Origin of the sequence: Pseudoalteromonas nanhaiensis (assembly GCF_051235485.1) — a bacterium.
Taxonomy (GTDB): Bacteria; Pseudomonadota; Gammaproteobacteria; order Enterobacterales; family Alteromonadaceae; genus Pseudoalteromonas; species Pseudoalteromonas lipolytica_C.
In genome coordinates this window covers 1,810-59,480 of sequence record NZ_JBPNYQ010000011.1, presented here as the reverse complement: position 1 = coordinate 59,480, position 57,671 = coordinate 1,810, and the positions used below count along the sequence as shown (strand labels likewise).

Annotated in this window: 56 protein-coding genes; 40 read left to right on the top strand and 16 right to left on the bottom strand. The window is 41.5% G+C overall.

The genetic code is table 11. The features are described from left to right. Nucleotides 1–96: 96 nt before the first annotated feature. From betI to ACSFVZ_RS11295, 5 genes are all read left to right on the top strand, one after another. On the top strand, nt 97–687 hold the full coding sequence (gene betI / locus ACSFVZ_RS11315; RefSeq protein ID WP_435558882.1) for a transcriptional regulator BetI: 591 nt from the start codon (nt 97–99) through the stop codon (nt 685–687). 1 nt (nt 688) lies between these two features. Next, on the top strand, nt 689–2,152 hold the full coding sequence (gene betB / locus ACSFVZ_RS11310; RefSeq protein WP_435558881.1) for a betaine-aldehyde dehydrogenase: 1,464 nt from the start codon (nt 689–691) through the stop codon (nt 2,150–2,152). Then, nucleotides 2,152–3,822 (top strand): choline dehydrogenase, encoded by a 1,671-nt coding sequence (gene betA, locus ACSFVZ_RS11305; protein WP_295512388.1) that lies wholly within the window; start codon nt 2,152–2,154, stop codon nt 3,820–3,822. The genes betB and betA overlap by 1 nt, the downstream gene beginning before the upstream one ends. 129 nt (nt 3,823–3,951) lie before the next feature. Continuing rightward, nucleotides 3,952–5,169 carry a BCCT family transporter gene (locus ACSFVZ_RS11300; RefSeq protein ID WP_421966125.1) on the top strand — a complete coding sequence of 406 codons (1,218 nt, stop codon included), beginning with the start codon at nt 3,952–3,954 and terminating at the stop codon, nt 5,167–5,169. An 11-nt stretch (nt 5,170–5,180) separates the two neighbouring features. Then, nucleotides 5,181–5,888, top strand: a complete 708-nt coding sequence (locus tag ACSFVZ_RS11295; RefSeq protein ID WP_435558880.1) for a TorF family putative porin — start codon at nt 5,181–5,183, stop codon at nt 5,886–5,888. A 65-nt stretch (nt 5,889–5,953) separates the two neighbouring features. Here the strand turns inward: ACSFVZ_RS11295 and ACSFVZ_RS11290 are convergent, their stop codons facing one another. From ACSFVZ_RS11290 to ACSFVZ_RS11280, 3 genes are read right to left on the bottom strand one after another with little or no spacing between them, the layout of a single operon-like run. Next, on the bottom strand, nt 5,954–6,169 hold the full coding sequence (locus tag ACSFVZ_RS11290) for a hypothetical protein (protein WP_054562273.1): 216 nt from the start codon (nt 6,167–6,169) through the stop codon (nt 5,954–5,956). Nucleotides 6,170–6,217: 48 nt separating this feature from the next. Then, nucleotides 6,218–7,108, bottom strand: a complete 891-nt coding sequence (locus tag ACSFVZ_RS11285) for a dienelactone hydrolase family protein (protein WP_435558879.1) — start codon at nt 7,106–7,108, stop codon at nt 6,218–6,220. Nucleotides 7,109–7,156: 48 nt separating this feature from the next. After that, nucleotides 7,157–8,308, bottom strand: a complete 1,152-nt coding sequence (locus ACSFVZ_RS11280; protein ID WP_435558878.1) for a hypothetical protein — start codon at nt 8,306–8,308, stop codon at nt 7,157–7,159. A gap of 127 nt (nt 8,309–8,435) precedes the next feature. Between ACSFVZ_RS11280 and ACSFVZ_RS11275 the strand changes: the two genes are divergently transcribed. Together ACSFVZ_RS11275 and ACSFVZ_RS11270 are read left to right on the top strand one after the other, a co-directional pair. Continuing rightward, a complete protein-coding gene (locus ACSFVZ_RS11275) occupies nt 8,436–8,900 on the top strand; it encodes a MarR family winged helix-turn-helix transcriptional regulator (protein ID WP_281546627.1) in 465 nt (154 codons plus the stop codon). 86 nt (nt 8,901–8,986) lie between these two features. Further along, nucleotides 8,987–9,736: an RIO1 family regulatory kinase/ATPase domain-containing protein gene (locus ACSFVZ_RS11270; RefSeq protein ID WP_435558876.1), complete on the top strand. Its 750-nt coding sequence runs from the start codon at nt 8,987–8,989 to the stop codon at nt 9,734–9,736. A 32-nt stretch (nt 9,737–9,768) separates the two neighbouring features. Here ACSFVZ_RS11270 and ACSFVZ_RS11265 read toward each other — a convergent pair whose 3' ends face one another. The 7 genes from ACSFVZ_RS11265 to ACSFVZ_RS11235 form a co-directional block, all read right to left on the bottom strand. Beyond that, the gene (locus ACSFVZ_RS11265) at nt 9,769–11,181 is read right to left on the bottom strand and encodes a family 43 glycosylhydrolase (RefSeq protein ID WP_435558875.1); all 1,413 of its coding nucleotides are present in this window, start codon (nt 11,179–11,181) and stop codon (nt 9,769–9,771) included. 254 nt (nt 11,182–11,435) lie between these two features. After that, a complete protein-coding gene (locus ACSFVZ_RS11260) occupies nt 11,436–11,906 on the bottom strand; it encodes a PA2404 family protein (protein ID WP_435558874.1) in 471 nt (156 codons plus the stop codon). Continuing rightward, on the bottom strand, nt 11,906–13,057 hold the full coding sequence (locus ACSFVZ_RS11255) for a PepSY-associated TM helix domain-containing protein (RefSeq protein ID WP_435558908.1): 1,152 nt from the start codon (nt 13,055–13,057) through the stop codon (nt 11,906–11,908). The genes ACSFVZ_RS11260 and ACSFVZ_RS11255 overlap by 1 nt, the downstream gene beginning before the upstream one ends. 101 nt (nt 13,058–13,158) lie before the next feature. Next, entirely contained in the window at nt 13,159–13,998 is an 840-nt protein-coding gene (locus ACSFVZ_RS11250) for a mechanosensitive ion channel family protein (protein WP_135923774.1), read from the bottom strand. A 33-nt stretch (nt 13,999–14,031) separates the two neighbouring features. Next, entirely contained in the window at nt 14,032–14,742 is a 711-nt protein-coding gene (locus ACSFVZ_RS11245; RefSeq protein WP_435558873.1) for an LrgB family protein, read from the bottom strand. Beyond that, nucleotides 14,732–15,085 (bottom strand): CidA/LrgA family protein, encoded by a 354-nt coding sequence (locus ACSFVZ_RS11240; RefSeq protein ID WP_135923776.1) that lies wholly within the window; start codon nt 15,083–15,085, stop codon nt 14,732–14,734. The genes ACSFVZ_RS11245 and ACSFVZ_RS11240 overlap by 11 nt, the downstream gene beginning before the upstream one ends. Before the next feature lie 69 nt (nt 15,086–15,154). Then, nucleotides 15,155–15,946 (bottom strand): crotonase/enoyl-CoA hydratase family protein, encoded by a 792-nt coding sequence (locus ACSFVZ_RS11235; protein WP_435558872.1) that lies wholly within the window; start codon nt 15,944–15,946, stop codon nt 15,155–15,157. A 258-nt stretch (nt 15,947–16,204) separates the two neighbouring features. Here ACSFVZ_RS11235 and ACSFVZ_RS11230 point away from each other — a divergent pair, with 258 nt between their 5' ends. From ACSFVZ_RS11230 to ACSFVZ_RS11210, 5 genes are all read left to right on the top strand, one after another. Beyond that, nucleotides 16,205–17,404: an efflux RND transporter periplasmic adaptor subunit gene (locus ACSFVZ_RS11230; RefSeq protein WP_435558871.1), complete on the top strand. Its 1,200-nt coding sequence runs from the start codon at nt 16,205–16,207 to the stop codon at nt 17,402–17,404. 9 nt (nt 17,405–17,413) lie between these two features. Further along, on the top strand, nt 17,414–20,527 hold the full coding sequence (locus ACSFVZ_RS11225; protein WP_435558870.1) for an efflux RND transporter permease subunit: 3,114 nt from the start codon (nt 17,414–17,416) through the stop codon (nt 20,525–20,527). A 119-nt stretch (nt 20,528–20,646) separates the two neighbouring features. After that, entirely contained in the window at nt 20,647–20,967 is a 321-nt protein-coding gene (locus ACSFVZ_RS11220; RefSeq protein WP_135923779.1) for an HI1450 family dsDNA-mimic protein, read from the top strand. Between the two features lie 68 nt (nt 20,968–21,035). After that, nucleotides 21,036–21,821, top strand: a complete 786-nt coding sequence (locus ACSFVZ_RS11215) for a DUF481 domain-containing protein (RefSeq protein ID WP_135926247.1) — start codon at nt 21,036–21,038, stop codon at nt 21,819–21,821. A 14-nt stretch (nt 21,822–21,835) separates the two neighbouring features. Beyond that, nucleotides 21,836–22,306, top strand: a complete 471-nt coding sequence (locus ACSFVZ_RS11210; protein ID WP_135923780.1) for a hypothetical protein — start codon at nt 21,836–21,838, stop codon at nt 22,304–22,306. Between the two features lie 51 nt (nt 22,307–22,357). Here the strand turns inward: ACSFVZ_RS11210 and ACSFVZ_RS11205 are convergent, their stop codons facing one another. Both ACSFVZ_RS11205 and ygfZ read right to left on the bottom strand, forming a co-directional pair. Further along, on the bottom strand, nt 22,358–22,843 hold the full coding sequence (locus tag ACSFVZ_RS11205) for an FKBP-type peptidyl-prolyl cis-trans isomerase (protein WP_135923781.1): 486 nt from the start codon (nt 22,841–22,843) through the stop codon (nt 22,358–22,360). A gap of 12 nt (nt 22,844–22,855) precedes the next feature. Continuing rightward, the gene (gene ygfZ, locus ACSFVZ_RS11200) at nt 22,856–23,767 is read right to left on the bottom strand and encodes a tRNA-modifying protein YgfZ (protein WP_435558869.1); all 912 of its coding nucleotides are present in this window, start codon (nt 23,765–23,767) and stop codon (nt 22,856–22,858) included. A 120-nt stretch (nt 23,768–23,887) separates the two neighbouring features. On the opposite strand from ygfZ, the gene ACSFVZ_RS11195 reads away from it, so the two are divergent. Then, nucleotides 23,888–24,139, top strand: coding sequence for an FAD assembly factor SdhE (locus ACSFVZ_RS11195; RefSeq protein ID WP_135923783.1), 252 nt, complete (start codon nt 23,888–23,890; stop codon nt 24,137–24,139). A 91-nt stretch (nt 24,140–24,230) separates the two neighbouring features. Further along, nucleotides 24,231–24,539, top strand: coding sequence for a hypothetical protein (locus ACSFVZ_RS11190; protein WP_435558868.1), 309 nt, complete (start codon nt 24,231–24,233; stop codon nt 24,537–24,539). Here ACSFVZ_RS11190 and nadB read toward each other — a convergent pair. Continuing rightward, nucleotides 24,514–26,136, bottom strand: coding sequence for an L-aspartate oxidase (gene nadB, locus ACSFVZ_RS11185; RefSeq protein ID WP_435558866.1), 1,623 nt, complete (start codon nt 26,134–26,136; stop codon nt 24,514–24,516). The two genes, ACSFVZ_RS11190 and nadB, sit on opposite strands and share 26 nt — an antisense overlap. A 404-nt stretch (nt 26,137–26,540) precedes the next feature. On the opposite strand from nadB, the gene rpoE reads away from it, so the two are divergent. From rpoE to pdxJ, 10 genes are all read left to right on the top strand, one after another. Further along, entirely contained in the window at nt 26,541–27,122 is a 582-nt protein-coding gene (rpoE, locus tag ACSFVZ_RS11180; RefSeq protein ID WP_036969086.1) for an RNA polymerase sigma factor RpoE, read from the top strand. A gap of 1 nt (nt 27,123) precedes the next feature. Then, nucleotides 27,124–27,750, top strand: a complete 627-nt coding sequence (locus tag ACSFVZ_RS11175; RefSeq protein WP_435558864.1) for a sigma-E factor negative regulatory protein — start codon at nt 27,124–27,126, stop codon at nt 27,748–27,750. 4 nt (nt 27,751–27,754) lie between these two features. Next, nucleotides 27,755–28,708 (top strand): MucB/RseB C-terminal domain-containing protein, encoded by a 954-nt coding sequence (locus ACSFVZ_RS11170; protein ID WP_135923787.1) that lies wholly within the window; start codon nt 27,755–27,757, stop codon nt 28,706–28,708. 3 nt (nt 28,709–28,711) lie between these two features. After that, the gene (locus ACSFVZ_RS11165) at nt 28,712–29,161 is read left to right on the top strand and encodes a SoxR reducing system RseC family protein (protein WP_138557311.1); all 450 of its coding nucleotides are present in this window, start codon (nt 28,712–28,714) and stop codon (nt 29,159–29,161) included. 69 nt (nt 29,162–29,230) lie between these two features. Next, nucleotides 29,231–31,018 (top strand): translation elongation factor 4, encoded by a 1,788-nt coding sequence (gene lepA, locus ACSFVZ_RS11160; protein ID WP_135923789.1) that lies wholly within the window; start codon nt 29,231–29,233, stop codon nt 31,016–31,018. A 26-nt stretch (nt 31,019–31,044) separates the two neighbouring features. Beyond that, nucleotides 31,045–31,980 (top strand): signal peptidase I, encoded by a 936-nt coding sequence (gene lepB, locus ACSFVZ_RS11155; RefSeq protein ID WP_135923790.1) that lies wholly within the window; start codon nt 31,045–31,047, stop codon nt 31,978–31,980. A 2-nt stretch (nt 31,981–31,982) separates the two neighbouring features. Then, nucleotides 31,983–32,660, top strand: a complete 678-nt coding sequence (gene rnc, locus ACSFVZ_RS11150) for a ribonuclease III (protein ID WP_135923791.1) — start codon at nt 31,983–31,985, stop codon at nt 32,658–32,660. Continuing rightward, a complete protein-coding gene (era, locus tag ACSFVZ_RS11145; RefSeq protein WP_135923792.1) occupies nt 32,650–33,582 on the top strand; it encodes a GTPase Era in 933 nt (310 codons plus the stop codon). Before rnc ends, era begins: the two co-directional genes overlap by 11 nt. Nucleotides 33,583–33,598: 16 nt before the next feature. Beyond that, nucleotides 33,599–34,285, top strand: a complete 687-nt coding sequence (gene recO, locus ACSFVZ_RS11140; protein ID WP_135923793.1) for a DNA repair protein RecO — start codon at nt 33,599–33,601, stop codon at nt 34,283–34,285. A 43-nt stretch (nt 34,286–34,328) separates the two neighbouring features. Continuing rightward, a complete protein-coding gene (gene pdxJ, locus ACSFVZ_RS11135; RefSeq protein ID WP_435558863.1) occupies nt 34,329–35,060 on the top strand; it encodes a pyridoxine 5'-phosphate synthase in 732 nt (243 codons plus the stop codon). A gap of 182 nt (nt 35,061–35,242) precedes the next feature. On the opposite strand, the gene ACSFVZ_RS11130 is transcribed toward pdxJ, so the two are convergent. Continuing rightward, nucleotides 35,243–35,491, bottom strand: coding sequence for a hypothetical protein (locus ACSFVZ_RS11130; RefSeq protein WP_138557313.1), 249 nt, complete (start codon nt 35,489–35,491; stop codon nt 35,243–35,245). 106 nt (nt 35,492–35,597) lie between these two features. Beyond that, a complete protein-coding gene (gene barA / locus ACSFVZ_RS11125; RefSeq protein ID WP_435558907.1) occupies nt 35,598–38,360 on the bottom strand; it encodes a two-component sensor histidine kinase BarA in 2,763 nt (920 codons plus the stop codon). A gap of 80 nt (nt 38,361–38,440) precedes the next feature. Here barA and rlmD point away from each other — a divergent pair, with 80 nt between their 5' ends. The 5 genes from rlmD to eno all read left to right on the top strand — a co-directional run bounded on the left by rlmD (nt 38,441) and on the right by eno (nt 45,938). Then, nucleotides 38,441–39,766: a 23S rRNA (uracil(1939)-C(5))-methyltransferase RlmD gene (rlmD, locus tag ACSFVZ_RS11120; RefSeq protein ID WP_435558861.1), complete on the top strand. Its 1,326-nt coding sequence runs from the start codon at nt 38,441–38,443 to the stop codon at nt 39,764–39,766. An 8-nt stretch (nt 39,767–39,774) separates the two neighbouring features. After that, nucleotides 39,775–41,934, top strand: a complete 2,160-nt coding sequence (gene relA / locus ACSFVZ_RS11115; protein ID WP_435558860.1) for a GTP diphosphokinase — start codon at nt 39,775–39,777, stop codon at nt 41,932–41,934. Further along, nucleotides 41,934–42,734, top strand: a complete 801-nt coding sequence (gene mazG, locus ACSFVZ_RS11110) for a nucleoside triphosphate pyrophosphohydrolase (protein ID WP_435558906.1) — start codon at nt 41,934–41,936, stop codon at nt 42,732–42,734. Before relA ends, mazG begins: the two co-directional genes overlap by 1 nt. 157 nt (nt 42,735–42,891) lie before the next feature. Beyond that, nucleotides 42,892–44,526, top strand: coding sequence for a CTP synthase (pyrG, locus tag ACSFVZ_RS11105; RefSeq protein ID WP_063529466.1), 1,635 nt, complete (start codon nt 42,892–42,894; stop codon nt 44,524–44,526). A gap of 113 nt (nt 44,527–44,639) precedes the next feature. Further along, nucleotides 44,640–45,938 (top strand): phosphopyruvate hydratase, encoded by a 1,299-nt coding sequence (gene eno / locus ACSFVZ_RS11100; RefSeq protein ID WP_435558859.1) that lies wholly within the window; start codon nt 44,640–44,642, stop codon nt 45,936–45,938. 48 nt (nt 45,939–45,986) lie between these two features. On the opposite strand, the gene mutH is transcribed toward eno, so the two are convergent. Continuing rightward, nucleotides 45,987–46,658, bottom strand: a complete 672-nt coding sequence (gene mutH / locus ACSFVZ_RS11095; protein ID WP_058586533.1) for a DNA mismatch repair endonuclease MutH — start codon at nt 46,656–46,658, stop codon at nt 45,987–45,989. 540 nt (nt 46,659–47,198) lie between these two features. On the opposite strand from mutH, the gene rppH reads away from it, so the two are divergent. The 11 genes from rppH to ACSFVZ_RS11040 all read left to right on the top strand — a co-directional run bounded on the left by rppH (nt 47,199) and on the right by ACSFVZ_RS11040 (nt 57,502). Then, the gene (gene rppH, locus ACSFVZ_RS11090; RefSeq protein WP_138557318.1) at nt 47,199–47,717 is read left to right on the top strand and encodes an RNA pyrophosphohydrolase; all 519 of its coding nucleotides are present in this window, start codon (nt 47,199–47,201) and stop codon (nt 47,715–47,717) included. A gap of 33 nt (nt 47,718–47,750) precedes the next feature. Then, nucleotides 47,751–50,027, top strand: a complete 2,277-nt coding sequence (ptsP, locus tag ACSFVZ_RS11085; RefSeq protein ID WP_138557319.1) for a phosphoenolpyruvate--protein phosphotransferase — start codon at nt 47,751–47,753, stop codon at nt 50,025–50,027. Nucleotides 50,028–50,366: 339 nt separating this feature from the next. Further along, complete coding sequence (locus ACSFVZ_RS11080; protein WP_135923800.1) at nt 50,367–51,176, top strand: sulfite exporter TauE/SafE family protein; 810 nt, start codon at nt 50,367–50,369, stop codon at nt 51,174–51,176. Nucleotides 51,177–51,190: 14 nt separating this feature from the next. Beyond that, complete coding sequence (lgt, locus tag ACSFVZ_RS11075; RefSeq protein ID WP_130052128.1) at nt 51,191–51,994, top strand: prolipoprotein diacylglyceryl transferase; 804 nt, start codon at nt 51,191–51,193, stop codon at nt 51,992–51,994. A 13-nt stretch (nt 51,995–52,007) separates the two neighbouring features. After that, the gene (locus ACSFVZ_RS11070) at nt 52,008–52,859 is read left to right on the top strand and encodes a thymidylate synthase (protein WP_135923801.1); all 852 of its coding nucleotides are present in this window, start codon (nt 52,008–52,010) and stop codon (nt 52,857–52,859) included. 26 nt (nt 52,860–52,885) lie between these two features. Beyond that, on the top strand, nt 52,886–53,767 hold the full coding sequence (gene galU, locus ACSFVZ_RS11065) for a UTP--glucose-1-phosphate uridylyltransferase GalU (protein WP_135923802.1): 882 nt from the start codon (nt 52,886–52,888) through the stop codon (nt 53,765–53,767). Between the two features lie 548 nt (nt 53,768–54,315). After that, the gene (locus ACSFVZ_RS11060; protein ID WP_435558858.1) at nt 54,316–54,708 is read left to right on the top strand and encodes an SPOR domain-containing protein; all 393 of its coding nucleotides are present in this window, start codon (nt 54,316–54,318) and stop codon (nt 54,706–54,708) included. A 138-nt stretch (nt 54,709–54,846) separates the two neighbouring features. After that, nucleotides 54,847–55,182, top strand: coding sequence for an SPOR domain-containing protein (locus ACSFVZ_RS11055; RefSeq protein ID WP_435558857.1), 336 nt, complete (start codon nt 54,847–54,849; stop codon nt 55,180–55,182). Nucleotides 55,183–55,562: 380 nt separating this feature from the next. After that, nucleotides 55,563–56,156: a FlgO family outer membrane protein gene (locus tag ACSFVZ_RS11050; protein ID WP_138558642.1), complete on the top strand. Its 594-nt coding sequence runs from the start codon at nt 55,563–55,565 to the stop codon at nt 56,154–56,156. Between the two features lie 14 nt (nt 56,157–56,170). After that, nucleotides 56,171–56,845, top strand: coding sequence for a FlgO family outer membrane protein (locus ACSFVZ_RS11045; protein ID WP_135923806.1), 675 nt, complete (start codon nt 56,171–56,173; stop codon nt 56,843–56,845). Nucleotides 56,846–56,848: 3 nt separating this feature from the next. Further along, nucleotides 56,849–57,502, top strand: coding sequence for a FlgO family outer membrane protein (locus ACSFVZ_RS11040; RefSeq protein ID WP_435558856.1), 654 nt, complete (start codon nt 56,849–56,851; stop codon nt 57,500–57,502). Nucleotides 57,503–57,671 lie beyond the last annotated feature (169 nt).

Here is a 57,671-nt window from a genome sequence, read left to right as displayed (position 1 = left end):
TGTAGCTTTGCGGCTGTTTACAATTTGTCAACCTTGAATTGCCATGCTGATTACCTTAACCTTTATTTTAATTGAACGCTCAATCAATAAAAAATTATGCCGAAAGTTGGAATGGAACCTGTTCGTCGTCAGCAGTTAATTGACGCCACAATAGAGTCGGTTGCAGAGCTTGGTTTGCAAGGCACCACCATAAATAGCATTAGTAAAAAGGCAGGCTTATCGTCTGGCATTATCAGTCATTATTTTGGTGGCAAGCAGGGCTTAATTGAAGCCACTGTGCGTTATTTATTGACCAGCTTAAAGCAAGCTCTGATGAATCAAGTAACGCCGCAAACTAGCCCAGAGCAACGATTAATGTTTATCGTTGAAGCAAACTTTTCGCGCATTCAGCAGCAAAGCAATAACACCAAAACTTGGTTGAGCTTTTGGGCGCATTCAATGCACGACGCCCAGTTGCATCGCTTACAAAACGTAAATAGTAAACGTTTATTTAGTAATTTATTAAGCTCATTCAAACAGTTAATGAGCGATAGCGATGCCAACTTAGCTGCTGAGTTAAGTGCAGCCATGATCGATGGTTTATGGCTAAGAGCCGTATTAAGTAAGTCAGACCATGATCAATTCGAACATTGTGAGCAATTAGTAAAAGACTACATTCGTTCACTGATAAAACAGTATGGAGCCTAAAATGACCACACCTGTTTACGAAAATTTTATAAATGGCCACTTTTTGAAAAATCAAACTGGCGATACTTTTGCAGTAAAGAACCCTGCAACGGATGAAGTAATTTATCACGTTGAAATCGCCGATGAGTTTATTCAAAACGCGGCAATCGAAAGCGTAAAACAAGGCTTTGCAGCGTGGTCTGCAATGACGCCAATTGAGCGTAGCCGCATTTTATTAAAAGCCGTTGCAATCTTACGCGAACGTAATGATGAACTGGCAAAAGTTGAAGTACTTGATACGGGTAAGCCATGGCAAGAAGCTGAGTGTGTTGATGTTGAAACTGGCGCCGATGTAATTGAGTATTTTGCTGGTCTTGCGCCTGCACAAGTGGGTCAGCAACAAATGGTTGGTAATGACTTTTACTACACACGTAAAGAGCCTCTTGGTATTTGTGCCGGTATTGGTGCATGGAACTACCCTCTGCAAATTGCTTGTTGGAAATCAGGCCCGGCACTGGCTGCGGGTAATGCGGTTATTTTCAAACCTTCAGAAGAAACACCACTTGGCGCAATTAAACTTGCAGAGATTTTCATCGAAGCGGGTGTACCTGCTGGCGTATTTAACGTTGTGCAAGGCGCTGCTGAAGTAGGGCAATGGTTAACAGCAAACCCAAATATTGAAAAAGTGTCGTTCACTGGTGAAGTGGGCACAGGCAAAAAAGTGATGGCAAGCGCTGCCGGCTCACTGAAAGATGTGACCATGGAGCTTGGCGGTAAGTCGCCGTTATTAGTATTTGATGATGCCGATGTATCACAAGCTGTTAGTGCGGCAATGCTAGGTAATTTTTATACGCAAGGCGAAATCTGCACTAACTGTACGCGCATTTATGTGCACAAAAATGTTTATCAGCAGTTTATTGATGAGCTGAAAACACGCACTGAGCAAAATATTATTGCTGGCGATCCAATGGATCCTGAGGTGAATTTAGGGGCGCTTATCTCTAAAAAGCATCAAGAGCTTGTACTTGGCTATATCGATAAAGGTATTCAAGAAGGCGCAACCTTGCTAACCGGCGGTAAGGCGCTGTCACCTGCATCTGCACCAAACGGTTACTTTGTGGAGCCGACCGTTTTTGTCGACTGTAAAGACGACATGACCATAGTTAAAGAAGAGATCTTTGGCCCAGTAATGAGTGTGTTGGTGTTTGATGATGAAGATGACGTTATTCAGCGTGCAAACGATACGCACCTAGGCTTAGCCGCAGGCGTGTTCACTAAAGATATTCAGCGCGCACACCGCGTAATCCATCAATTACAAGCCGGTATTTGTTGGATAAACAGCTATGGTAATTCACCTGCTGAAATGCCAGTAGGTGGTTACAAGCAATCAGGTATCGGCCGTGAAAACGGTATCGAAACTTTAGATCACTATACCCAAACTAAATCGATTTATGTGGGTATGAGCAATATAGAGAGTCCATTTTAATGAGTACACAGAACTATGATTACATCATAGTCGGTGCTGGCTCAGCAGGCTGCGTGTTGGCAAACCGACTATCAGCAGACCCTTCTAATAAGGTGTTATTACTTGAAACGGGTGGTAGCGATAAAAGCATTTTTATAAAGATGCCTACTGCACTATCGATCCCGATGAATACTGACAAATATGCATGGCAATTTCATACCGAGCCAGAGCCGTATTTAGATAACCGTCAAATGCACTGCCCACGCGGTAAAGTGTTAGGTGGCTCATCATCTATTAACGGCATGGTGTATGTACGTGGTCATGCCAAAGATTTTGATGAGTGGCAGCAACATGGTGCTAATGGCTGGGATTACCAAGCTTGTTTACCGTATTTTAAACGTGCTGAATCATTCTATTTAGGTGGTAACAACTACCGTGGCGATAACGGCCCATTAGGGGTTAATAACGGTAATGAAATGGCTAACCCGCTTTATAAAGCCTTTATCAAAGCGGGCCAACAAGCAGGTTATGCGCACACTGATGACTACAATGCAGCCCAGCAAGAAGGTTTTGGGCCAATGCATATGACAGTTAAAGACGGTGTAAGAAGCTCAGCCAGCCGTGAGTATTTAGACCCAGTTAAGTCACGTAAAAACCTAACGCTAGTCACCGGTGCCTTAGCTGAAAAAGTATTGCTAGAAGGCAAAAAAGCCGTTGGTGTTGAGTTTTCAGTATCTGGCTCTAAGCAACAAGCATTTGCAGCTAAAGACGTTATTTTAAGTGCGGGACCAATTGGGTCACCGCATATTCTGCAATTATCAGGTATTGGTGATAAAGACATCCTGAGCGAAGCGGGTGTTGAGGTTAAACATCACTTACCAGGTGTTGGCCAAAACTTACAAGATCACTTGGAGTTTTATTTCCAATATAAGTGTAAGCAACCAATTACTTTAAACGGCAAGTTAGGTCTTGTTTCAAAAGGACTAATTGGTGCTCGTTGGTTATTAAACCGCTCAGGTTTAGGGGCAACGAATCACTTTGAATCATGTGCATTTATTCGTTCAAAACCGGGTGTTGAATGGCCAGATATTCAGTATCACTTTTTACCAGCTGCAATTCGTTACGACGGTAAAAGTGCCTTTGATGGTCATGGTTTCCAAGTTCATGTTGGGCATAACAAACCAAAAAGCCGTGGTGCGGTGACAATTAAATCGGCGGATCCACAGGTTGCGCCTAAGATCCAATTTAACTACTTACAGCACAAAGATGACATTGAAGGCTTTAGAGCTTGCGTACGTCTAACTCGTGAGATTATTGAACAGCGTGCGTTTGATGAGTACCGCGATGATGAAATTCAACCAGGTAAAGATGTTCAAAGCGATGAAGAAATCGATGCTTTTGTTCGTCAAGCGGTTGAGAGTGCTTACCATCCGTCATGTTCGTGCAAGATGGGTGAAGACGAGATGGCCGTGGTTAACTCACAAACTCAAGTACACGGTATCGAAGGTTTACGGGTGGTGGATTCGTCTATCTTCCCAACCGTTCCAAACGGTAATTTAAATGCGCCAACCATTATGGTGGCAGAAAAAGCGGCTGACCACATTTTAGGTAAGCCTTTGTTATCGGCATCAACTGCAGATGTTGCTATGGAAAAACAATGGCAATCAACGCAGCGTAGTTCGGAGATCTAATAAGGCCACCCGCAGTTTCGACTGTGGGGCTTGCAGTGGCGCGCATCACGAGTTGTTTGTGGTGCGTTAATGCGAGGAATAAAATGGGAGAAACAATGAAGTATTATTACTTATTTTGGGGGGGTAACTATGACCTTTTGGCTTAGTGCTGGCATCATTTTTACCCTGTTAGCAATTGTAGTTATTTTATTTAAATGGGGTACGGTAAGGTGTGTTGGCGTCACACCGGTTAGAACGTTTACGTTCATTGCAATTTTATTTACATCAGGCCTAGATGTTGGCTTGATTATGTTTCCACTGACAGAGTTTGCAGGTTATGCAGACATAAAAGCAAGCCCAGAGTATGCGTTTGCCAATCCACTAGCCATTGAATTTGGTTTTTGGGGCTTCTTGATCTGGGGATTTTATTTCCTTACGTGCTTTTATTTCTGTGTAATAGAACCCAAAGTAAAGTTCTTTGAAATTGCTTTGGTAAAACTAATTAATAACGTTGTTATTATTGGGACATGCGCATTTACTGCATTTTTACTGCTGTCGAATTTGCCTTGGTATTTACCTTCGCTCGGTGATGGCGAGTCAATTATTCCGACATTCTACTTAATGGTGTTTGCAGCGATTTGTTTTGCTGTGTATTCAAGCACAGACATTAAGTATGTACGCTTTTTAAGTATTTCGACTACTTGGTTGTTTATCGCTTTAATCACATTTATGTGGTTCGGTGCCTTTGTTGGGTCTGATGCACAAACATCAGCATTTGTTGATAACCTTACGTTGATCGGTGGTTACTTTGGCAACATCAATGAGTTTGTATTACCACTAAATGATTACCATGCCTTCTACCTGTTTTGGTGGTTTGCTTGGAGTATTATGATTGGTCAATTTACCTCGCGCTTTGTGGGTGGCTTAAAAACTTATCAAGTGCTGGCGGCTATGTTGATTTTCCCGTCTATTCCAATCGCTATCTGGTTTAGTGTTTTGTATCAATACCATGAAGCGGGTATTGCAACAGCAGGCTTGAAAAACATCGCTATGGTGTTTGTTGGTGTGGTGTTTGTGATCAACTCACTTGATTCTTTGATCCGTTTATACACAGATAACCTAAACTTAACGGTGAAACGTTTTGGTAAGGTTAATTATATTGTCTTAAATGTGGTGGCGCTTTCGTTATTAACCCTGCTGTTTAAGTTCGACTTTTTACAGATCCAATGGGTTGGCGCGCTAGTTATTGCGTTATTTTTCGGCTGTGCTGCCTTTATTGGCTACAGCAAGTTAAAAACAGTGAAAAATATCGAAGGTTCACCAAAAGACAATAAATTAGATTACACAAAAATAGAAACAGTTAGCTAAGGGAAACCAACATGACAACAAGACAAACAGTATTAGCAGCAGTGTTGCCATTGGCATTACTATCGACATCAGCCATGGCTGACTTATCTACTACGCTTACATTGGCATCAGATTACACCTTCAATGGTGTCAGCCAAACCATGAATGACCCAGCGATTCAAGGCAGCTTAGATTATGCCTTTGCAGATTCAGGTATGTATGTAGGTACTTGGGCTTCAAATGTAGATTTTGGCGATGGCACTGACATTGAATGGGATGCGTATTTTGGTAACTATGCTGAGTTAACGGATGCCCTTAGTGTTGATTATGGTATTGCTTACTACTCATACCATGGTGAAGATTACTCAAGCGATGGCAACTACCCAGAGGTGTATTCGAAATTTGGTTATGCCAGCAGCATTGGGCAAGTAGAGCTTAATTTTTGGTATACTTGGGACTATTTTGGTACTGGCGCAGGCCATTTAATTTACATGGTAGCGCACACATTTGAAGTAGCGCCAAATCATGCAATTCGTGCCAGCTTTGATGTATCTAATTCATTAGATGGCGATAAGTTTAGTTGGGATGGCAGCGATAAGTCATATAAGCATTATCGTTTAGCGTATCAAACGAGCTATGCAGGGTTTGATATTGAAATTGCAGGTGAGAATACCAGTATTGATTCTGAGTACGCAGACGAGCGAATTGTCGCGTCTATTTCGCGTAGCTTTGATTTGTAAGCACTGCTTTAATAAAAAAACGGCTAACCTTGGTTAGCCGTTTTTTTATGCCTAGAATCTGAAAGTTAAATCTCTTCGCCTTCGTGTTGCATCGCTAAATCATCAAGCTCTGCAAGAGTGTAATCAAAGCCACTGGTATCGACTTCGTAGCGTATTTTTACGCCATAACCCCCTTGGCAAAGACTCGCAGTAACTTTAGCCACTGACCAGTGCTTAAGCTTGTTTAAAAACCGATTGGCGGTTTGCTGTGAGTCAAAGCGATAACTGACTTGCGATTCCATCTTTTTTCTAGCCTAAAATTTTTTCGAGAGTGTATGAAATTGCTCTGTTTAAATCAATTGCTCATTGAAAAACGCCAATGTGCGCTGCCATGAAAGCTCTGCCTGTTTTTCATCATAACGAGAGGTAGAGTCGTTATGAAAGCCATGGTTTGCTTTTTCATACATGTGCATAGTGTAAGGCACTTGATGCGCTTTTAAATCGCTCTCGTATTCAGGCCAAGTTGCATTAACGCGGTTATCAAGCTCGGCTAAGTGTACAAGTAGTGGAGCTTTGATGTTTTGTCTGAGTTCTTTAACAGCCGGAGTGCCGTAATAAGGCACGCCCGCATCAATTAATTTGCTATCAACAGCTGCTAAGTAGTTAACCATATAACCACCAAAGCAAAAGCCTACCGCACCAAGTTTGCCGTTACTATTTGGGTGTCTTTTTATGTATTCTGCTGCGGCTATAAAGTCTTGTTGGATTTTTTGTTTATCCATAGAGCGCTGCATGGCGCGGCCTTCATCGTCATTGCCAGGGTAGCCACCAAGAGGGTGTAATGCATCTGGCGCAAAGGCAATAAAACCGGCTTTGGCAAGGCGGCGAGCAACATCTTTAATGTAAGGGTTTAAGCCTCTGTTTTCGTGGATCACTAAAACTATTGGGAACTTGCCCGTTAAATTAGCGGGTTCGACTAAATAACCTTTACCTTCGCCGTGACCTTTAAACGAGTCAAAGGTTTTATAGCTGGCTTTGATATCAGGGTCATTAAAGGACACTTGCTCAGCTAATGCATAGTTTGGCAATAAAGCGCTACTTAGCATTGCCATTGAGTAGCCAAGGGCAGCTAAACCCCCTAGTTTTTTCATAAAGGTGCGACGGTCCATTAAGCCATGGGCGTATTCATCGTACCAATCGAAAGCTTCTTGGGGAATGTGGTTATGGCGTTGCTCAGTCATACTTATATCCTTTAAAAACGAGTTAGGTTTATAACTTTAGCTGAAATATCAGCGATTAACAGCCAGTTGTTTTGTTTGCATTACTACGTCCATAAAGCGGCGCTGCCAAATGGCCTTAAAGGCTTTGTTGAATAAGTATAAAAATATTAACGGCATTATTAGCAGCTTTAAAATCAGCAGAGACAAGATATTCAAAAAGTCGATAAATAAGTCTTCGACGGCAGCTACCATGTTGCCTATGCCAGAGGTGACGGTGTCTATAATTTTACTCACCTGCGACGATTGGTCTTGGTTGAATGAAGCATTTAGGTTTTCTAGTTGTTCGTTTAAGGCGTCTTTGTTTTGGTTTAGCTGTTTTTGCTGGTTTAGCACCGCATTAAACTGCGCTGTTAATTGCTGTTTTTTATCGAGTAGCGGTTTTGCTTGTTCAAGTTCAGTAAAAGTCAGTCGTTCAGACAAGCTGCGGGTAGCTTGAATTGCTGCTATTTGGGTATCTACCTCTGCCAGCTTAACTTTGAGTTCTGTCGCTTGCTGGTGGTTCTTAATCTGCTGCTCATTTAATAGCGAGAGCTTGTCGAAGATGGTTTGCTTTTTACTATCGACCTCGGCCTTTAGCTTGGCAGATAGGGCAGAGGTATTATTTGCACTGCTATTCACCGTCTCGACTTTTTCGCTCACCTGCTCACTTTGCTGGTTTATTTGCTCATCTAAGAATATCTGGCTAACAAGGCCTGTTGTCAGCACCACTGCCGGCACTAAAAAACGAATTAAAATAAGGCTCGCCATAATTTTATGGCGCAAGTTAGGTAAATAGTTACGCCATTCACAAATAAAGTAAGCGACGACCGAAACAGTAAATACACTGCTAAAAATAACCCCAGAAGAAATAGTGTATAAAATGCGTTGTAAAAATAATGAGCCGATAGCGAGGCGCATGGCATCTGACATGTATTCTGCTAAGTCATTCACCGGGTCGAGTAATTGTGCAGGTTGAATACTCGCAATACCAATGCCCACTTCGGCTGATTGCAACAGCGATATAGCAGCGTTAACTGTACGAGATGATGCGTACACTAGGGTTGATTGCACAAGGGCGCTGTCGATAAAGCGCATGATGAAATGGTTATAATGCTCTAGCCAACAAAGAAGTAGCAGTATTGTAAGAGATAAATACTTGATAATATGTTGTTTAGTTAGCATAACGCCCCCGACAGTTAGTACGCTTCTTCACGCTACACTATTCATAGCCATTGAAGCAATCTAATAGGATTGAATTATTTTGCCGATTAACTGTCTATGAATTGCTATTAATCGCTTTAGAGGAAATATGAAAGAACCTGCATCAATTGGCCAGTGCTGTATTGAAGATTTAGACCCAGTGCAAGACTTAGGTCGTTTAGTCTCTTATTTGCGTTCAAACCTGGTGACTCATCTTGATGATGCTTTAGAGGATAAAGAGCTAACGTCGGCTCAATACATAGTGGTTGTGCTACTTGCGCGTGGCAAAGTAAATACCTTGGCTGAGCTGTGTGAGCACATGGTGTATGACCGTGGTGCCATGAGTAGATTACTTTCTCGTTTAGAAGATAAGGGCTTAGTTGCTAAAAAGCAGTCAGTTGAAGATCGCCGTTCAACTCTTTTATACCTGACTGAAAAAGGCCAACAGCTCTATCCGGAGATTTTACCAACCGTGAATGATATCTATCGCAAAGCACTCACAGGCTTCTCTGATGACGAGCAAAAGCAACTTGCTAGCTTGTTGTTTAGAGCAATTCATAATTTAAAAGCATAAATTTCTATAAGCGGTACGTTGTCGCTGTTAGCGCATTTTGATAATATAGTTGCCTAGGCATTTAATTTTAACAAGTCCGGGTTGTTATGTTCGAATCATCTTTGCTTGCACAGCTTCACGCTCAATTTCCAGCTCATCAATTTAACCCAGAAGGTTTGTCGGTTGTTCACACAGGCCGTTTTGCCAATGCCATTGTTTATCGTTATAAAGACGCGCAATTTGACTTAATTATTAAAGACTTTCAGCACAGCCCATGGTGGGTAAGAAAAACCATCGCGCCGCTTTTTATCAATCAAGAGTACAAGGGGCTGGCACGCCTGCAAGACGTAGACGGAGTGGTTGATAACTTTTGCCGCTTGTCATCGATTGCCATTGCTTATGATTTTATTGAAGGCACGCCACTTCGCCAGCTTGCCTTGCAACAGCAGCATTTACCGAGTGAGTTCTTTAAAGAATTTGAGCGTTTGGTAGCAAAAATGCATCGCCGCGGCGTGGTGCACCTCGACTTACGTAATTTAGGTAATGTTATTTGTTCAAAAGACGGCAAGCCTTACATTATTGATTTTCAGTCAGCGATTCGCTTTGCACGCTTTCCGCGCTGGTTGCAGCGTTTTATGCGTGGTGCCGATATGAGTGGGGTTTATAAAGCATGGCATAAGTTAGCCAAAGACTCGTTACCGCAAGCAAAGGCTGATTATTTGCACGACTTTAATCATGTGCGTAAGCGTTGGATTTTTAAAGGTTACCCGGTTCAACGTGCCTATTTGTGGTGTAGCGGGGCAGTAACTCAGATTCTTAATTCTGACTTTATTCGCAGTATATTAGATAGATTGTAAAAAGCGCGCTTGCACGCGCTTAGTGGGGAGAACTAGTATTTAGGCCAACCATTCGCATCCCAATTCAGGGTGCTGATGAGCAATTTAGGGGTACCATTATCACCTGCATCATAGGCATGACGAACAATCACATCGGTATTTAAAATGTCTTGTCCACCTGGACCTACCCATTGGCTATTACCCGCATCAAGAATGCTCCCGCCGCTGGCTAACATGTCGGTGCCATTTTTATCTAGGTATGGGCCGCGGATGTCACTAGAGCGACCATACGCAATACGGTAAGTACTATTCGTGCCATCACAGCATTTGCCAACTGAAACAAACAAATAGTAATAGCCTTGGCGATACACTATGGTAGGTGCTTCGATGCCACCAGAGCGACTTGCTAAAGAGTAGATTTGACCAAATGGTTTCATGGTCATTGGGTTAATACGCGTTAGTTTAATACCCGAATTCCATGAACCAAAGGCAAGCCAAGGTGCACCATCTTTTGCTACCACCAGATCAGGGTCAATGGCGTTATAATTATTGCTATTGGTCGTGTTAATGACTAAACCATCATCACGCCAATCACCGGCTGCCACACTACTTGCTGAGGTAAGGCCAATAGCGCTAACACGTGAACCAAAGGTCGAAATCGAATAATAAAGCCAGCTACGACCATTGTAGCTTTTTAATTCAGGCGCCCAGACATCAATTCCATCATGATCTGGCACATAGTTACTCCACCAGCTTAAACCATTTGAGAAAATTGGTTGCGCATCATTCCAATCTACACCGTTGCTTGAATATTTACCGTAAATACCAGGACCTGTTTGAAAAACCCACCAAGTGCCATTTTCATAGCCAAGGGTTGGATCATGAGTGACTAAATTACCAGTCAGTGGCCAGTGATCTGCAGCGCCATTGGTTGTGGATGGATCCCAAGGGGTTGATTCAACATTAGCAAGCTTGGTTAGCTGCCACTGCTGTGCATCGCTGCCGTTGTAGCTCCACTGACTAATATTTGCGCCATCGTTGCCATTAAATTCATATAAGTCGAGCGCTTTACCACTGTGATCATTAATAAAGCTGTAATAGCCGCTTCCTTCATCATTTATTTGCCAGTGTTGGTTGGCGAGATTTGCATATTCGTACTGTACAATATTGCCACCATTGGCTGTTGACCACTCATATACTTCTAGGGCCTTACCGCTGTTCAGGTTAATAACTGAATAATTATTACCACCAACATTGGTAATTAACCAGCGCTGGGTGTCGTGATTAGTGTCAGCCCACTGACTAACATTTGCACCATCATTGGTTTGCGCGCTTTCTACTTCAACAAACTTAGCACTGTACTTTGATTTAATTGTATATACGCCATTATCAAGCGCATAAGCACTGGGCAGTATGAGGGTTGTTGCCAAGCTAAGCGCAGCGAGCGCTTTTTTTGAAAGTATCATAGTGTCTCCAAATCATTGTTATTGAGCTTTCCTTGTGTGTTCTGTTCCTTGGATTAGGTTTGATCTACAGCGAGTAACCCAATTAAGAGCATTGGTGTAAATGCAAACCATTTATAATACTTTATTATATTATTATCTTTGTAAAGTTTTTCGGTAATAAAATTAACAAAAATTTTACCTTTAACTATTTAGGAAGGGACTTGAGTGTTTAGCTGAGATACAAAAAAGCCACTTAGTCAGTGGCTTTTCGGATGTTATTGAGTAATAAACTGACTGGGAATATCCCATTTAAGGGTATGCAGTTGGCCTTGCCAAGTTTGTATGGTGATCCACAGTTTATCATCTGCTGAGATAGTTTTAGGGGCTATCGCGTGGGCATGCTGACCGTGATTGGTGCCATGCATTATGCCTTCTTCATCTTTTGCAAACTCTGCCAGTGGCAAAGGTGACTGACCAATATTTAAATACGCCTGACGAATATTGCTTATGTCACCTTGATTAAAAGCAATAAAGAAGTCTTTAACGTATTCGTTGTGGTGTGAGTAAGGAGCATCTTCATTTAGCGGCATTGGAGCGATTTTAAATTCGCCTGCTTGTTGCTTTTGCCAAAGTGCAGGAAACTGAGGGTTCAATGATTGATAAATAAACCAAACAGGTAAAGCCAGTACTACAGCATGCAAAATATACTTTTTACGTTGCCACCAAGTTGCTTGTAAACGAGCCATTAATTTGCCTCCTGAACGTTATTTACTGGCGCAGCTTGGCGCGCTTTTACAGGTTTGTTATTTACTAATTTTGCGGCATACATCATAAAGCCCGTGATTGACATACCAGTTAAAATCAAACCAAAGATAAACCAAATAACTTTTGTCCACAGACCGCCAATATTACCATAATGCAGTGGATCAGCGATATGCGAGAGGGTAAGAATTCCCGACATGGTTTCTGGGCTTTTACTTGCTGCGATTTCGCCAGTCCAAGGATTGATTGACGTTGAGTAGGCGTAGTTATCGTAGAAAATAGTATCGCCACTGCCCATGATATTAAACATGCCACGGTTATGCTCTGGTAGCATCACATAGCTAGGTTTGAAATCTGGGTATTTTTCTTTGGTAAGTGCCAATGCCGCTGTTAAATCGGTAGGCGGTGTTTGTTTATCCGCAGGTAAAGTTGACACAGCCACCAGCGGCGCGTGCTCTTCTATGTCTATTTCGTTATGCCACAAGATGGCTTGCACCAAATACCACAGGCCTGTGAGTGCCATTACTGCCATAAACCAAATTGACCAAACGCCACTTAGGGTATGTAAATCTTTTAGAAAGGTTTTTTTGCCTTGGTTAAAACGCAGTTTTGGCTGGCTAAAGGCACGCCAAAAGTTTTTATAAATCACCAAGCCTGTTACTAGAGCACCTAAAATGACAAAAGCCATGGCGCTGACGAGGTAGTACCCAACGCTGTAACCTTCTTGCCAAGGGAAGAACAGCCAGCCGTGCAGGGTACGCATAAACTCGATAAACGATATTGTTGTATTAACTGCTTGTACTTCACCTGTGTATTGATTGACGTAGGCTACCGCGTATGGCTTATCGGTATCAGTGAAAATAACCGCATTAACCAGGTAAGGCTCGTAAGTGAGCACACTCATCACATCGGCGGTTGGGTAGGCTTTTTCAACGCTATTAATAACTTCATCAACCCCCAATGCTGGTAAGTCGTTAGGATTGTTTGCACGTGCCTCACTATTGGTGAGCCAAGTGAGCTCATGGCTTATCACAGACACAGTGCCTGTGACACAAATAAAGCAAAATAGCACCCATACAGGAAGCGAAAACCAACCATGCAGTTGGAACCAAAGACGTTTACTCATGGTAAAAATAGCCCGACGTTAATTGATGATAGTAATTGTTATCATTCAAATTGTACTACAATCTTTTGAACAAACACAATCTCTGTCGACGAGCTGCAAAAAAGGCGCTATTAAGCGCCTTCTTCATTATTTTGATTGAGGGTAACAATCCGTTGCGGGAATGGTATTTCGATATCCGCCCCTTGAATTGCTTTAAATACATTGCGGTTGACCGCTAATTTGGTCTCAATAATTTTGGTGGTTGGCACCCAATAACGATAACTCAAGGTAACACCGCTGTCGGCAAAGCGCTCAATACCAACTTGTGCATGAGGAGCGTCACTAACTAGCTCATGCTCGTCTAACACTTTTTCGATAAGCTCAATAGCGAGATCAGCATTGGCATCATAAGCGATGTCTATTTCACCTTTAACTAATGAATAGCTAAACGAGTTATGTAAAATCTCACCAACAATATGTTTGTTAGGAATGGTGATTTCGACTTTTTCTTCGTTTATTAGAATTGTGTGACCAAGCTCAATGGTTTTAACTTGCCCACTGACACCTTTTACTTCGATAGTATCACCCACAACAAAAGGCCTTGTTGCAATAATCGCAAGGCCTGCACCATAGTTTGACAGCATGCCTTGTAACGCCAAACCAGCACCTAGTGATGCGGCACCAATCGCTGCGACAAAAGGGGTCACGCTAATGCCAATTTTGCCAAGGGCAATAACCAAGAACATGATGATCAGTAATACTTTGATGACATTACTGACAAAGTTGGTGAGGGTAATATCGATATTGTGACGTTGCATTAGACCTGCAACCATATTCGACACTTTTTGCGCTATCCATAAGCCAATAAATAGAATTAAGATGGCACCTAAAATTTGCATGCTGTAGGTGACCAAATATTCCATGATCAGATTGTAGTATTTCTCGACTTGTTGTATTTCAGACTCAATCATATGTTTTCCTAACAAGGTTACTGCTAATGCTGACTATACCAGAACATATTGCATAACAGGATAGAGTAGCGGCACTATTATAGCGCTCAGTAATGCACTTAATGCCATTGCCACTGAGGCAAATGCCCCCGCTTTAGATTGCTCTACAATTAATGATGCAGTGCCTATTGCATGACAAGCCGTGCCGATTGCGACACCTTTTGCTTGCGCATTGCGGATATTTATCAGCGAGAAAATCAAATTACCAAATATGGCTCCCAGCACACCAATGAATATCACCATAGCTGCTGCCAAAGAGGGAATACCACCAAGAGCATCTGTAACAAGTAACGTTATTGGCGTAGTGACCGATAGACTAGCGAGTGAGGCGCTTAGCTGTGCAGGCGCATCGAATAAATAACAAATAAATGAAGCAACCACTGTTGCATTGATCACACCTAAGCTACAACTAATAAGAATCAATAACAGGTTTTTTTTGACATGTATAAATTGCTGATAAAGCGGTAATGCTAAAGCTACGATAGCAGGCTCTAAAAACCAACTTAAAACTTTACTGTGCTTGGCAAAAGGCTCATATGGGAGTTTTAGTGCCACTAACAGCGCAGAAACTAACACGATTGCCCAGCACACTGGGTTAGTTAAAGCTTTGCTGATTGCATGTTGCGTTTTAGCGTTTAAAAAACGTAAAACCAAGAAAAGGCAAACAGTTAAAGGAATGCTCAACCACCATAAACTAACTGTCATTTTCGCGCCCCTTAAAGTAGGCGAATAGTGAGCCTATGAGAATAATGCTCGTCAGGGGAACAATAATAAACACGGTAAGAAGGAGTAACCAGTGTTCGTTAATAACTCCTAAATGCTCAATAATACCGACGCCTGCAGGAATAAAAAACAGCGGCATAAAGTTCAGTAATGGGGTCGCTGAGGGTTTTAAATCTTGCTCTTTAACTAAGCCTGTTAAAAGAAGAATGAGTAATAAAACCATGCCAAGTAATGGTGCAGGGAATGTGCTTGCAAACAAAGCCGTTAAATATTTAGCAATGGCTAAACAAGCAAGAATGATGGCACTACTGATAAGGTATTTCATGATTGTGAATAATTGCGAATAAAGTACAACTACATCATACCCTTGTCAGTTGTACTATGCGACTTTAGCTTACCATGATTTGGCATTATTATACTGGATATCCTCTGCACCTTTTGCCTTCGCAATCGCCTTTTTGGTATTAGGATTCATCAGTAAGCGAATTTGACTCCAGGTTTCTTTAGCGAGGATTTTACGCTGCTGTGAGCGGTAGCTTTGCTGAGTAATTCGCTTAATTGCAGCAAGCGTATCTGGCGAGCGGGCAATTATGGTTTCAAGGACAGCATCGGTTTGTTTATCGACATCATCAGTCAGTTGCGTAACCAAGCCATATTCTTTAGCGTCTTCAGCTGATATAGGCTCTGCATGACTTGCTAACCAAAGTGCTTGGTCGCGCTTCATTAAGCCTGCAAGTACTACGTTTGCCCCCATATCAGGACACAGGCCCCAACGCGCTTCCATAATCGCTAATTTAGCGTTTTTATCGACGATGCGATAATCAGCACCGAGTGCGATTTGCATACCGCCACCAAAGCAGTGTCCGGTTACTTTTGCAATCACCGGAATACTTAAGTCTTGCCACCCTAACACCACTTTTTGCGCTAAGTTTTGGTTTCCTGGTAACCACTTGAATAACAGCTTGATGATATTACTCGGCTTTTTCATCACCGCAGCAACATCCAGTCCAGAGCAAAAGTGTTCGCCTTCGCCAGAGATAACCACCGCACGTAAACTGCGATCGCGTTTAATTTTTTTGATTACGTTTGCAAGTTCGACAAACATGGCAAAACTGAGTGCATTTTGTTTCTCGGGACGAGCAAGGCTTACCCATGCGACCTGTTGTTTTATTTCTAGTTTTATCATGGTAACTCCTCTGACCTGTTTGTTAGAGCTTACGAGCTAATTACAACTAAGTAAAGAATTGCTGATGTGTCGCAAGGAATCATTATATTTTCCAAAAATGGGTAACCTTGTCATATATTTAGTTACAAATTGGTGTATATTTTTAAAACAAAGATGCTAGTTCATAGCTAGTTTGATTTTGTGATTAGTTAGATACTTTCGCAAAATCCCATGACACGACTAGACTTAGCTTTAAGTCGCGCTACAAGGAGTATATATATGCTGATGCGCAAAACAGCTCGCATAACTAAACAATCATCTCGTTCTTTGGCTTTTGCTGCAATTTCTGTCGCATTAACAACCACATTGGTTGGCTGTTCAGATGATAAAGCACAACAACAAGCTACGCCGCCACCGGCTGTTTCTGTGTTTAATGTCTCTACAAAAGAAATCGGCAACTATCGTGAATTTGTAGCACGAACCGAAGCGTTTCAAGAAGTAAAAATTAGAGCTCGTGTAGAAGGTGAGTTAATAGAACGTCACTTCGATGAAGGCTCTACTGTTGAGAAAGACCAGTTGCTGCTGCGTATTGACCCGTCTGAATATCGCTCGACAGTGGCTAAAGTAAAAGCCGATCTAAAAAGTAAAATTGCAGCAGCAAGTTCAGCTGAACGCGATTTAAAACGCGGCCGAGAAGTCGCTTCTGAAGGGTTTATCTCTCAGTCTGATCTAGATAAATTAACCACTAATTTCGAACAAGCTACAGCAGCAGTTAAGGCAACTGAAGCTGAACTTGAAAAAGCAGAATTAAATTTAAGCTACACCGAAATACATGCTCCATTTACAGGGCGCATTGGTAAAGTAAATTACGATGTAGGGAATATTGTTGGCCCATCATCAAATGAGCTTGCTGAATTGACAGATGTTGACCCTATCTATGTTAGTTTTCAGGTGGAAGAGGGAGACTACATTAGTTATCGTCAAGAGCATCAAACTAGTGAGAGCAACCCGCAAGATGTACCTATCGATTTAACTCTTAAACTTCCTAACAATTCAACATTCCCAAATAAAGGTGTGCTTGATTTTGCAGATACAAAAATTAATCAAAACACTGGCACTGTAGAGCTAAGAGCTGCGTTCGATAATCCTGAGGGGATCGTGATGCCAGGCTTATTTGTAACCTTAATTGTTGAAAGCACAAATAAAAAAGAATTAGCGCTGATCCCACAAGTCGCTGTGCAGGAAAATCAACAAGGGAAATTTGTACTTGTTGTTGATGATCAAAACAAAGTTGCTATGCGCATTGTTCAATTAGGTCGACGCATTAATGCTATGTGGGTTGTTGAGTCAGGCTTAGAGGCTGGTGAAAAAGTCATTATTGAAGGTTTACAAAAAGTGCGTCAAGGCGCTGAGGTTAAACCGGTAGAAAAGCAAGTCGATCCGACAACGGGCACCATCACTAGCAAAGCTAACTCTTAGGAGTGAGATATGATCAGTAAAACATTTATATCTCGTCCTAAGTTTGCCTTGGTAATATCGATTGTTATTACCATCGCGGGGTTGATTTCAATGTCATTATTGCCAGTGAATATGTACCCGCAAATAACACCACCACAAGTGCAGATATCTGCCAGCTACCCAGGTGCAAGTGCGCAGATCGTTGAAGAGTCTGTTGTGCGACCCATTGAAGAGCAAGTCAATGGGGTTGAAGATATGATGTACATAGAATCCACTTCATCGAACAATGGCACCGCGAATATTACGGTGTACTTTAAGGTCGGTACAGATACTGATATTGCTCAAGTTAATGTTCAAAACCGAGTTGCACTGGCGGAGTCAGGTTTACCTGAGGAAGTGAAGCGCCAAGGTGTATCGGTTAAGAAAAAGTCTAGTTCAATGTTGCTCGGTATTAACCTTTACTCTGATAAGGAAAATATTGACGCAATCTTCTTGAGCAATTACGCAACTAACTACTTAACTGAACCGTTAGGGCGTATTAACGGGGTTGCTTCTGCTGAAGTTATGGGGGAGCAAACCTATTCAATGCGCTTGTGGTTACGCCCAGATCGTATGGCTTCGCTTGGTTTAACTGTGGCTGAAGTGCGGGCTGCATTGCAAGAACAAAATACTATTGTAGCCGCAGGTAAATTAGGTGCTGCGCCATCGGCTCCTAGTCAGCAATTTGAATACTCGATTCAAGCAAGAGGGCGCTTGAAAACCCCAGAAGAGTTTGGTCAAACTATAATTCGCTCAAATAAAGACGGTAACTTTGTGCGCTTGAACGATATTGCGCGCATTGAACTGGGGGCGGCAAGTTATAGCACCACCGCAAAGTTAAACCAGCAAGACACCGCGTTTATTGTAATTTACCAATTGACTGAAGCGAATGCGACGCAAGTAGCTAACGATGTTAAAGCACGAATGGAAGAGCTTGCAAAACAATTGCCCGATGGTGTGAAGTATTCGATTCCTTATGACACCACAGAATTTATTAACCGTTCAATCGAAGAAGTGGTGGTTACTCTGGTTCAAGCCGTTGGCTTGGTTATTTTAGTGGTTTTTTTATTCTTACAAAACTGGCGCGCAACGCTTATTCCAACTGTCGCTATTCCAGTATCTTTAGTGGGTACTTTTGCTTTTATGATGATGATGGGTTATTCCATTAACCTGATCACTTTATTTGGCTTGGTACTCGCAATAGGTATTGTTGTTGATGATGCCATCATTGTTATAGAAAACGTTGAACGGATACTAAAAGAAGAAAAGCTACCAATAAAAGAAGCGGTCACAAAGGCGATGGAGCAAGTATCAGGGCCGATAGTGGCAACGACCTTAGTGCTGCTTGCGGTGTTTGTGCCTGTTGGTTTTATGCCAGGGATAACGGGTGAGCTTTATAAGCAATTTTCGGTCACGATTTCGTTTGCAGTGCTTATTTCCTCCGTTAATGCATTAACCTTGAGTCCTGCATTATGTGCATTACTGCTTAATGAAAAAGCCATGAAGCCTATTAAATGGTTAGCACCATTTGAAAACATCATTACGCGCTCAACCAATGGTTACAGAAAAGTTATTAACTTTATCCTAAAACGTACAGCAAGAATGGCACTGTTTGCCGTGGTTATTTTTGCAGCTGCTGGGTGGTTGGTGAAAACCGTTCCTACGGGCTTTGTACCAGCAGAAGATCAAGGCTTCTTGTTTGTAGATGTGCAACTTCCAGATGCTGCAGCAAGTGGCCGTACCCAAGATGTGATGCACAAGTTGGGCGATATTGTGAAAAATGAACCAGCTGCAACCGATTTTATTGCGGTTTCTGGTTTTTCATTACTTGGTGGTGCAGGTTCAAACAACGCTTTGGGTATCGTGGTACTCAAAGATTGGGAAGAGAGAACGAGTCCTGAGCTTGGCTTACGTTCGGTTTTAACCCGCTTGATGGGGCAGTTCTGGGCAATGCCAGATGCGCAAATCATGGCATTTAACCCCCCTTCAATACCCGGGCTTGGCACTAGTGCAGGCTTTGAGTTTAGATTACAAGACAGTGAAGGGCGTGAGCCAGCAGAGCTTGCTCAAGTGTTAAATGGCCTTGTTTATGAAGCAAACCAGCGACCAGAACTTTCTAATGTATACAGTACCTTTAGGGCTAATGTGCCACAGTACTTATTAGAGGTAGACCGTAATAAGGCGAAAGCACAAGGGGTCGCATTGAGTGATATTTTCTTGACGCTACAAGCGCAATTAGGCTCATTATATATTAATGACTTTAATCAATTTAGCCGTACTTACCGAGTGATCATGCAGGCAGAAAGCCAATTTAGACAGAACCCAACAGACTTGCAGTATTACTATGTACGAAATGATGAAGGTGCCATGGTGCCGCTCACAACACTCGCTAAACTTGAGCCAATTCTTGGCCCTACAAGTTTAACGCACTTTAACTTATATCGTAGTGCAAGCATTAGCGGACAACCAGCGGCGGGTTATGCAAGTGGTGATGCTATTAAAGTAATGCAAGAGTTGGCTGAACAATTGCCAACGGGCTATGTATACGAATGGGCAGGCCAATCGAAGCAAGAAATTGAAGCCGGTAACATGGCTCCGATTTTGTTCGGCTTAGCAGTGGTATTTGTTTACTTATTCTTAGTAGCGCAATACGAAAGTTGGACAATTCCTTTCTCGGTTATTGCTGCGGTACCGCTGGCGCTATTTGGTGCCATGCTTGCGCTGTACGTAATTGGTATGGAAAACAACATTTATGCACAGGTGGGGTTAGTGCTGCTAATTGGTCTTTCAACCAAAACTGCCATCTTGATTGTTGAATTTGCTATGGAAGAGCGGGCTGCAGGAAAAACTATATTTGAAGCGGCATTAAATGCAGCCAAGTTACGTTTTAGAGCTGTACTGATGACGGCATTATCGTTTGTGCTTGGTGTACTACCGCTGGTATTTGCCAGTGGGGCAGGGGCAGGAAGCCGAATTTCACTTGGTATCACAGTGTTGTTTGGTATGCTAGCCGCCACAATTTTTGGTACTTTATTAGTGCCGCTATTTTATACTTTAGTGCAATCTATGCGCGAAAAAATCAAGGGTGAGTCAGCTCACGATTAATAATTGATAAAAAATAACAAAAAAGTCAGGGTAACCTGGCTTTTTTTTTGGCAAAAAAGAAAATAGGTTTGTTATCATATTCCGATTAACGCAATCCGAATGCGCAGAGGGTTTGAACAATGGCAGGTCCACGTTTATATAGTGAAGAAGAAGTAACACATCAGGCATATGATATCTTTTTAGAGTTAGCACCTGATAATTTGAACGAGCAGGATATTGCTGACTTTAATGAACACAGAGAAGAGTTAGGTTTCATTGAAGAAGGTGAGCCTGATGAGCAGTGGCAAGAATTTGTTGCACTAGAAATTGAACCTGAGCTGTTTGTACAAGTCTTAGTTGGACTTGAATTTGAAAACCAAGATATTTTATTCGCCAAGATTTTAATTAGCCGAGATAAAGATGCTCCGTTTTGCCACATACTTTGGAAAGATAGCGAATAACGCGCCAGCTGATGTTTGACTCTACTTTTAATTGTTTTAATACCCTAAAACGAATTATCTTAGCCGCCATGCTCGTTAGTAGTTGGCAGGCTTTTGCTGTTGATCCGTTTGAAGACTTTCATGAATACGGGCAATTATCAGAAGAAGAGATCCATAAAATTCATAAAGGTGAGTTGCTTTATGGTGATATTGAGTTTGGCTTTATGGTTAGTCGTGGTAATACAGATTCAACCAGCTTCAAACTTAAAGGTAACCTTTATCAAGACTTTGAAAAGTGGCGTAATCAATTTAAGCTCGACACCCTGTATAAGCGCGATCGTAACGATGAAACAGGAACTGAAGAAGTGTCTGCGGATCGTATCTTTGTATCTGGGCAAGGCAACTACAAGCTGAATGTCAAAAACGAATCATTCTTTATTTATAGTGATTACGAACGAGACAAATTTAGTGGTCTAGAGTTTAAAAGCACCGTTGCGACAGGATACGGAAATCGTATTTATCAAGGTAGTAAAAATAAGGTGGATATTGACGTAGGACCCGGTTTGTATCGCTCAGTGGCAGATCAAGAGACAGCCACAGAAGAAGATGAAACAAAAACAGGTTACTTACTTCGAATGGCATTGCAGTGGGAGCGTACGGTTTCTGCTCGCACTCGCTTTAATCAAGACGTCAGTTATGAACAATCGTTGTCGGGATTAAACTCGCGTTTAAAATCAGAAACCTCATTGATCAGCAAAATTATGGGTGATGTATCACTCAAATTTACTTATATGTATCGCTATAACTCAAAACCGGAAGAAGAAAAGCTCAAGTACGATTCTGAGCTGAGTGCGACCTTTGTTTATAGCTTTTAAGAGAATATCTCAGTATGTATCAACATAAGCAGTACGCTATTTTTATTTTTGTTATTTTAGGCTGGATTGGCGGCTTTATTGCCTTAGCATGGAATTTAATTGGTGCAGATATTCCACTCATGGTGTTTAGTGCTATCTTAGTGCTGGTGGCCTTTTTGTTTCATGGTTTAACCATTAAGGTGAGTGATAAAAACGTAAGCTGGGCATTCGGTCCGGGTGTATTTGGTAAAACAGTTACCTTTGATGAGATTGAATCTGTTCGGGCAGTAAGTAACTCATTTCGACATGGCATAGGCCTGCGTATTACACATGATGGGTGGGTTTACAGTGTCTCTGGATTCAGTGCAGTAGAGCTTGCTATGAAAGACGGTACAAAGTATCGCTTAGGAACCAACGACCAAGAAGGTTTACTGGCTGCGCTTAAAGAACATGTTGCAGAACCTGTGACAGACGCTTCTGTGGATACAGAAGAAGTAGTCGAATAAGCACACAGCAGATATAAAAAAAAGCGCCCTCGGCGCTTTTTTAGTAATGGCCTAGTGGCTGTGACCACAACCGCCTTCACCGTGCACATGACCATGTGCCAACTCTTCTTCTGTTGCATCGCGTACTTCAAGTACTTCAACATCAAAATGTAGAGTGATGCCTGAAAGAGGGTGGTTACCATCTACAATCACATCTTCATCTTGGATTTCGATGATCATTACAGATTGATCACCGGCATCCGTTGTCGCACGAAACTGCATACCAACTTCGATTTCCATTCCTTCGAACATCGACTTAGGCACAGCTTGCATCAAGTCATCATGACGTTCACCATAGCCTTGCTCTGGTTCTACAGTTACGCTAAATGTGTCACCGGCTTCTTTACCTAGTAGCGCATCCTCTAGGCCTGGAATTAGGTAGCCAGTGCCCACGATAAACACCAGTGGTTCACCATCGAAAGAGTTGTCGATAGTGTTTTTGTTATTATCCAATACTGAATAATGCATTTTTACCACTTTGTTTGCTGCTACGATCATAGTCTTTCCTATTTATTCATCTTCGAGAGAGTAAGGCAGAGCTTGAATTGATAGCTCAACCTGAGGGAGGTGTTTAGCACGCAACACTTGGCCTGCCTCATTGTCGTTTGGCAGCACAACAAGGCCCATTAATGTTTGCGTATCTTGATTATAACTTTGGCTAATTAGCTTGCCTGCACGACGCCAATTCTCGCCCATCTTGGTTTCGAGCTCAAGCTCATCAAGTTGACCTTCGGCTGTGCCTGCAACGATATACATAGCGCGTTTATTTTTGCCCAGATATTTCATGCGAGCGACTGTTTCTTGGCCTGTATAACAACCTTTTCTAAAGCTGATACCGCCTAGTGCTTGTAGGTTCACCATTTGTGGTACGTATTCGCCAATGGCGTCGCTATTTAAAGATGGCTCACCAGCTGCAATTGCAGCTAGTTGCCAACGTGCATCATCATCAAGGGCCGTGACTTCGTCTGGTAAACAAAAGTCGTTATTGACCATCAGTAGAACACGGTTATCAGCAAGTTTTAATGCTTTACCGCCAGCAAAGTCAACGGCACTGTGTTCCTCATCAAACTCAATGTTGAGTGATTTAAGTGTATTATTAAGGTCATCACCAATTAGGCCAATAAGCGGTTTTTCACTTTGCTGAATGTCTACTTGGGAAAATACCGCATATTTTTTTAACTCTACCAGTGACTGCTCAACTTCAGGTTTTGTGCCCACAAGGTAGTAGCTATCTTGATGCTCAAAAAGTCTAAACACACCCCAAAGTTTGCCTTTGGCATTACAGTGTCCAGCCCATAAAAAGTTATCTTTGTTGAGCTTATTGATATCTTGTGTAATTTGTCCGTGAAGGTAAGACAGCTTATCTTTGCCAGTTAGGCTGATAAGCGAATAAGATAAAGGACATGCGTAAACAGTCGACATAAAAACCTTCTTTACGATATGAATGAGAGGTAATGATAACTTAGTTAGGGTAGCAATTTAAATAGCTGTTTATTCGATGGCAATTTGTTAAACTGCAGACAAATAAGTACGAGGTTTAAAATGACTGAAATTCACAGTAAAGAACGTATTCGTTGGGCATGCCGTCGCGGTATGTTGGAACTTGATGTTTTATTCATGCCATTCGTTGAAGAAGCGTTTGACTCACTTAGCAAAGAGCAGCAAGCTGTATTTCAACGCTTACTTGAGAGCGATGATCCTGATTTGTTTGCATGGTTCATGGGGCATGAAGAGTGTAAAGATCCAGAACTAAACACTATGGTCTCGTTAATTTTAGACCGAGTTCGTGTATAGGTTTGTCGTTAAAAATAATAAACTAGACCACAAACCATTTGTGGTCTTTTTTTGTTTTCTTGCTATCGCGTTCTTTCTTACCGCCCATTCCTTGATAACACAAATATTTGCTATTTCATCTAGCCTGATTGCAGGAATTATTAGTTTTAAAAAAGCAAAACAAGCACATCCTGAAAACGGCACAGTTATTTTAGAATACTCACAGTTAAGATTTGTGAGTGACAACATTCAATTGCAAGGCGAGATAAGTCCGAAAAGTTATATCTTTGCAAACTACGTAGTGCTCAGGCTTGAGGGGTTTTATCAGTCACACTGGCTGATTATTTCAGCAGCCAGTGTAGAAGACGTGTATTTTTCGCGTTTGAAACGTGCTGTTATTGCAGTGCAGGAACCGACTTAGGGGTCAGTATTGTTGGTGTTGGATTGTCGTTTTGTTCTGGGTAATCAATAGTGTAGTGTAAACCACGGCTTTCTTTACGCTCAAGGGCACTGCGAATTATCAGCTCAGCTACTTGTACGAGATTTCTAAGCTCTAATAAGTTATTAGACACTCTGAAGTTAGCGTAGTAGTCGTGAATTTCTTGTTGTAGTAACTCCACACGGTGAAGGGCACGCTCTAAGCGTTTAGTTGAGCGTACAATCCCCACGTAATCCCACATAAATAATCTTAGTTCATGCCAGTTATGAGTGATGACGATTTCTTCATCTGAATTAGTGACGCGGCTTTCATCCCATAGTGGGAGGGCTTCAAGGGCTGGGCTTGCATCGATTTTACTTAAAATGTCTTTCGCTGCGGCATGGGCAAACACAATACACTCAAGTAACGAGTTACTCGCCATGCGATTAGCACCGTGTAAGCCTGTGTAAGCGACTTCGCCAACAGCATAAAGGTTGTCTAAATCTGTGCGGCCATTAAAGTCAGTCATCACCCCACCACATGTATAGTGTGCAGCCGGAACCACTGGAATGGCTTCTTTAGTAATATCTAAGCCCACACTTAAACATTTTGCATAGATGGTAGGGAAGTGCTCAATGATAAAGTCTTTGTCTTTGTGGCTAATATCAAGATAGACACAGTTCGCACCAAGGCGTTTCATTTCAAAATCGATAGCACGAGCCACGATATCGCGAGGAGCAAGCTCTTCACGCTCATCAAAATCTTTCATAAAACGGGTGCCATCGGGGCGTTTTAAATATGCACCTTCACCACGCATTGCTTCGGTAATCAAAAAGTTTTGTAGCTCTGGGTGATATAAACTAGTTGGGTGGAATTGGTTAAATTCCATATTGGCAACCCGACACCCCGCACGCCATGCCATGGCAATACCATCGCCACTTGATACATCAGGATTAGAAGTATATAGATAAACTTTGCTGGCTCCACCAGTGGCAAGTGCAACGAATTTGGCTGAAATTGTTTCGACTTTTTTCTCTTCACAGTTCCATACATATAAACCATGAATATGTTTGCCCTTTTTACCTAGACTCTTATCACTGATTAAATCAATCGCATTATAGTTTTCTAGCAAGGTAATGTTTTGATGGGCTTGTACTTGGCTAATTAAAGTTGTTTGCACTGCGCGACCAGTGGCATCTGCAGCGTGTAAAATACGGCGATGACTGTGGCCACCCTCACGAGTTAAATGAAAGCGCTCTTTACCTTTTGAGTCAAACTCCATATCAAAAGGCACACCTTGTTCGATTAGCCATTTCAAACACGTCTTAGCATTGCTTGCAGTGTAATGCACCGCATCTCGGTCACATAAACCACCACCCGCATCGAGTGTATCTTCAACATGAGATTCAATGCTGTCATTCTTTTTATCAAATACCGCGGCAATGCCACCTTGTGCATATAAGGTTGACCCTTCAGTCAGTGCACCTTTACTTAGTACAGTGACCTTGCAATGGTTAGCAAGAGATAAAGCAAGAGAAAGGCCAGCGGCGCCGCTGCCAATGATAGCGACATCAGTAATGTGATGTTTATTTTGGTTCATGTCTGTGGTCTTTGCGGTTACAATGCTCGGCTAGTAGTGCCAAAAGTTTGAGCAAATATTTTTTTATGTGGTATACGTATATGTACCATATTTGCAGTAGCACTATTAGTCATTTTAATATGTTATACCAATCTTATTAGGTTTTAGGTCACATAAACAGTCTACTTTAGGCTGTTTGTTTAAATTTATTTAATTCACAGTGAACTTATGTACCCGTTGATTTAACAGCAGTATTTGAACTTATTGTGTAATAAGATCGGTATGACTCAATTTATTTGCATGCTATTTTATAAAAAAATCATTTTAAACTGAACTTTTATATTCATGCTGCAGTCAGAGTTTGTGTAAACAATGGCGAGTATATGAATAGCAAGCAAGAATCAAACAGAGGAGTACCGGCTCGAATGAGCGAGCAGGATTTGGATTTAGCGTTAGTTAAAAGGGTCCAGCAAGGAGATAAAAACGCCTTCAACCTATTAGTTAGAAAATATCAGAACAAAATTGCGGGTTTGATTTCACGTTATGTGTCGAACCAAGGTGATGTCGCTGATGTCGCGCAAGAGGCGTTTATTAAAGCGTATCGAGCTCTACCTAACTTTAGAGGTGATAGCGCCTTTTATACTTGGTTATACCGTATCGCCGTAAATTGTGCTAAAAATTACTTGGTTGCGCAGGGCCGAAAGCCCCCCGCAAACGATGTTGATGCTGAAGAAGCCGAATTTTATGACAGTGCAGATGCTATGCGCTCTAACGCATCACCTGAAAACCTGTTATTAAGTGACGAAGTACGTGCTGTAATTTTTAATACGATTGATAGTTTGCCTGAAGATCTGAAGACCGCGATAACCCTTCGTGAAATTGAAGGGATGAGCTATGAAGAAATAGCCGTGGTTATGGATTGCCCTGTGGGAACGGTACGCTCGCGTATATTTCGTGCCCGTGAGGCGATTGATAATAAATTGAATCCATTAATAGGTGAGTCTTAGTATGACAAAAGCAGACGTTAACAAGTTGGATAATGAGCAATTGTCCGCGTTACTTGACGGCGAGCAGCAGTTAACTGATCAAGCGATTACTAACGACGATGTAGCAACATTTGGTCGTTACGCGATGATCGGTGACGTAATGCGTGCTGAGGCAAATAATAACGCTTTTAATTTCGACATTGCAGACGCAGTGGCAGAATCACTTGAGCAAGAACCTGTTTACGCTGATTTCGCGAATAAAACAACAGCACCAAAAAGCGAAGAAATCGTGGCGGCAACAGGCACAGATAACGTTGTAGCATTTAATTGGCGTCGTCCATCTGCCCAAGTGGCAATTGCTGCAAGTGTTGCTATGTTTGCGATTGTGGGCGTACAAACATTGCCGCAGAACACCGAATCACCAGAAAGTGACATTCCACTTTTACAAACAACACCTTTAACGGGGGTTGCGTCACCTGTTAGCTATTCATCAGAGCAGCCTGCACTTGAAAACGCAGAGCAAGGTTTACGTGAATTACAACAGCAGCGTATAGGGGCATTAGTTCTTGAGCATCAGCGTCAAGCACGTGTTGCCTATTCTCTGGAAAGTTCACAAACTGCAGAAAACGCAGAAGAGGAAAAAAACTAATTAAATGAAAGTGTTTACTTTTATTTTGTCACTGGCATTAATGGCTCCGGCTTTTGCCAGTGATGAAAACCCCGCCAAAGCATTATTACTTAATATGGCTGATGCCGTTCATACCCGCAACTTTGATGCATCTTTTGTCGTCGTTAAAGGCCAAACCATGGAACCTTATCGTTGGTTGCATGCTAAACAAGGTGATATCGAGCTTGAACATTTGAGCTTGCTTAATGGTGCAGGACTTGAGATGGCAAGAGTTAACGGACAAGTTACTTATTTTGAGCCTCACTCACAGCCTTATACTATTAAAACCGACACTATTGCCGGGCCTATTCCTGAAGTACTTTTTAAAGATATTGAACGCGTAAGTGCACATTATGATTTTGTGCTAGGTGGTAAAGGACGTATTGCAGGTCGCTCAGCGCAGTTAGTGCGTATTGAATCAAAAGATGAGCATAAATTTAACTACTGGATTTGGATTGATACCGAGTCATCGCTTCTACTTAAGTCTGCTTATGTTGATCATAAAGGTGAAATGTTGGAGCAATTACAGTTAACTCACATAAGTGTGACCGAGCAGCCAGCGCCAATGCTACTTGAAATGCAAAACCGTAGTTTTCCTGCTGCTATGCCAACCACTGAGATTGAAAATGCATCTGAAGGTGCTGGCAATAATTGGAATATTGGCTGGTTGCCAGATGGATTCAAATTGTTAAAGTCAGATCGCCACAAATTAGACTTAAATAATGAACTAACAGACTATTACTTATACTCTGATGGTTTTGTGGAAGTATCTGTGTTTATTCAAAGACCTTTACCAGGCAAACGAGCCAGTGGTGCACTATCATCGGGTGCAACGACGGTTTATGTTCACAATGGCGGTGGCTTTGATGTATCGGTTGTTGGTAATATTCCCGCTATGACAGCCAAAGCTATAGCTGAGTCGGTAGCGCGACCTCTTTAAATTATGATTGAACAAACACTCACTGTCGTGTCGGTTAAAGGCACGACAGCGAACTTAGAAGCAGAGCAAAAACAGGCCTGTGCCGGCTGTAATGGTCGATGTGGCTCGCAAGTATTCGCTAAACTGTTTGGAACAGCCAAAAAAACTTTCCCCTATACCTTTGATTCTGAGTTAAAAGTCGGTCAAAAAGTGACCTTAGCACTTGATGATAGTCATTTAGTTAAACATGCGATGGCTGTGTATATGTTGCCACTTTTATTCAGTTTGGGATTTGCTTTAATCGCTTTTGCCGCTTTTTCATTACCTGAGGGCTGGCAAATTTTAGCAGCCGTGATTGGTGGCTTAACGGGCTATGCAATAGCAAAATCAAGGGTTAAGAGCCTCAAGCACGATATAAAAGTAATAAAAATTCACCCAATTACTATTCCTTTCACTCAAATAGATGGTGATTAAAGCCAATTAAATGTAAAATTGTCGCTTTATACACTTAGTCCATTTATATAGAAGTTTAGAATCCAGTTTATGAAGCATATCCGTAATTTTTCGATCATCGCCCATATTGACCATGGTAAATCGACTCTCTCAGACCGTCTTATCCAAGTTTGTGGTGGTTTAACAGACCGTGAAATGCAGCAGCAGGTGTTAGACTCAATGGACATTGAGCGTGAGCGTGGTATTACCATCAAAGCGCAAAGTGTAACACTAAATTATAAAGCTAAAGACGGCGAAACATACCAGTTAAACTTCATCGATACCCCTGGACACGTTGACTTTACATACGAAGTATCGCGTTCACTTGCAGCCTGTGAAGGTGCATTATTGGTTGTAGATGCGGGCCAAGGTGTTGAAGCACAAACATTAGCAAACTGCTACACAGCAATCGAAATGGACTTAGAAGTTATTCCAGTTCTAAATAAAATCGACTTACCGCAAGCCGACCCTCTTCGTGTAGCTGAAGAAATTGAAGATATTATCGGTATCGATGCTCTAGATGCAGTGCAATGTAGTGCTAAAACAGGTATTGGTATTGAAGAAGTATTAGAAGTTATTGTTAAAGATATTCCGCCACCGGTAGGTGACAAAGATAAGCCACTACAAGCGCTTATCATTGACTCATGGTTTGACCCATATCAAGGCGTTGTATCATTAGTACGTATCAAACACGGTGAATTACGCTCTGGCGATAAAATTAAGATCATGTCGAATGAGCAAGTTCATATCGCAGATAAAGTGGGTATTTTCACTCCAAAACAAACCAACACGGGTATCTTAAAAACCGGTGAAGTAGGTTTTGTTATTGCGGGTATTAAAGAAATCCACGGTGCACCAGTTGGTGATACTATCACGCTTCAACGTAATTCTGCCCCTGAGCGTTTACCTGGCTTCCAACGCATTAAACCGCAGGTTTATGCTGGTATGTTCCCAATCTCATCAGATGATTATGAATCATTCCGTGATGCGCTTGATAAACTAAGCTTGAACGATGCGTCGTTATTCTTCGAACCAGAAAACTCAACGGCACTTGGTTTTGGTTTCCGTTGTGGTTTCTTGGGTATGCTACACATGGAAATCATTCAAGAACGTCTTGAGCGAGAGTACGACATTGATCTTATTACTACTGCGCCAACAGTAATCTACGAAGTAGAAACAAAAGACGGAACTAAACAAATAGATAACCCGTCTGACCTACCACCGGTAAACAATATTATTGAAATCCGTGAGCCAATTGTTGAAGCTAACATCTTAGTTCCGCAAGAGTTTTTAGGTAACGTAATTACACTTTGTGTTGAAAAGCGTGGTATGCAAACTAAAATGAGCTACCATGGTAAGCAAGTTGCGGTGACGTACGAATTACCGATGGCTGAAGTAGTAATGGACTTCTTTGATAAGTTAAAATCAACAAGTCGTGGTTTTGCATCACTTGATTATAACTTTAAGCATTTCCAAGCTTCAGACATGGTGCGTGTTGATGTACTAATTAATGGTGAGCGTGTTGATGCACTTGCTATTATTGTGCACCGTGATATCGCGCAGTCACGTGGTCGCCAGTTAGCGGAAGCGCTAAAAGATCTGATCCCACGTCAGCAGTTTGATATTGCGATTCAAGCAGCGATTGGTCAGCATGTGATTGCACGTACAACAGTTAAGCAATTACGCAAAAACGTAATCGCAAAATGTTACGGTGGTGACGTGAGCCGTAAGAAAAAGCTACTACAGAAGCAAAAAGAAGGTAAAAAGCGAATGAAGCAATTAGGTAACGTTGAAGTTCCTCAAGATGCATTCTTAGCTATCCTTAAAGTTGGTAAATAATAAGAAGTAGATATAGGAATTAATGCATGGCGGGTTATTTTTCAATTTTCTTAGTGTTGTTAACACTTGGCTCAGGTTTAATTTGGTTAATTGACCACTTTATGTTTGCGCCGAAGCGTCAACAGCGAATTGCCCTTGCTCAAAATGCCGCAGGTGGTGATTTAGATGAAGAAACCGCTGCATTAATTGCGCCTGAGCCAAGTATTACTGAAACGGCTAAATCAATTTTTCCGATGATTGCGGCAATCACCATCTTCCGCTCATTTATTTTTGAACCGTTTCAAATTCCATCTGGTTCGATGATGCCAACTTTACTTGTGGGTGACTTTATTCTTGTTCAAAAGTACTCATATGGCATTAAAGACCCAGTTTGGCGCAGTCAGCTAGTTGATGTAAACGAGCCTGAGCGTGGTGATATTGTTGTATTTAAATACCCACTTGATGAGCGTGTTGATTATATTAAACGAGCAATAGGTCTACCTGGCGATAAGATTGTTTATCGCAACAAGCACCTTTATATTCAGCCAAAATGTGAAGAAGGTGCTACGCAACAGGGTGAGTTGCTGTGTAATGAATACAATAAAATTGATATGGAAATCCTCAATAGCGATGAGTTCAAACAAGGTTCAATGAATTTGGTGCGTTTAGAAGAAGGTCTAAGCACAGTCAATCATAATATCTTGATTAACCCGCAAGCGCCTGAAATGAAAGGCCGTTATTATCAGCAGCCGGGTACTCGCTCAGATGAGTGGGTGGTTCCTGCCGATCATTATTTTATGATGGGTGATAACCGTGATAATAGCCAAGACAGTCGCTTTTGGGGCTTTGTACCAAAAGAAAACTTGGTTGGTAAAGCCGTCTTTATATGGATGAGTTTTGAATTTGAAAATGGCCCAGATGACTTTTTACCAAGCTGGGTTCCAACTGGTGTTCGTTTTGAACGCCTAGGTAATATTCAGTAACGATGAAAAAAAACGTAACAGAGTTATACAATAAAATAGGTTATACATTTACTGATCAAGCGTTGCTTGAGCAGGCAATGACGCATCGCAGTCATAAAGGTCAACATAATGAACGCTTAGAGTTTTTGGGCGATTCAATTTTGAGTTTTGTGATTGCTAATGCGCTTTATAATAAATTTCCAAAAGCACGTGAAGGTGATTTAAGCCGTATGCGCTCTACCTTAGTGCGTGGACAAACCTTGGCTGAATTTGGCCTAGAATTTGGCTTGGGCGATTACTTACGCTTAGGCCCAGGTGAATTGAAAAGTGGCGGTTTTCGCCGCGAATCAACCCTTGCTGATGCTGTTGAAGCGATTATTGGCGCGGTGTTCTTAGACTCAAACATTGAACAATGTGGAGAGCTTATTTTAAGCTGGTATGAGTCTCGCCTTGATGCAATTTCGCCAGGTTTGAACCAAAAAGACCCGAAAACATTACTTCAAGAATACTTACAAGCGCGCAAACTATCGTTACCAGGCTACACTGTTATTGATACAAAGGGCCAAGCGCACAATCAAACATTCACGGTTGAATGTATTGTTGAAGGGATGGATAGCATTATCTCAGTGGGTAGCTCGCGTCGTAAAGCAGAGCAAAAAGCCGCTGAAAAAGCCTTAAAGATACTTAAAAATGAATCTTGATGATTTAATCTCTAAATCACCTGCAGAGTTAGATACACACTGCGGGATGATTGCCATTGTAGGCCGTCCAAATGTGGGCAAATCGACCTTACTTAACTACATTGTTGAGCAAAAGGTGTCGATTACTTCGCGTAAACCGCAAACTACACGTCACCGTATTATGGGTATTCATACTGAAGGTAAATACCAAGCTGTGTACGTCGACACTCCGGGTTTACACGTAGAAGAAAAGCGTGCCATTAACCGTTTAATGAACAGAGCAGCATCAAGTTCAATTGGTGATGTAGAACTGATCATTTTTGTGGTTGAAGGAACACACTGGAACGAAGACGATGAGATGGTACTTAACAAAGTACGCCAAAGTGGTCGTCCGGTGTTATTGGTAATGAATAAAATCGACCAAGTAAAAGATCGCGATCTTGTGCTGCCACACATGCAGTTCTTGGGCGAAAAGTTTGATTTTGTTGGTATTATTCCTGTTTCTGCTAAGCAGGGTAAAAATATTGAACTAATCAAAGCTGAAGTAACTAAGCGTCTTCCTCTTTGCGAATTTTATTTTCCTGAGGACTACGTGACAGATCGCTCTATGCGATTCATGTCGGCAGAAGTTATCCGTGAAAAGCTGATGCGTTTTATGGGTGATGAGTTACCTTATTCTGTCACGGTAGAAATAGAACAGTTTAAATGGCTCGATAATGGTGTTTGGCAAATCAATGGCCTTATCTTGGTTGAGCGCGAAACACAAAAACGTATGGTGATTGGTAACAAGGGCGAAAAGCTAAAAGTTATCGGTCGTGAAGCGCGTAAAGACCTTGAAGAAATGCTTGATAACAAAGTGTTTTTAGAACTTTGGGTAAAAGTCAAATCTGGTTGGGCTGACGATGAACGTGCGCTACGTAGCCTTGGCTATGGTGAAGACTAAGTAAAGCTTACACGCCATGGATAGCGAATTCTACACAGCATACTTGCTGCATCGACGTCCTTTTAGTGACTCGCAAGTTATGCTTGATATGCTGGTAGAAGGCGTTGGTCAACTGAGAATGTTGGCTCGTATTAGTGGTCGCCAGGCCACTAAACATAAAGCTCAACTGCAACCTTTCCAATCTCTGCTTGTACAATACAGCGGTAAGTCTGATTTAAAATACATCACTCGTTTTGAGCCCCATGGCGGGCAAAGTATGTTAACTGGCACCCAGTTATATTGTGGTTTTTATTTGAACGAATTAACCAATCGTATCGTACCAATCAACGAGCCGATGGAAAGTGTTTATCATCTTTATAAACAGCATTTACACGAGTTATCGACCACTAAAAGCCTGCAAGCGGTGCTGCGCTCTTATGAGTTTCAACTGCTAGAGATGCTAGGATACGGTGTTGATTTTAGCGTTGATGCGCAAGGGGATGAAATAAACGATGCAGCAAATTATCAGTACTTTGCTGAATACGGTTTTTTGTTGCATGACGACCCCCATAGTGGCTTTTCAGGAAAGCAATTAAATGCCATAGCGGCTCATGACTTTAGCGCCCCTGATGTGTTATATATGGCTAAGCAATTAAGTCGATACCTACTCAAGCCTTTACTTGGTAAAAAGCCATTAAAAAGTCGTGAGTTATTTATTAAGTAGGCTGATACTCAGCCTTGAATCGTTGTTTTAAACAGGTAAAAAAATGAAAGATATTCTTCTTGGTGTAAACGTTGATCACATTGCCACTTTACGCCAAGCGCGTAGCACGAGTTACCCAGATCCTGCGCATGCCGCTGCTGTTGCAGAGCATGCTGGTGCAGATGGTATCACCATTCATTTGCGTGAAGACCGTCGTCATATTCAAGATCGTGACGTATATGTGATGGCAAAAACGATTCAAACACGTATGAATCTTGAGATTGCAGTCACCGATGAAATGATCGACATCGCCCTTGAAGTGAAACCTGCTTATGTGTGTTTAGTGCCTGAAAAACGTGAAGAACTCACCACAGAAGGTGGCCTTGATGTTGTAGGTAACTTTGAAAAAGTAAAAGCTGCAACAGAAAAGCTGACAGCAGCAGGAATTAAGGTTTCGTTATTTATTGATGCCGACAACGCGCAACTTGATGCTGCAAAAGCGTGTAATGCTCCTTACGTTGAAATTCACACAGGTGCTTATGCCGATGCTGAGAATGACGAAGAGCTTCACACGGAGCTTGAACGTATTCGTAGCGGCGTACAATATGCTGATAGCCTAGGTTTAATCGTTAATGCCGGCCATGGTCTTCATTATCACAATGTAAAACCCATTGCGGCAATGCCAGAAATTTATGAGTTAAACATTGGTCATGCAATTATTGCCCGTGCAGCGATTGATGGTTTAGAAAAAGCAGTAAGCGATATGAAACGCCTAATGATTGAAGCAAGGCTTTAATACTAATCCGCAATAATATTAATCATTTTGAGGGATTAAACCTGTCGCTATCTACGAGGTTTTATTGCCTCAAAATAGACTACTTAATTAAGCGAATTGGTATAAGCTTTGAACTGCCGCCCTTTTATAGGCGCTGGCAAGTTTGAATACTGAGCGCGGTGGATGTGATATCCACCGCGTTTTTATTTACTCAGATAAACAATAAATTGTGCAAGTAATGAAGAAAGCCAAGGCGAAAGACAGAGTAGGGCCACTAAATATTGATGCTTTTTCTTAAAGCTTTTTAAAACACCATCATCTACGGCCGACAAGTTACCTTTCTTAATTGAATGAATAACCATCGAGTTAGGTTTTACCTTCATTAATTGGGCTTTACTCTCGTATTCTTGCCATTGTTCTGCGTAATTGTTCTTTACGTAATCGTTTGCCATCACAGCAAGCCTTTTATGGCAAGCTATGCACCATACGAACGATAGCGATACAAAAACAAAAAATGAAATAAAAAACATTTATCTTCCTTGAGATTCTTTCTAACTTTTATTGCTCTTCCATACCTGCATCGCTTAATAAATTATTAAGCTCATCAATTAACTCAAATAGTTCAGGCTCGATGTAATTTAAATCGCAATCGCCTTTTAATGCTGTTTCGAGAGTTTCGGCAAGTGATTTTAGTTTTGGTACGCCGGTATAACAACATGCGCCATGGAATTTGTGCACTATGCTAAGTACATGTTCACAATCTTCTTTTTCTATAGCTTCATTGAGCAGGCGCAAGGTCTCCGGCACGCTCAGTAATAGCATGTTAAGCATTTCAAGTGCTAGTTCTTCTTTACCGCCTGCGCGTTGTAGTGCTAATTGCCAATCAAGACGAGCGCTTTCAAATGGTGGCTCCGAATGAACGGTAGCTGCTTTACTTCGTTCACGATTAATAGGTGATTGCGGGCTATGATCGCTGATGATTTGTTTTAGCATATCTTCATCGATAGGCTTGGTTAAGTAACCTTTAAAGCCATCTTTAAGAAGTTGTTCTTTTTCACCCGCCAAAGCGTGCGCTGTAACTGCAATGATAGGTGTATCTTCATTTAGTGATGATTCGCGAATAAGCTTACAAGCGGTAATACCATCCATGATTGGCATTTGAATATCCATAAATATTAAATCGTATTTATGGCTTTTGCTTAAGCTGTAGGCTTGAGAACCATTATGGGCGGTATCAATTAACTCAATTTTTTCTTCAAGAAGGGTACAAATAAGCTTTAAGTTAGCGTCATTGTCGTCAACGACCAACACTTTAAGTGGTAAAAGCTTTTCGTCACCCTGTTCAATATTATGTACTGGGTGATCAAGGCGATAAGGTGCAGCCAATATTTCACACAGTTTACGGTGGTTAAGTGGCTTGCTAAGGCATGCATCAGCACCACTACCAATAAATGCCTCACGCATATTATGTGACACAGTATTGAGCATAATATATAAATAATCAGTCGCAGGGCGAACTGCTTTCACGTAGCTTTTCAGCTGCTGCATATCATCTATTGTGGCAGTATGACCAATAATACAGATGTCATAGCTGAAATCTTTATTGATCTCGTTTAAGAAACTTTCTTCATCTGTGCACGCAGTCACCCTCATTTGCCATTCATTCAATAACGACAATGTTGCTTGGTGAGAGTGCTCATGTGGCTCTAAATAAAGCACGCGTTTATTTATTAAGGATTGAGTAGGTAAGTCGCTGGTAATTATATTGCTTGGCGTTCTAAATACCGCATTAAATGTAAAGCAGGTGCCATTGCCAGGAGCTGAGTTAAGCGTTATGCGACCGTTCATCGCTTCAACAATATGTTTAGTGATGATTAAACCAAGCCCAGTACCACCAAATTTACGAGTAATACTTGAGTCTGCTTGGCCAAATGGTGTGAATAACGCATCTTGTTTATCCATAGGAATACCTACACCAGTATCAGTCACTGAGACCAAAATTGAGGCGCGCTCTTCATCGAGCAAGCGGTAGCCAACATCCACTTTAATCGACCCTTTTTCAGTAAATTTAATCGCGTTACTCAACAGGTTTATTAAGATTTGTTTAAAGCGAGTCGGGTCACCGGTCAGGTTATCAGGCACTTGTGGATGAATAAAAATTGATAGCTCAAGTTGCTTTTCATGAGCGCTCGGTGCCAATAAAGTCAAAACTTCATTGATATTGTCACGCAGCTGGAATTGCATTGATTCTAGCTCCATGGCACCGGCTTCTAATTTAGAAAAGTCCAAAATATCACTAATAATGGTCAATAAACTGTTGGCTGACAGCTCAATGGTATCAAGATAATCTTTTTGATGCTTATTTAGCGGGGTTTTATAAAGCTGGCGTGTAAAACCAATTACACCATTTAAAGGCGTACGTAATTCATGACTCATCTTGGCTAAGAAGTCTGATTTTACTCGGTTAGCATCTTGCGCGTCTTTTTTGGCGATACTTAACTGGATATTTTGGGTTTCGTACTGTTCGAGTGTTTCGCGGTAATCAGAGGTTGCTTGGTCAATGTGTTTTTGCATTTCGTCACGTTGCATGACCATGGTTTGCGAAATCGTATTAAGGCCTTCTCTGAGTAACTCAAACTCTCCAAACATTTTCTTATCAAGACCGGTATCTACTTTACCTTCTATTAACCTGTCGGTAGCAAGTACTAACTTATTAAGTGGTTGAACAAACATACGGGTAAGTCTAAATGCCAAAATAGTCGCCAGTACTAACGCTAAAATAATGACAATGCCACTTATAAGCAGTGCGCGTTGCTGACCAATGATAGCCTGTTGTTTGTTGAGCATGATAACCACAGTTCCTAATGAAGCTTGGTAACTATGGTGGTTCCAAATCGAATCTTGGCGACTATGATTAACAATGGCAGTTTTAAACGTTAAGTAGTGCTCTGAATTTTTGACAATAATACCGTCTAGTGACGCTGAGTTATCGGTTATAAACTCTTTGAACTCACTTTGATATTTACTAAAAATGACAAGCTCATTGTTCTCATCAAAAATAGCAATTGATTGAATAGCAGGGGAGTGCTTGTTATGGGTATGACTAACTAGGCGTGTTAATAGCGGTTTATCACGCTTGAGCAAGGGTTGTTCAACCGCTATAGCCAGCGGCTCAATTATTGTCACACCTTGTTGATATAAAATTTCATCGAGCTCAATGTAACGATTTATTGTAAAATAACCGCCCAGCAACAAGCCTATGATCACAGTCGGTATTAAAGTGAGAGTTAAGACTGAGTCACGTAAGCCAAATTTAGTCATAAAGAATGTTGTTATCATTATTATCGTTGTTTAAGAGTATATACTTACTTCCGCTTTATCAATAATTAAGGTGTTGCCCAATGGCACAGATTTTCAAAGCCAAAAAGAAATCCGTTTCACAAAAAATGCTAACCCTGTCTGTCACCGCTATGGATCATCAAGGTCGAGGCGTTGCAAAACAAGGGAGTAAAGTTTGTTTTGTTAATGGTGCTTTGCCGGGCGAAGAAGTAAAAGCACTGTTGATAGAAGATAAGGCACGTTTTGCCAGTGCTGATTGTAAAAAAGTGCTATCAGCCTCAGAGCATAGGATTACTCCTTTTTGCCAACATTATCAGGTATGCGGTGGTTGTCAGTTACAACACCTCGATGCAAAACAACAGCTCGTAGAAAAGCAAACAGCGGTGAGTCAGTTGTTTAGTAAATTTGCCAAAGCTGATAACTTAAACTGGCAAGCGCCTTTATTGAGTGATGAGCATCATTATCGTCGCTCTGCGCGTATTGCAGTAATGCACGACAAATCCGCCAAAAAAATGCGAGTAGGGTATCGAGCTCAAGGCTCTAAGCAATTGGTGAGTATTGAAAACTGCGATGTGCTTACAAGCACTTTCAAAGAAGTATTTGCTGTGTTTGATGTTCTTATCAACAGTCATTCAGGTCTAGATAGTATTAGCCACTTACAATTATGCGAAGCTGATAACGCGGCTTTTGTGGTTGTTAGGCATACTAAGGCGATTAATAACGAGTTAAAAACAATCGTAGAATCAGCGTGTAATGAATACAACTGGTGCGTGGTATGGCAATCACAAAGTGGTGAAATTAATCACAGTGATTTCCCTATGCCGTACTACCAGATACCAGCTTATGATTTACGCTTTGAGTTTGGTCTTGAAAACTTTATTCAAGTTAACCCGCAAGTGAACCAAGCGATGCTGCATCAAGCAAAAGAGTGGTTAGAACTTCAAGGTAGTGAACAAGTGTTGGATTTATTTTGCGGCATTGGTAACTTTTCACTATTAATGGCAAAGTATGCTAAATATGTTATTGGTGTTGAAGGTGTTGATTCTGCGGTTGCATTAGCCAAACAAAATGCGCAAACTAACTCTTTGTCGAATACCGATTTTTACTGTTTTGATTTAACACAGCCAATGAAATCAGCAGCTTGGTTTAGTGATGATTTTGATGTGTTAGTCCTTGACCCGTCACGCACTGGGGCGATGGCCATTTTAGAGCAGTTACCACTAACCCAGTTTAAAACGATTTTATACGTCTCTTGTGATCCTGTTACTTTAGCCCGTGACAGTGCGATTATTTTACAAGCAGGCTTTAGCATTAAGAAAATAGGGCTAATGAATATGTTCCCGCATACCGGGCATATTGAAACGATGGCGTTATTTCACAGGAGGTAAAGCGCACTATGGTAGCCACTAGACAGTCACATCAGCTTACAAAGCTGAGTGATTTTGCCAGCCGTATCGAGCTGTTAGCGCTAACAGAAGATAAACAAATCCTATTAAAGCAGGCTCATGATTTGTGCCAGCATTGTGACGATGCAAAACGTGAAAATACCGCAATCGAAATGGTGGAAATTTTAGCCGAGCTGAACTTAGACGCTGATTCGCTGGCAACCGCATTTTTGACCCCTTACTTTTTAGCCGAAAAAATCTCAATTGAGACAGTCACCGAAAAGTTAGGTAATCACGTTGCGTTATTACTGACCGGCGTAAGCCAAATGGCCACTATTAGTACCTTAGCCCATCAAGGTAAAGGTACAGTACAAATCGATAATATCCGCCGTATGCTGTTAGCCATGGTTGAAGATGTGCGTGCCGTGGTGATTAAACTCGCAGAACAAGTATGTCACTTGCGTGATGTTAAAGACGCCAGTGAAGAAGAGCGCGTTATTGCTGCCAAAGAAACACGTGATATTTTTGCTCCGCTGGCTAACCGTTTAGGGATTGGTCAACTTAAGTGGGAGCTTGAAGACTTATCGTTCCGTTATTTGCACCCAGATACCTATAAAAACATTGCAAAACAGCTTGATGATAAGCGCCTTGCTCGTGAAGCTTACATGGAAAATATGGTTGCTTTAGTAAAGTCAAAACTAGCTGAAGCAGGCATTGAAGGTGAAGTGTATGGCCGTCCTAAGCATATCTACAGCATTTATAAAAAAATGGCGCAGAAAAACTACGAGTTTGATCAGCTTTTTGATATTCGTGCTATGCGCATTGTGGTGGAACGCTTGCAAGATTGTTATGCCGCATTAGGTATTGTGCATACCAACTGGCGTCATTTGAATAAAGAATTTGATGATTACATCGCAACACCGAAGCAAAACGGCTATCAGTCAATTCATACCGTGGTTTTTGGCCCTGAAGGTAAAACCGTCGAAATTCAAATTCGTACTAGCGAAATGCATCAAGATGCAGAGTTAGGTGTAGCTGCGCACTGGATGTATAAAGAGGGAGCGCTACCAGGGCGAGGTTCGGGCTATGAACAAAAAATTAGCTGGTTGCGCAAACTACTGCAATGGCAAGAAGAAGTTGTTGATGGCAGTGACTTAGCCGAAGAGCTTAAAAACCAAGTAGTAGAAGACCGCGTTTATGTGTTCACACCAAAAGGCGATATTTATGATTTACCACTGGGTGCGACACCGCTTGATTTTGCCTATTACATTCACTCAAATGTAGGTCACCGCTGTATTGGTGCAAAAGTGTTTGGCAAGATTGTGCCTTTCACTTACCAGTTAAGTACCGGGGATCAGGTTGAAATTTTAACTCAAAAGCAGGCCAACCCAAGTCGTGATTGGTTAAACCCATCACTAGGTTATATCAAGTCGTCGCGTGCACGCTCTAAAATACATCATTGGTTTAAGCAACTAGACCGAGATAAAAATTTAAGCGCGGGTAAAGAAATTTTAGAGACTGAGCTACAAAAGTTAGATCTAACAACTAAAGATCTGGCGCCAGCAATCGAGCGCTTTAATTTGCGTGGCCTTGAAGATTTAATGGTAGCTGTTGGTGCAGGGGATGTTCGTTTAAATCAGTTATTAAACTTTATTAGTGACCGTGATGATGACGAGCCACAAATTAAGTTTAAAAAGCCGAAAAGTGTCACCGGCGATAAAAACGGTATCGTTGTTGATGGGGTAGGTAGTTTAATGAGCCACGTAGCAAAATGCTGCCGACCTGTGCCAGGCGATGAAATTATTGGTTATATCACCCAAGGCCGAGGGATTGCGGTTCACCGTGAAGATTGTGATTCGTTCGAAAAACTACGTGATAAACACCCAGAGCGAGTGATATCAGTAAGCTGGTCAGACGATGTAAACGGCTCGTACTCATTAACTATTAAAGTTGAAGCCACCGATCGTTCTGGGCTAATTCGAGATATCAGCTCAGTACTTGCAAACGAAAAAGTAAATGTGCTGAACATGAACGTCAACACGGTAGAAGATAAGCAGCTTGCGCTGTTTTCAATGCAGGTTGAAGTGCATGACTTATCAAGTACTAACCGCTTATTGTCTAAGTTACACCAAATCGAAGGTGTACATGATGCAAAGCGTGGTCACTCGTAATAGATGATAAACAGGCAATTGAGCAGTCGCTTGCAATTATGGCTAAACTACGGGACCCAGAATCTGGGTGCCCGTGGGATTTAAAACAAGACTTTAAATCAATAGTGCCGCATACCCTTGAAGAAGCTTACGAAGTAGCAGACTGCATTGAAAAAGGTGAGCTTACTGAGCTTAAAAGTGAGCTTGGCGATTTACTGTTTCAAGTTATTTTTTATGCTCAGCTTGCTAAAGAACAAGGGTTATTTGATTTTGCCGATGTGGCTAATACGCTTAATGATAAATTAGTGCGTCGTCATCCTCATGTATTTGCAGAGCAAAGTGCTCTCTCGGACGCTGAACTTTCTGCGCAGTGGCAGGCTATAAAAGCACAAGAGCGAGCAGAAAAATCAGCCTCACCACAAATGAGCCTTTGGCAAGATATACCTGATGCGATGCCGGGACTGTCAAAAGCGAAGAAAATTCAACAGCGTGTGGCAAGCCTAGGGTTTGATTGGCCAAGCTATCATGGGGCACTTGATAAAGTTGCAGAAGAAGTAGACGAAGTAAAAGAAGCGCTGGCTCATGATCCACATTCTGAGCACAGCGCCGAAGAAATTGGTGATTTACTGTTTGCTACGGTCAATGTAGCGCGTCATATCAAGCGCGATCCAGAGCAATTATTACGAAGTGCCAATGCTAAGTTCGCGTCACGCTTTGAAAAAGTAGCCGCTTATTTACAGGAGCGTGGCCAAAGTTTAGAAACGGCTAGTCTTGAAGAAATGGACAACGCATGGGAAGCCATTAAAAAGCAGTTAAAATGAGTGTGTTGTAGAACAGGTTGGGTACAGTATGGTTAAGCTCGTTTTTTGTGCACTTATTTGCTAATTTTATCTGGATTGATAGCAGTGCCTTTGCTACAATATCGCCCCGTCTTGATTCTATATTATTCCTTTTAATTCCTGATATTCTAGGGTTCGCATGAGTACAAAATTTATCTTCGTAACTGGCGGGGTTGTTTCTTCGTTGGGTAAGGGTATTGCAGCAGCGTCATTAGCCGCTATTTTAGAAGCACGTGGTCTTAACGTGACTATTTTAAAGCTGGATCCTTACATTAACGTTGACCCAGGCACTATGAGCCCAATTCAGCACGGTGAAGTATTTGTAACTGAAGACGGTGCAGAGACTGACCTTGACTTAGGTCACTATGAGCGTTTCATCCGTACCAAGATGACTAGCCGCAACAACTTCACACAAGGTCGTGTTTATGAAGATGTATTACGACGTGAGCGTCGTGGTGAGTACCTTGGTGCAACAATTCAGGTTATTCCACACATCACAAACGACATTAAGCAACGTGTTTACGACGGTGCTGAAGGTCGCGATGTAGCAATCGTTGAAATTGGCGGTACAGTTGGTGACATCGAGTCACAACCATTCTTAGAAGCAATTCGTCAACTTGGCACTGAAATTGGCCGTGAGCGCGCATTGTTTATCCACCTAACGCTTGTGCCATTCTTAGGCCCTGCAGGTGAAGTTAAAACTAAGCCAACACAACATTCTGTAAAAGAATTACGTTCGATTGGTATCCAACCAGATATCTTAATCTGTCGTTCTGATCGTAAACTACCAAATAACGAGCGCGCGAAAATCGCACTTTTCACTAACGTTGAAGAGAAAGCTGTTATTTCATTACCAGACGTAGAAAGCATCTATAAGATCCCTGCGTTACTTAAGTCACAAGAATTAGATAACTTCGTATGTCGTCGTTTCTATCTTGAGTGCCCAGAAGCAGATTTATCTGAGTGGGAACAAGTGTTATATCAAGAGTCTAACCCAACAGGTGAAGTGACAATTGGTATGGTTGGTAAATACATCGAACTACCAGATGCGTATAAATCAGTAAACGAAGCATTAAAGCATGCAGGTCTGAAAAACCGTTTAACCGTGAACATCGAATACGTTGATTCACAAGACTTAGAAAGCAAAGGTACTGAGTTACTTTCTCACCTTGACGCTATCTTAGTACCAGGTGGCTTCGGCGGTCGTGGTGTTGAAGGTAAGATCTTAGCGGCTAAATATGCACGTGAAAACAAAGTTCCTTACTTAGGCATTTGTTTAGGTATGCAAGTAGCGCTTATTGAATATGCGCGTAACGTTGCAGGCCTTGAAGATGCAAACTCAACCGAGTTTAACGCTAAATCAGCACATCCTGTGGTTGGTCTAATCACAGAGTGGCAAGATGCTGACGGTAACGTTGAAGTACGTGATGAGCAATCTGACTTAGGTGGTACTATGCGTTTAGGCGCACAGAAGTGTCATTTAACACCAGGCTCTAAAGTAAGCGAAGTGTACGGTAGCGACGAGATTGTAGAGCGTCACCGTCACCGTTACGAAGTGAATAATCACTACGTAGAGCAGCTTGAAAAAGCAGGCTTAAGTTTCACTGGTTTATCTGAAGATAAGAAATTAGTCGAAATTATCGAGAATAAAGATCACCCTTGGTTTATTGCCGCGCAATTCCACCCGGAATTCACGTCAACACCACGTGATGGTCACCCGCTATTTGAAGGGTTTGTCGCAGCTGCACACACTCACCAAAAAGCGTCATCGTAATTTTAATAGGCCGTGCTTTATGCACGGCTTATTTGTTTTAATAAGCCAATGGCATTAAGGATAATTAATAAAATTGGCACTAACTCACCATTTTCGGGAAAAGAGGAATCAAGATGTCAGAAATCGTAAAAGTGATTGGTCGCGAAATCATGGACTCGCGTGGTAACCCAACTGTTGAAGCTGATGTACATTTAGCTGATGGTTCATGGGGCCGTGCTGCAGCACCATCTGGTGCATCAACAGGTACTCGCGAAGCGCTTGAATTACGTGATGGTGATAAAGCACGTTACCTAGGTAAAGGTGTTTTAAAAGCAGTAGGCTATATCAACAACGAAATCGCTGAAGCGCTTAAAGGTCAAAACGCAGTTGATCAAAAAGCGGTTGACCAAGTAATGCTTGACTTAGATGGTACTGAAAACAAAGAAAAACTAGGTGCTAACGCTATCTTAGCTGTGTCTTTAGCAACAGCTAAAGCGGCTGCAAACTCAAAAGGCGTTGAGCTTTATGAGCACATTGCAGACCTTAACGGCACACCAGGTGTTTACTCTATGCCATTACCTATGATGAACATCATCAATGGTGGTGAGCACGCTGATAACTCTGTTGATATTCAAGAATTCATGATCCAGCCAGTTGGCGCTAAAAACTTCCGTGAAGCATTACGTATGGGCGCTGAAGTATTCCACAGCTTAGCAAAAGTACTTAAAGCTGAAGGTCACTCTACATCAGTTGGTGACGAAGGTGGTTTTGCTCCTAACCTTGAGTCAAACGAAGCGGCACTTGCAGCAATTAAAGTCGCTGTTGTAAATGCAGGTTACGAGCTTGGTAAAGACATCACGCTAGCATTAGACTGTGCGGCATCTGAGTTCTACGACAAAGAAGCTAATATCTATGACCTTAAAGGTGAAGGTAAAAAATTCACTTCTGAAGAGTTTAACCACTTCCTTAAAGATCTGACAGAGCAATACCCAATTGTTTCAATTGAAGATGGCTTAGACGAGTCTGATTGGGATGGTTTTGCTCACCAAACAAAACTAATTGGCGACAAAGTACAATTAGTAGGTGATGACCTTTTCGTAACTAACACGAAGATCTTAAAGCGTGGTATTGATAACGGTATTGCTAACTCAATCCTTATCAAGTTCAACCAAATCGGTTCATTGACTGAAACGCTTGCTGCTATCAAGATGGCTAAAGATGCTGGCTTCACAGCTGTTATCTCACACCGTTCAGGTGAAACAGAAGATGCAACAATTGCTGATTTAGCAGTAGGTACTGCGGCAGGTCAAATCAAAACGGGTTCATTAAGCCGTTCTGACCGTATTGCTAAGTACAACCAATTACTTCGCATTGAAGAAGTACTAGGTGAAAAAGCACCTTACAATGGTCTTAAAGAAGTTAAAGGTCAGTAATTTGGCTTAGCTCATCGAGACTTTAAAAACCTCCTGCGGGAGGTTTTTTTATAGCTGAAATTGCTGTTTTAAGATCTCGCCGGTAAAGCTGGTTTTTAAATAAAAGCCGCGAGGTAGGGTTTGTATTATTTGGCCATTGGGGCCAATTGCATCGGTAAGTGCTTTACTGTTGGCTGCTTTTGGCCTTATTTGCATAACATCGCCTAAGTGCCCCGAAATTTCATCAACGCGACCAAGGGCGATTAGCTCCATTTGTTCTTCCCAGTCCCTTTGTAAAAGGGCATCTTGCTCTGCACTTGGCTGCCACAAAAAGCCACTGCCTATAGTGCGGTGAAAAGGCAGTATCTCACGCTCGCCTAAAATAGGTAACCATAAAACATGATTCAACTTTTTACGCACCGTACTTTGCTGCCAAGTCATCCCTGTAACATTTAATAGCGGCGTAACTGACACAAATGTTGTTTCGAGTGGTTTACCTTTAAACGAAATAGGCAGTGTTTTTAATTCAATTCCTAACTCTTCAAAATCAGGTGTTGGTTTTGAGCCTGCTGTTGCGCCAAGCACATATTCGATAAGTTGCCCGGTCCAGCCTTTTTCACGCAGTAAATCGTCAGGTGTTTTAAATTGATATTGCTCAGCTAATTGCCCTAAGGTGAGGCCGGCAATAGCATCAACACGTTGCATTAATTCGTTTATAGAAGCGGGTTTTATTGGTCGCATAAGGCGTTTATTTGATTGTCTAATTATCCGGTTCATGATAGCAAATGCGCGCCATAGTGGATATCTTTGTGTTTGGGTGTTTTTTGCGCATGTTAAGTGTGAGCTAAAAACAACCAGTGGAATATGTGGGCTTGATTGTATAACCATATGAAATCTATATGTTTTAGTTGTTTTGTTGCGTTGTGCTTCGATATTAAGTGATTAGTTGTTTGTATAAATACAGATATATAAACATGTTTATCCACAGTTTCTGTGGAGAAAGTGGATATTTCAACTGTGGATTGTGGATTTGTTTGCAAATTAGGCATGTTTTATAAAAGTTATGCACAAGCTGTGGGTAAGATGGTAAAAAAGAGGTTGTAAATAGTTATTTTATTCAAACAGCGTATTTTTATCAAAATAGCTTTGTAACACCTTGATTAAATGGGCGTGTTAAATGAGTTATTTTAAATCTCCTTTATGCTTGGGTGTAAAGTGTTTGCTGTATCGCGGGTTATGTGGAACAATCAATAAAAATCGACTTACAAATGAGGCACTAAGGTGATTGATGCCGAAGGTTTTCGTGCCAATGTCGGAATTGTAATTTGCAATAATCAGGGACAAGTATTTTGGGCTCGTCGTTATGGTCAACACTCTTGGCAATTTCCCCAAGGTGGTGTGGACGATGGTGAAACAGCAGAGCAAACCATGTACAGAGAATTACACGAAGAAGTGGGCTTGCTTCCTGAAGACGTCGAGATCGTCGCAAGTTCAAAACATTGGTTACGCTATAAACTACCCAAACGTTTAATTCGCAGAGACTCAAGTCCTGTGTGTATTGGGCAAAAACAAAAATGGTTTTTACTGAAACTTCGTTGTAAAGATGAAGATGTAGATTTACTTAAAACTCATCACCCCGAGTTTGATGATTGGCGATGGGTGAGTTATTGGTATCCGGTTAGGCAAGTTGTTTCGTTTAAGCGCGATGTATATCGTCGAGTAATGAAAGAGTTTGCTCCGTTTGCAATGCCGTTTAATAAACGAGAGCAACAAAAAGATCATTGGCGACAAAAACGATAAGGCCTGCCTTATCTAAATTATAGGAGCAGCATCATGTTAGCCACGCTCAGATCAATTGCTGAGGCAGTGTCGCAACAGGCGGACTTAAACAGTGCGCTAGCGTGTTTTGTGCAAATGGTAAAAGATGCCATGCAAACACAGTGCTGCTCGATTTATTTTGCAGATTACAGTCAAGACAACTTTGTATTGATGGCCACCCAAGGCCTCAACCCAGATGCGGTTGGAAAGTTTCGTATAGGCTTTACTGAAGGTCTCGTTGGGCTTGTTGCGCAGCGTGAAGAGCCTATCAATATTGCTTTTGCAAAGTCACACCCTCGCTTTAAACTCTCGCCAGAAGTTAATGAAGAAGGCTATAACGCGTTTTTATCAGTACCTGTCGTGCACCAAAAAAAGGTTTTAGGCGTTATTGTTGTTCAACAAAAATTAGCGCGGGTTTTTAGCCCTGACGAAGAGTCATTTTTAATTACGCTTTCGGCACAACTTGCTTCTCAGCTAGCCCATGCAGAAATAAAAGAGTTACTAAGGCTAGATGATTTTGCCCATCAGACTTCGGTACTTAAAGGAGTATCGAGTGCACCAGGCATAGCGATAGGCGAAGCCTTCGTGGTGATCCCAAAGCTAGATTTTACGTCTATCGAATTACAAAAAGACGATGACATCAGCGCTCAGCGTAAATTATTCACTCAAGCTGTTGCTGCGACGCGTAACGAGTTTAATACCTTATCGATGACACTTAGCGATTCAATACCTCAAGAAGCGCTTGCTGTATTTGATGTGTACCAACAATTACTTGATGCCAAAAGTCTAGGGCAAAATGTTGAAGCCCAGCTTCAACAGGGGTGGAGCGCTAAAAGTGCACTTAAAATTGTAATCGAAAAGCTTGTTTCACAGTTTAATGCTATGCAAGACCCATACATCAAAGAACGTGCCGTTGATGTTAAGGATATCGGCTTGCGGGTTTTACATCACTTAGTGAATACCGAACATGCAGCAAAGCCTTACCCTAAAGATACTATTTTAATTGCCAGTACGTTGACACCAGCAATGCTTGCAGAAGTGCCAAAAGGGCATTTAGCAGGGGTGGTGAGTGTGAACGGGGCTGCGAACAGCCATGCTTCAATTTTAACCCGCGCGATGGGGATCCCAGCTATTTGGGGTATTGAAGATGTGCCGTTATTGCAGTTTGAAGGCAAACCAATGATTTTAGACGCCTATGCGGGGCGTTTATATATTTCTCCTTCGCAAGTGTTACACGAAGAATATAGCCAACTTAAATACCAAGAAACGCTATTAAATGATCGCTTTTTTGCAGAGCAAAGTTTAGAAGCTGTAACGCGTGATGGTGAGCACATTAGCTTACTACTTAATGCAGGCCTTGAGTTAAACACCGAGCATGATAATAAACCTTTCTGCGACGGTGTTGGGCTTTATCGTACTGAAGCTTGGTTTATGCAAAAAGGCCAGTTTCCTTCCCAGTCTGATCAAGAAACTTGGTACCGAGAAGTACTAACCAGCTATCACCCGAACCCTGTGGTGATGCGTACTTTAGATATTGGTGGCGATAAAGTATTAGACTACTTCAACATAACAGAAGAAAACCCGTTTTTAGGTTGGCGCGGTATACGCGTTACTCTTGATCACCCTGAACTTTTTTTAGATCAACTTAGAGCCATGTTAAAAGCGAATATTGGTTTAGGTAATTTAAAAATAATGCTGCCGATGATCAGTGGTTCAGAAGAAGTTGATGAATCATTAAAGCTGCTTGAACAAGCATACTTTGAATTAAGTGAGCAATATCCAGAGCAAGCTATTGAACGCCCAGAAGTCGGGGTGATGCTTGAGGTTCCTTCAAGTGTATTTATGCTCGAAGAGTGGTCACAAAAAGTCGATTTTTGCTCAGTGGGTAGTAATGATTTAACCCAATATATGCTCGCAGTTGACCGTTCTAATGCCCGCGTTGCCGAGTTGTTTAACCCATACCATCCTAGTGTGCTGCGGGTGTTGTTAAAAATTGCCCAAGAGTGCCATCAACATGAACTGCCATTTAGTTTATGTGGTGAGCTAGGCGGCGACCCAGAAGGCGCATTACTGCTCATTGCTATGGGTTATCGAAGCTTGAGTATGAACTATTCATCAATTAGTAAAATTAAGTTTGTGCTCAGACGTTTAAATGTCAGTGATATGGAAAAGTTACTTGCAGAGTGTTTAATGCAGCCAACGGCAAAACACGTACTTAGATTAACGCGTAACTTCATGATAGAGCATCAACTGGGTGAATTATTTTACACCCCAAGCCAAGGGCAATCATGAGGTCAAATTGTGCTGTGAAGCTCCTATACCCAAGCCATCTCAAGATGCAGAATTCAGCGTTTCACAGGTGCCTTAATATCAAGGCGTTACTTTGCAACAATGGCATTCCCTTTTAAGAAGTAACAACGATGAGAGTAAGTGCCTGTGAAGCGCCCAAAGGGTTGGTTTAAAAGCGATTTATACTGCGTTATTGATTTTAACAATAGAACCACTATTACTTGCAATCAATGCCTTGCCTAAATCGCTTTTAATTCCAACTGAAACTCGCATCTTGAGGTGGTTTGGGTATATATATTAGTTTAGTATATGCATATAACAAACTGAATATTTGAGTGTGCTATGCATGACGTAATACTTTTAATGGTGTACTGCGCAATTTTAGGAAGCGTAGTGGGGTTTTTAGCCGGGTTGCTTGGGATTGGCGGTGGACTAATTATTGTTCCTGTTCTTAGTGCGCTGCTGGTGTCATTTAACGTTGCTGATCCAAGTCATGTTTTAGTCATTGCCATTGCAACATCGTTAGCTTCCATTATTTTTACTTCAACTTCTTCAGCCCTTGCTCATCATCGCAATGCTAATGTGCCATGGCAAATTGCCCCTTGGGTGATGACTGGGGTTGGGCTCGGCGCATTGATCAGTGGCTTTGCAGCAAGCTTTATTCCTGAACAATTATTACGTTTTGTATTTGCTGGCAGCGTGGTGTTTATTGCGCTCAGAATGGTGTTATCAACCCGGGCTAAAGCGGCTAGTGAAAAACCATTACCTTCAGGCCCCATTTTAGGCTTTTTATGTGCCATAATGGGGGCTTTATCAGGACTTATTGGTATTGGTGGTGGTGCTTTAATTGTGCCGTTACTGCATTATTTTTCTGTTGATATTAAAAAGGCCATTGGTTGTGCTGCTGCATGTGGTATTGTCATTGCGCTGTTTGGTTCAGTGGGCTATGTCTCTGCTGGATGGCAATTAACATCTTTTAGTGATGGATTTGCCGGATTTGTGTATTTACCTGCGTTAGTGGGGATTGTGGTTACCTCGTCGCTTATTGCACCAATAGGTGCTAAAGCAACGCATTACTTGCCAGTGGCAACAATAAAAAAAGTATTTGCGCTCTTACTTGTCATAATTGCGCTTAAAATGGTGTTCAGTTAAAGGTTTTTATTTATATGGCTCTTCAATTTCCAGATATCGATCCGGTTATTTTTTCGGTAGGCCCGCTCAGCGTACGTTGGTACGGTTTAATGTATTTAATTGGTTTTGCTTTGGCTATGTGGCTTGCTAATCGCCAAGCAGAAAAACCAAACTCAGGTTGGACAAAAGAACAAGTCAGTGACCTGCTATTTTACGGCATGCTCGGGGTAATACTCGGTGGTCGTATTGGCTATGTATTGTTTTATCAGTTTAGTTATTTTATTGAAAACCCACTTTATTTATTTAGAATTGACCAAGGCGGCATGTCTTTCCATGGTGGTACGCTAGGTGTTATTACAGCAATAGCTATATTTGCGTGGACACGTAAAAAGTCATTGTTTGAAGTAGGCGACTTTGTTGTACCTTTAGTGCCGCTTGGCCTACTTGCAGGGCGTATAGGTAACTTTATCAATGGTGAATTATGGGGCCGAGTAACTGATGTGCCATGGGCGTTTATCTTCCCTACAGGTGGTCCAGAGCCTCGTCATCCATCACAATTATACGAAGCCTTTTTAGAAGGTTTAGTGCTGTTTTTAATCTTACAATGGTTTATTAAAAAGCCACGTCCAGCGGGCAGTGTTGCTGGGGTGTTCTTACTTGGTTATGGTGTGTTTAGATTTATTGTTGAATACTTCCGTGAGCCAGATGCTCATTTAGGTTTATTCGCAGGCGTTATTTCAATGGGACAAATCTTATCATTGCCAATGGTCATCGGTGGCCTTGGTTTGTTAATATGGGCCTATAAAAAGCCGCAACACAGCGTGGCAAGCAAAGCATAACAAGAGCTAATCAATGAAACAGTATTTAGATTTATGTCAACGCATCGTTGATGAAGGTGTGTGGGTTGAAAATAAGCGCACTGGCACCAAATGTTTAACCGTTATTAATGCCGATCTTGAGTATGATGTGGCAAACAATAAGTTTCCACTGATCACTACACGCAAGAGCTTTTATAAGGCTGCAATCGCAGAGTTACTTGGTTACTTGCGTGGTTACGATAGCGCTGCACAGTTTCGTGAAATTGGCTGCATGACTTGGAATGCAAACGCTAACGAGAATAAGGCTTGGCTCGAAAACCCGCATCGTCGCGGCGAAGACGACATGGGTCGTGTATATGGTGTGCAAGGCCGCAGTTGGCAACGCCCTGATGGCAGCCACCTTGATCAGCTAAAAAAGGTCATTGATAACTTATCAAAAGGTATTGATGATCGCGGTGAGATCATCACTTTTTATAACCCTGGTGAGTTTGAGCTGGGCTGTTTACGCCCTTGCATGCACACTCATACCTTTTCTTTGTTGGGTGATACTCTATACTTAACATCATATCAACGCAGCTGTGATGTGCCGCTAGGCTTAAACTTTAATCAAATACAATGTTTTGTGTTACTTGCTTTAGTTGCACAAATCACTGGGCACAAACCGGGCAAGGCATACCATAAAATTGCTAATGCGCATATTTACGAAAATCAACTGGAGTTGATGCGTGATGTGCAGCTTAAGCGTGAGCCTTTCGCGTCGCCAGAATTAAAAATAAACCCAAATATTAAATCACTAGAAGACATTGAAACCTGGGTTACAAAAGACGATTTTGAAGTAGTAGGTTATCAGTGTCACGATGCAATTAAGTATCCGTTTTCAGTGTAAGAACAATAAAATTTAAGGAGAAATCAATGAAAGCTGTGATCCCAGTTGCTGGCCTTGGCACGCGAATGTTACCTGCAACGAAAGCGATTCCAAAAGAAATGTTGCCTATTGTCGACCGTCCTTTGATCCAATACGTAGTGAATGAAGCGATTTCGGCTGGTATTAAAGAAATTGTTTTAGTTACCCATTCAAGTAAAAACTCAATTGAAAACCATTTTGACACGAGCTTCGAGTTAGAAGCGACTCTTGAGAAGCGTGTTAAACGCCAATTACTTGCTGAGGTACAATCAATTTGCCCTAAAGATGTAACCATCATTCATGTTCGTCAGGGTGAAGCGAAAGGGCTAGGTCATGCTATCAACTGTGCAGCTCCGATTATTGGTAATGAACCATTTGTGGTTATTTTACCTGATGTGATCATTGATGATGTAGCAAGCGATCTTAAAAAAGACAACTTAGCAGAGATGATCCAACGCTTTGAAAAAACAGGTGAGAGCCAAATTATGGTCGAGCCTGTGCCAAAAAACGAAGTAGACAAATTTGGTGTTGTTGACCTAGGCGATGCAAAAATTCAGCAAGGCGAAAGTGCAGCTATTTTAAACATGGTTGAGAAACCGCCAGTTGATCAGGCTCCTTCAAACCTTGCGGTTGTTGGCCGTTACGTATTAAGCAAAAATATTTGGCCACTACTTGCAAAAACTCCAGCAGGTGCCGGCGATGAAATTCAATTAACTGACGCTATTGCAATGTTGATGGAAAAAGAAATTGTTGATGCTTATTCAATGAAAGGCAAAAGCCATGATTGTGGTAGCAAGATTGGCTACTTAAAAGCAATTGTTGAATTTGCGCTTCGCAGAGAAGAATTTAAAGATGAATTAAGCGACTTTATTAAATCGCTTGTTAAATAGTTAAGCTATCTAATTAAAAATAATACAAAAAGTGCCTATACGGCACTTTTTTTATGTTTATTTACCTTCCTAATTTTTTGTTCATTATGCAAATAATGACTTTTCTGATATACCTTTGTCCTAACACATTGTTATGATTGAATGTAATTAAAATGTTTCATTGCATATTGATTGATAATTTATTCTACTCAAGTGTTGAAACCTAGCTCATTGCATTATTTGCCATTTTAGGACGTAGACTTGAAGTGGATGTTTTTTCATGGCCGCTTTTTGAAACGCTAAATAAAAAACAATGTGTTAGTATTTTTATTTGATACCTAAAATGATCTTATTCGCCTTGGTGTACAGGTAAGTGCTAACAGCGAGTCTTCTTGAATGAGAAGAAATTTTTTATGGTATGTTTAAGAACTCTGATTATGAAATGTTGTGTGAAGCCTTTACGTTACAGTATATGCCTAGTGGCGTGTTTGACTGTGTCAGGTTGCAATAATACGACAACCTCTTTTCTTTCCCCTAAACAATGGCCTTTATTGCACCTTGTGCAATTGTTGAGTCAAAATATTATAAAAGTAGATAGCTCTCCCTTTTTAGTTAACCAACACGCAGCGCTTGAAACAGTTCCTGCTGGTTCATTGAATAGCACGTTAATTGAGCAACCGTTTAAACATGAATATGCCTTTGCTGTGCAGCTTGCATCGGTTCAATCAAAGCCATTACTCGCTTATTCTGTTAAAAAAATGACCAAGCGTGCCCCCAATATTTTTCAAGGTGAGCCTAATTTAAATATTGAAACCGCTACTGTTGAGCAACACACGTTTTATCGTCTTAAATATGGTGGTTACAAGTATTTTAAAAACGCACAAGCAGACTGCGAAGCCATAAAACGTCAAGGGATCGATTGCTTCGTAAGCAAGTACACGGATAATCGCGTTTACTTTTAATGTAATTCTTTTTAACTGGGTTGGCATTTTGTTTGCTAGAATTTATGCCTATTTTTTAGAGTTGACGTTTACATGATTTTTTTTACTCTTCTTAGGCATTTGTTCATTATCTTAAGTTTATTAACTTTGGCAGCGTGTATGATGACGCAAGAGCAAGATGAGCCTGTTTACACTAAGCAGCAAGTGCAACCTGAGCTTGCTACTGACAATAATCAAGCTGCAGGTGTGCAGCTGGGGCTATATTTGTCAGTGAATAAAGTGAGTCATCAAGTATTGCAGCTAAAACATGATTATCCTAATGCTTTACAAGGGCTTAGTTTTCGCTTTAAACAACGTGATCAAAAGGGAGTCACTTTGTATGCGCTGCGTGCAGGACCTTTTAAAAACTACAGCCAGGCCAGCGCTTTTTGTGAGATTGCTAAAAAAATGGGTCAGTCATGTGTAACTGCAACATTTGTTGGCGAGATGCTTTAACTATTGCTTTTAGTATTAAATAATAATCGCAGCTACTTTGCTCTTCAAATTAACAGTCTCACATACTCGGCCTGAGTAGCTATTATAAACAGCAAGCAGACTTATCATTAAAAGGCTTATTCGCTTAGATAAATACCAACCCGAAATACAGAAACCACCCATGGGGATAAGCCTGAAGCTAGCTGCGTTAAAAATTACTTATTTACGATTGTATGGATGAAGAGGGTAGGGCAATGCAGGAGCAACTGCCAGGAACAGCTAAATAACCAAATTGGTATCAGAGTTTCTCGTTTCTAGACTATCAAAGTAAATCTCGCCAATAATAATAGTTAGGCATAATTATTGCTTTGTATTTGTCATGTTGAAAGAGGATGGCAAATATGCGTCTGTTAGTTTATTTCGTTTTTTTAGTGTTAGTGGGTTGTAGCTTAACCGAAGAGCAACAAAAAACGCCCCCTAGAGAAACGCCAAAATCACCGATGGCTCCTTATACAGTGCATCAATATGTTACTGATTTAAGTAGTCAGTTAAGTCGTATTCAAGGCCCTTACAAAGGTAATGCGCGCATTGCTGTTACGAGCTTTTACATGGCAGATGGCTTGGGGACTAAGTTGGCGCAAGATCAAGGCAGTGGCTTGAGTCAGCAAATTCAAGAGAGCTTACTTACGCAATTTACCCAGCTAGGCTTTCATACTATCGAATATCGACTAGAAAATACTTTAAATTTGCAGCCAACGGCCGATAGTGTACTTAGTCGCGATATAAAAACCTTACGCCAACGTCAGAATATTGACTTTGTTATTACCGGCACACTTACCCGGCAACAACATGCCTATATAGTGAATGCTCGACTCGTCAATACAAAAGATCAGCGTGTTGTATCTGCGGCAAGTACAGAGATCCCGATAAACGTTATGTGGGGAGCTGAAAAAGTACAGCAGCGTAATGGTCAGTTGTATCGAAGCGAATATTAAGAGGAATTCAATTAATGAAACGTTTAATTTTAAGTATGTGTTTGCCTATGGGATTTGGTTGCTCTTCGATGCTTGCTAGTGATACACCTGAACAGCACGATGAACCACAGCTAATGGCTCAACGAGAAGTGGCTGCACCGCATAGTAACGACAGCGTATTTCAAACTAATCAAGCCGTGTTAAACAACAGTAGTTTTACCGCAGCGCCAACTCGTAAAAATATCAATCATTATGTACGTGGCATCATGCAAGACTTAGTTGAAAACTTGCAATATGTGAACGATAAAACTCCTATTGCTGTTTCAAGCTTTGTGTATCTTGATGCTGACTACAACTCAACCACGTTACTAGGTAACCAGCTCGCTGAAAGTTTTATTCACGAACTGCATACCTTTGGTGTACCTGTTGTCGATTTCAAAACGACCGATTACATGCGTGTAACGCCTAGTGGTGATTATGTATTTAGCCGAGATTATTTAGAGCTTAACCAAGACCAAAACTTTAATTATGTGCTAGCCGGCACCCTAGTTAATCATCAAAGCGGGGTACTGGTGAATGCTCGTATCGTTGGTTTGGCAAGTAAAGCCGTGGTGGGATCTGCACAAGGGTTTATTCCGCAATCTGTGGTCGATGCCTTAGATAGCACCAATCGTAGCGACGGAATAATGCTAAAACAAGCAAGTGAGTAAGGTATGAAAGGTATTTTCTTAGCATTCATATTATTAGCGCTGTCAGGTTGCCAATTACTTGCTGAGCAAGGCGAGGCAAATCAAAGCACGTCTAACACCACATCATCACAAGCTGATTACGTTGCTATGTTGCAAGAGCTCGAGCAAAAAGAGTCGCAACAAACTAACGAAAATCACCGCTTATTTGTGCCATATCAGCATCATAAAACGCTGGTTAATTATGTTGAGCAAATGGCACTTGAATTAGTTGATACCATGCAGCAAGAAAGTGAGTTAGGTATTGCAATAACGACATTTGTCGATCTTGATACAAGCTTAAAAAGCAGCTCGCAACTTGGCAATCAAATCGCCGAGTCTATGATGTACCAACTACAAAAGTTTGGTTATGGGGTTGTTGATTTTAAAGCGATGGATGTGATTAACGTAACCGCCCGCGGTGATTTTGTCATGTCGCGTGACGTTGAAGAACTTGCTGAGCGCCGTATCGCTAGCCATGTGTTAGCAGGCACACTAATCTATCGAACCAATGGTGTAGAAGTAAATGCCCGAGTAGTGAATTTAAATTCCAAACTCGTTGTTGCTAGCGCGCAAAAAGTGATCCCGTACTTTGTACTCAAAAATGAGTCGATTCAATTCGCAACAGCCAAACTAAATTAGCAGCTTATTAATACCAATCGGTAAAGTACCTTACCGATTGGTACAAATGCTTGATTCAAAAAGCCTTAGCCCGTTATAATTTTAGCTACAAGCTACAAGCTACAAGCTACAAGCTACAAGCTACAAGCTACAAGCTACAAGCTACAAGCTACAAGCTACAAGCTACAAG

Bases quoted from the DNA above. Each gene is read 5' to 3' on its own strand.
- era (WP_135923792.1), top strand. From the start codon at position 32,650: ATGAATCTTGATGATTTAATCTCTAAATCACCTGCAGAGTTAGATACA.
- lepA (WP_135923789.1), top strand. From the start codon at position 29,231: ATGAAGCATATCCGTAATTTTTCGATCATCGCCCATATTGACCATGGT.
- ACSFVZ_RS11210 (WP_135923780.1), top strand. From the start codon at position 21,836: ATGTATCAACATAAGCAGTACGCTATTTTTATTTTTGTTATTTTAGGC.
- ACSFVZ_RS11175 (WP_435558864.1), top strand. From the start codon at position 27,124: ATGACAAAAGCAGACGTTAACAAGTTGGATAATGAGCAATTGTCCGCG.
- ACSFVZ_RS11300 (WP_421966125.1), top strand. From the start codon at position 3,952: ATGACCTTTTGGCTTAGTGCTGGCATCATTTTTACCCTGTTAGCAATT.
- eno (WP_435558859.1), top strand. From the start codon at position 44,640: ATGTCAGAAATCGTAAAAGTGATTGGTCGCGAAATCATGGACTCGCGT.
- ACSFVZ_RS11265 (WP_435558875.1), bottom strand. From the start codon at position 11,181: ATGATACTTTCAAAAAAAGCGCTCGCTGCGCTTAGCTTGGCAACAACC.
- rlmD (WP_435558861.1), top strand. From the start codon at position 38,441: ATGGCACAGATTTTCAAAGCCAAAAAGAAATCCGTTTCACAAAAAATG.
- betB (WP_435558881.1), top strand. From the start codon at position 689: ATGACCACACCTGTTTACGAAAATTTTATAAATGGCCACTTTTTGAAA.
- betA (WP_295512388.1), top strand. From the start codon at position 2,152: ATGAGTACACAGAACTATGATTACATCATAGTCGGTGCTGGCTCAGCA.
- galU (WP_135923802.1), top strand. From the start codon at position 52,886: ATGAAAGCTGTGATCCCAGTTGCTGGCCTTGGCACGCGAATGTTACCT.
- ACSFVZ_RS11170 (WP_135923787.1), top strand. From the start codon at position 27,755: ATGAAAGTGTTTACTTTTATTTTGTCACTGGCATTAATGGCTCCGGCT.
- ACSFVZ_RS11215 (WP_135926247.1), top strand. From the start codon at position 21,036: ATGCTCGTTAGTAGTTGGCAGGCTTTTGCTGTTGATCCGTTTGAAGAC.
- mutH (WP_058586533.1), bottom strand. From the start codon at position 46,658: ATGCGACCAATAAAACCCGCTTCTATAAACGAATTAATGCAACGTGTT.
- pyrG (WP_063529466.1), top strand. From the start codon at position 42,892: ATGAGTACAAAATTTATCTTCGTAACTGGCGGGGTTGTTTCTTCGTTG.
- relA (WP_435558860.1), top strand. From the start codon at position 39,775: ATGGTAGCCACTAGACAGTCACATCAGCTTACAAAGCTGAGTGATTTT.
- ACSFVZ_RS11130 (WP_138557313.1), bottom strand. From the start codon at position 35,491: ATGGCAAACGATTACGTAAAGAACAATTACGCAGAACAATGGCAAGAA.
- ygfZ (WP_435558869.1), bottom strand. From the start codon at position 23,767: ATGTCGACTGTTTACGCATGTCCTTTATCTTATTCGCTTATCAGCCTA.
- ACSFVZ_RS11220 (WP_135923779.1), top strand. From the start codon at position 20,647: ATGGCAGGTCCACGTTTATATAGTGAAGAAGAAGTAACACATCAGGCA.
- ACSFVZ_RS11040 (WP_435558856.1), top strand. From the start codon at position 56,849: ATGAAAGGTATTTTCTTAGCATTCATATTATTAGCGCTGTCAGGTTGC.
- rpoE (WP_036969086.1), top strand. From the start codon at position 26,541: ATGAGCGAGCAGGATTTGGATTTAGCGTTAGTTAAAAGGGTCCAGCAA.
- ACSFVZ_RS11225 (WP_435558870.1), top strand. From the start codon at position 17,414: ATGATCAGTAAAACATTTATATCTCGTCCTAAGTTTGCCTTGGTAATA.
- ACSFVZ_RS11080 (WP_135923800.1), top strand. From the start codon at position 50,367: ATGCATGACGTAATACTTTTAATGGTGTACTGCGCAATTTTAGGAAGC.
- ACSFVZ_RS11260 (WP_435558874.1), bottom strand. From the start codon at position 11,906: ATGGCTCGTTTACAAGCAACTTGGTGGCAACGTAAAAAGTATATTTTG.
- ACSFVZ_RS11285 (WP_435558879.1), bottom strand. From the start codon at position 7,108: ATGACTGAGCAACGCCATAACCACATTCCCCAAGAAGCTTTCGATTGG.
- ACSFVZ_RS11055 (WP_435558857.1), top strand. From the start codon at position 54,847: ATGATGACGCAAGAGCAAGATGAGCCTGTTTACACTAAGCAGCAAGTG.
- ACSFVZ_RS11195 (WP_135923783.1), top strand. From the start codon at position 23,888: ATGACTGAAATTCACAGTAAAGAACGTATTCGTTGGGCATGCCGTCGC.
- ACSFVZ_RS11235 (WP_435558872.1), bottom strand. From the start codon at position 15,946: ATGATAAAACTAGAAATAAAACAACAGGTCGCATGGGTAAGCCTTGCT.
- betI (WP_435558882.1), top strand. From the start codon at position 97: ATGCCGAAAGTTGGAATGGAACCTGTTCGTCGTCAGCAGTTAATTGAC.
- ACSFVZ_RS11245 (WP_435558873.1), bottom strand. From the start codon at position 14,742: ATGACAGTTAGTTTATGGTGGTTGAGCATTCCTTTAACTGTTTGCCTT.
- ACSFVZ_RS11290 (WP_054562273.1), bottom strand. From the start codon at position 6,169: ATGGAATCGCAAGTCAGTTATCGCTTTGACTCACAGCAAACCGCCAAT.
- ACSFVZ_RS11250 (WP_135923774.1), bottom strand. From the start codon at position 13,998: ATGATTGAGTCTGAAATACAACAAGTCGAGAAATACTACAATCTGATC.
- ACSFVZ_RS11205 (WP_135923781.1), bottom strand. From the start codon at position 22,843: ATGATCGTAGCAGCAAACAAAGTGGTAAAAATGCATTATTCAGTATTG.
- recO (WP_135923793.1), top strand. From the start codon at position 33,599: ATGGATAGCGAATTCTACACAGCATACTTGCTGCATCGACGTCCTTTT.
- ACSFVZ_RS11240 (WP_135923776.1), bottom strand. From the start codon at position 15,085: ATGAAATACCTTATCAGTAGTGCCATCATTCTTGCTTGTTTAGCCATT.
- ptsP (WP_138557319.1), top strand. From the start codon at position 47,751: ATGTTAGCCACGCTCAGATCAATTGCTGAGGCAGTGTCGCAACAGGCG.
- ACSFVZ_RS11165 (WP_138557311.1), top strand. From the start codon at position 28,712: ATGATTGAACAAACACTCACTGTCGTGTCGGTTAAAGGCACGACAGCG.
- ACSFVZ_RS11050 (WP_138558642.1), top strand. From the start codon at position 55,563: ATGCGTCTGTTAGTTTATTTCGTTTTTTTAGTGTTAGTGGGTTGTAGC.
- ACSFVZ_RS11295 (WP_435558880.1), top strand. From the start codon at position 5,181: ATGACAACAAGACAAACAGTATTAGCAGCAGTGTTGCCATTGGCATTA.
- lgt (WP_130052128.1), top strand. From the start codon at position 51,191: ATGGCTCTTCAATTTCCAGATATCGATCCGGTTATTTTTTCGGTAGGC.
- ACSFVZ_RS11270 (WP_435558876.1), top strand. From the start codon at position 8,987: ATGTTCGAATCATCTTTGCTTGCACAGCTTCACGCTCAATTTCCAGCT.
- lepB (WP_135923790.1), top strand. From the start codon at position 31,045: ATGGCGGGTTATTTTTCAATTTTCTTAGTGTTGTTAACACTTGGCTCA.
- barA (WP_435558907.1), bottom strand. From the start codon at position 38,360: ATGACTAAATTTGGCTTACGTGACTCAGTCTTAACTCTCACTTTAATA.
- ACSFVZ_RS11230 (WP_435558871.1), top strand. From the start codon at position 16,205: ATGCTGATGCGCAAAACAGCTCGCATAACTAAACAATCATCTCGTTCT.
- ACSFVZ_RS11045 (WP_135923806.1), top strand. From the start codon at position 56,171: ATGAAACGTTTAATTTTAAGTATGTGTTTGCCTATGGGATTTGGTTGC.
- nadB (WP_435558866.1), bottom strand. From the start codon at position 26,136: ATGAACCAAAATAAACATCACATTACTGATGTCGCTATCATTGGCAGC.
- ACSFVZ_RS11070 (WP_135923801.1), top strand. From the start codon at position 52,008: ATGAAACAGTATTTAGATTTATGTCAACGCATCGTTGATGAAGGTGTG.
- rnc (WP_135923791.1), top strand. From the start codon at position 31,983: ATGAAAAAAAACGTAACAGAGTTATACAATAAAATAGGTTATACATTT.
- pdxJ (WP_435558863.1), top strand. From the start codon at position 34,329: ATGAAAGATATTCTTCTTGGTGTAAACGTTGATCACATTGCCACTTTA.
- ACSFVZ_RS11275 (WP_281546627.1), top strand. From the start codon at position 8,436: ATGAAAGAACCTGCATCAATTGGCCAGTGCTGTATTGAAGATTTAGAC.
- ACSFVZ_RS11280 (WP_435558878.1), bottom strand. From the start codon at position 8,308: ATGCTAACTAAACAACATATTATCAAGTATTTATCTCTTACAATACTG.